The organism is Streptomyces sp. NPDC086766 (assembly GCF_044746005.1).
GTDB lineage: Bacteria > Actinomycetota > Actinomycetes > Streptomycetales > Streptomycetaceae > Streptomyces.
On sequence record NZ_JBIVBI010000003.1, the window covers coordinates 165317 to 221194 of the forward strand.

50 protein-coding genes and 5 pseudogenes (2 of these 55 only partly in view) are annotated in these 55878 nt (G+C 70.8%); 21 read left to right on the top strand and 34 right to left on the bottom strand.

Translation table 11 applies throughout. The annotated features are described in order from the left end of the window. The 4 genes from ACIPM1_RS06590 to ACIPM1_RS06605 form a co-directional block, all read right to left on the bottom strand. Nucleotides 1-1635: the 5' portion of a glycogen debranching protein gene (locus tag ACIPM1_RS06590; protein WP_402429794.1), read on the bottom strand. Its footprint begins 732 nt before the window's first position; only the first 1635 of its 2367 coding nucleotides appear in the window; it begins with the start codon at nt 1633-1635; its stop codon lies beyond the left edge, outside the window. A gap of 297 nt (nt 1636-1932) precedes the next feature. Beyond that, a complete protein-coding gene (locus ACIPM1_RS06595) occupies nt 1933-2472 on the bottom strand; it encodes an NUDIX domain-containing protein (protein WP_402429797.1) in 540 nt (179 codons plus the stop codon). A 128-nt stretch (nt 2473-2600) separates the two neighbouring features. Beyond that, nucleotides 2601-2858: a hypothetical protein gene (locus ACIPM1_RS06600; protein WP_402429800.1), complete on the bottom strand. Its 258-nt coding sequence runs from the start codon at nt 2856-2858 to the stop codon at nt 2601-2603. Next, a complete protein-coding gene (locus ACIPM1_RS06605) occupies nt 2855-3514 on the bottom strand; it encodes a hypothetical protein (RefSeq protein ID WP_402429803.1) in 660 nt (219 codons plus the stop codon). The genes ACIPM1_RS06600 and ACIPM1_RS06605 overlap by 4 nt, the downstream gene beginning before the upstream one ends. Before the next feature lie 221 nt (nt 3515-3735). Here ACIPM1_RS06605 and ACIPM1_RS06610 point away from each other — a divergent pair, with 221 nt between their 5' ends. Beyond that, complete coding sequence (locus ACIPM1_RS06610; protein ID WP_402429806.1) at nt 3736-3948, top strand: hypothetical protein; 213 nt, start codon at nt 3736-3738, stop codon at nt 3946-3948. Between the two features lie 658 nt (nt 3949-4606). On the opposite strand, the gene ACIPM1_RS06615 is transcribed toward ACIPM1_RS06610, so the two are convergent. The 3 genes from ACIPM1_RS06615 to ACIPM1_RS06625 all read right to left on the bottom strand — a co-directional run bounded on the left by ACIPM1_RS06615 (nt 4607) and on the right by ACIPM1_RS06625 (nt 5945). Continuing rightward, the gene (locus ACIPM1_RS06615) at nt 4607-4975 is read right to left on the bottom strand and encodes an ATP-binding protein (RefSeq protein WP_402429809.1); all 369 of its coding nucleotides are present in this window, start codon (nt 4973-4975) and stop codon (nt 4607-4609) included. Then, nucleotides 4903-5367 (bottom strand): PAS domain-containing protein, encoded by a 465-nt coding sequence (locus tag ACIPM1_RS06620; RefSeq protein WP_402429812.1) that lies wholly within the window; start codon nt 5365-5367, stop codon nt 4903-4905. The genes ACIPM1_RS06615 and ACIPM1_RS06620 overlap by 73 nt, the downstream gene beginning before the upstream one ends. An 83-nt stretch (nt 5368-5450) precedes the next feature. Further along, entirely contained in the window at nt 5451-5945 is a 495-nt protein-coding gene (locus ACIPM1_RS06625; protein WP_402429815.1) for a DUF5994 family protein, read from the bottom strand. Between the two features lie 404 nt (nt 5946-6349). Here ACIPM1_RS06625 and ACIPM1_RS06630 point away from each other — a divergent pair, with 404 nt between their 5' ends. Next, nucleotides 6350-6655 carry an ANTAR domain-containing protein gene (locus tag ACIPM1_RS06630; protein ID WP_402429818.1) on the top strand — a complete coding sequence of 102 codons (306 nt, stop codon included), beginning with the start codon at nt 6350-6352 and terminating at the stop codon, nt 6653-6655. Here ACIPM1_RS06630 and ACIPM1_RS06635 read toward each other — a convergent pair. Then, a complete protein-coding gene (locus ACIPM1_RS06635) occupies nt 6645-7010 on the bottom strand; it encodes an STAS domain-containing protein (protein ID WP_402429822.1) in 366 nt (121 codons plus the stop codon). The two genes, ACIPM1_RS06630 and ACIPM1_RS06635, sit on opposite strands and share 11 nt — an antisense overlap. Before the next feature lie 170 nt (nt 7011-7180). Here ACIPM1_RS06635 and ACIPM1_RS06640 point away from each other — a divergent pair, with 170 nt between their 5' ends. From ACIPM1_RS06640 to ACIPM1_RS06650, 3 genes are all read left to right on the top strand, one after another. Continuing rightward, entirely contained in the window at nt 7181-7648 is a 468-nt protein-coding gene (locus ACIPM1_RS06640) for an ATP-binding protein (protein ID WP_402429825.1), read from the top strand. Between the two features lie 753 nt (nt 7649-8401). After that, nucleotides 8402-8605 (top strand): cold-shock protein, encoded by a 204-nt coding sequence (locus ACIPM1_RS06645; protein ID WP_003973099.1) that lies wholly within the window; start codon nt 8402-8404, stop codon nt 8603-8605. Nucleotides 8606-9127: 522 nt separating this feature from the next. Beyond that, on the top strand, nt 9128-9442 hold the full coding sequence (locus ACIPM1_RS06650) for an SCO5918 family protein (protein ID WP_402429829.1): 315 nt from the start codon (nt 9128-9130) through the stop codon (nt 9440-9442). Nucleotides 9443-9545: 103 nt separating this feature from the next. On the opposite strand, the gene ACIPM1_RS06655 is transcribed toward ACIPM1_RS06650, so the two are convergent. Then, nucleotides 9546-9905, bottom strand: coding sequence for a hypothetical protein (locus tag ACIPM1_RS06655; protein WP_402429832.1), 360 nt, complete (start codon nt 9903-9905; stop codon nt 9546-9548). Between the two features lie 46 nt (nt 9906-9951). Next, entirely contained in the window at nt 9952-10152 is a 201-nt protein-coding gene (locus ACIPM1_RS06660) for a hypothetical protein (protein ID WP_402429835.1), read from the bottom strand. Between the two features lie 1130 nt (nt 10153-11282). Here ACIPM1_RS06660 and ACIPM1_RS06665 point away from each other — a divergent pair. After that, nucleotides 11283-11621 (top strand): MerR family transcriptional regulator, encoded by a 339-nt coding sequence (locus ACIPM1_RS06665; protein WP_031144137.1) that lies wholly within the window; start codon nt 11283-11285, stop codon nt 11619-11621. Between the two features lie 243 nt (nt 11622-11864). Next, nucleotides 11865-12068, top strand: coding sequence for a cold-shock protein (locus ACIPM1_RS06670; RefSeq protein ID WP_030052720.1), 204 nt, complete (start codon nt 11865-11867; stop codon nt 12066-12068). Between the two features lie 214 nt (nt 12069-12282). Here ACIPM1_RS06670 and ACIPM1_RS06675 read toward each other — a convergent pair whose 3' ends face one another. After that, nucleotides 12283-12843 carry a hypothetical protein gene (locus ACIPM1_RS06675; protein ID WP_402429839.1) on the bottom strand — a complete coding sequence of 187 codons (561 nt, stop codon included), beginning with the start codon at nt 12841-12843 and terminating at the stop codon, nt 12283-12285. A 397-nt stretch (nt 12844-13240) separates the two neighbouring features. Between ACIPM1_RS06675 and ACIPM1_RS06680 the strand changes: the two genes are divergently transcribed. Then, nucleotides 13241-13894, top strand: coding sequence for a hemolysin III family protein (locus ACIPM1_RS06680; protein ID WP_402429842.1), 654 nt, complete (start codon nt 13241-13243; stop codon nt 13892-13894). A gap of 660 nt (nt 13895-14554) precedes the next feature. Here ACIPM1_RS06680 and ACIPM1_RS06685 read toward each other — a convergent pair. The 4 genes and pseudogenes from ACIPM1_RS06685 to ACIPM1_RS06700 form a co-directional block, all read right to left on the bottom strand. Continuing rightward, a complete protein-coding gene (locus tag ACIPM1_RS06685; protein ID WP_402429845.1) occupies nt 14555-16240 on the bottom strand; it encodes a ribonuclease J in 1686 nt (561 codons plus the stop codon). 662 nt (nt 16241-16902) lie between these two features. Further along, nucleotides 16903-17217, bottom strand: coding sequence for a hypothetical protein (locus tag ACIPM1_RS06690; RefSeq protein ID WP_402429848.1), 315 nt, complete (start codon nt 17215-17217; stop codon nt 16903-16905). A 25-nt stretch (nt 17218-17242) separates the two neighbouring features. Next, nucleotides 17243-17647, bottom strand: coding sequence for a nuclear transport factor 2 family protein (locus ACIPM1_RS06695; protein WP_402429851.1), 405 nt, complete (start codon nt 17645-17647; stop codon nt 17243-17245). Further along, nucleotides 17644-18093, bottom strand: a pseudogene (locus tag ACIPM1_RS06700) (zinc-binding dehydrogenase); the annotation flags it as partial. The pseudogene ACIPM1_RS06700 and the gene ACIPM1_RS06695, both read right to left, overlap by 4 nt. 164 nt (nt 18094-18257) lie before the next feature. Between ACIPM1_RS06700 and ACIPM1_RS06705 the strand changes: the two are divergent. Continuing rightward, nucleotides 18258-18443: pseudogene (locus tag ACIPM1_RS06705) on the top strand (cupin domain-containing protein); the annotation flags it as partial. A 481-nt stretch (nt 18444-18924) separates the two neighbouring features. Continuing rightward, on the top strand, nt 18925-19797 hold the full coding sequence (locus ACIPM1_RS06710) for a slipin family protein (RefSeq protein ID WP_402429854.1): 873 nt from the start codon (nt 18925-18927) through the stop codon (nt 19795-19797). A 114-nt stretch (nt 19798-19911) separates the two neighbouring features. On the opposite strand, the gene mgtA is transcribed toward ACIPM1_RS06710, so the two are convergent. The 3 genes and pseudogenes from mgtA to ACIPM1_RS06725 form a co-directional block, all read right to left on the bottom strand. After that, nucleotides 19912-22572, bottom strand: coding sequence for a magnesium-translocating P-type ATPase (mgtA, locus tag ACIPM1_RS06715; protein WP_402429857.1), 2661 nt, complete (start codon nt 22570-22572; stop codon nt 19912-19914). A gap of 535 nt (nt 22573-23107) precedes the next feature. Further along, nucleotides 23108-23239: pseudogene (locus ACIPM1_RS06720) on the bottom strand (cold-shock protein); the annotation flags it as partial. Nucleotides 23240-24170: 931 nt separating this feature from the next. Beyond that, a complete protein-coding gene (locus ACIPM1_RS06725; RefSeq protein ID WP_402429860.1) occupies nt 24171-25694 on the bottom strand; it encodes an aldehyde dehydrogenase family protein in 1524 nt (507 codons plus the stop codon). 141 nt (nt 25695-25835) lie between these two features. On the opposite strand from ACIPM1_RS06725, the gene ACIPM1_RS06730 reads away from it, so the two are divergent. Further along, nucleotides 25836-26612 (top strand): DinB family protein, encoded by a 777-nt coding sequence (locus ACIPM1_RS06730; protein ID WP_402429863.1) that lies wholly within the window; start codon nt 25836-25838, stop codon nt 26610-26612. A 285-nt stretch (nt 26613-26897) separates the two neighbouring features. Here the strand turns inward: ACIPM1_RS06730 and ACIPM1_RS06735 are convergent, their stop codons facing one another. The 5 genes from ACIPM1_RS06735 to xylB all read right to left on the bottom strand — a co-directional run bounded on the left by ACIPM1_RS06735 (nt 26898) and on the right by xylB (nt 33229). Continuing rightward, the gene (locus ACIPM1_RS06735; protein WP_402430712.1) at nt 26898-28175 is read right to left on the bottom strand and encodes a GAF domain-containing protein; all 1278 of its coding nucleotides are present in this window, start codon (nt 28173-28175) and stop codon (nt 26898-26900) included. 113 nt (nt 28176-28288) lie between these two features. Continuing rightward, nucleotides 28289-28888, bottom strand: a complete 600-nt coding sequence (locus tag ACIPM1_RS06740) for an N-acetylmuramoyl-L-alanine amidase (RefSeq protein WP_402429866.1) — start codon at nt 28886-28888, stop codon at nt 28289-28291. Nucleotides 28889-28940: 52 nt separating this feature from the next. Continuing rightward, complete coding sequence (locus tag ACIPM1_RS06745; protein WP_402429869.1) at nt 28941-29954, bottom strand: acetamidase/formamidase family protein; 1014 nt, start codon at nt 29952-29954, stop codon at nt 28941-28943. A 398-nt stretch (nt 29955-30352) separates the two neighbouring features. Continuing rightward, nucleotides 30353-31585 (bottom strand): ROK family protein, encoded by a 1233-nt coding sequence (locus ACIPM1_RS06750; protein ID WP_402429872.1) that lies wholly within the window; start codon nt 31583-31585, stop codon nt 30353-30355. A 198-nt stretch (nt 31586-31783) separates the two neighbouring features. After that, a complete protein-coding gene (xylB, locus tag ACIPM1_RS06755) occupies nt 31784-33229 on the bottom strand; it encodes a xylulokinase (RefSeq protein WP_402429875.1) in 1446 nt (481 codons plus the stop codon). 181 nt (nt 33230-33410) lie between these two features. Here xylB and xylA point away from each other — a divergent pair, with 181 nt between their 5' ends. Both xylA and ACIPM1_RS06765 read left to right on the top strand, forming a co-directional pair. Then, the gene (gene xylA, locus ACIPM1_RS06760) at nt 33411-34577 is read left to right on the top strand and encodes a xylose isomerase (RefSeq protein ID WP_402429878.1); all 1167 of its coding nucleotides are present in this window, start codon (nt 33411-33413) and stop codon (nt 34575-34577) included. Nucleotides 34578-34956: 379 nt separating this feature from the next. After that, a complete protein-coding gene (locus ACIPM1_RS06765; RefSeq protein ID WP_073943599.1) occupies nt 34957-35139 on the top strand; it encodes a hypothetical protein in 183 nt (60 codons plus the stop codon). A 4-nt stretch (nt 35140-35143) separates the two neighbouring features. On the opposite strand, the gene ACIPM1_RS06770 is transcribed toward ACIPM1_RS06765, so the two are convergent. From ACIPM1_RS06770 to ACIPM1_RS06780, 3 genes are all read right to left on the bottom strand, one after another. Further along, a complete protein-coding gene (locus ACIPM1_RS06770) occupies nt 35144-36532 on the bottom strand; it encodes a tannase/feruloyl esterase family alpha/beta hydrolase (protein ID WP_402429882.1) in 1389 nt (462 codons plus the stop codon). Nucleotides 36533-36711: 179 nt separating this feature from the next. Then, complete coding sequence (locus ACIPM1_RS06775) at nt 36712-37578, bottom strand: hypothetical protein (protein ID WP_402429885.1); 867 nt, start codon at nt 37576-37578, stop codon at nt 36712-36714. A gap of 120 nt (nt 37579-37698) precedes the next feature. Then, complete coding sequence (locus tag ACIPM1_RS06780) at nt 37699-38010, bottom strand: hypothetical protein (protein WP_402429888.1); 312 nt, start codon at nt 38008-38010, stop codon at nt 37699-37701. A 100-nt stretch (nt 38011-38110) separates the two neighbouring features. On the opposite strand from ACIPM1_RS06780, the pseudogene ACIPM1_RS06785 reads away from it, so the two are divergent. Continuing rightward, nucleotides 38111-38732: pseudogene (locus tag ACIPM1_RS06785) on the top strand (hypothetical protein). Between the two features lie 137 nt (nt 38733-38869). Here the strand turns inward: ACIPM1_RS06785 and ACIPM1_RS06790 are convergent. Then, nucleotides 38870-39469 (bottom strand): class I SAM-dependent methyltransferase, encoded by a 600-nt coding sequence (locus ACIPM1_RS06790; protein ID WP_402429891.1) that lies wholly within the window; start codon nt 39467-39469, stop codon nt 38870-38872. Between the two features lie 281 nt (nt 39470-39750). Between ACIPM1_RS06790 and ACIPM1_RS06795 the strand changes: the two genes are divergently transcribed. After that, on the top strand, nt 39751-40356 hold the full coding sequence (locus ACIPM1_RS06795) for a GTP-binding protein (protein ID WP_402429894.1): 606 nt from the start codon (nt 39751-39753) through the stop codon (nt 40354-40356). Between the two features lie 49 nt (nt 40357-40405). On the opposite strand, the gene ACIPM1_RS06800 is transcribed toward ACIPM1_RS06795, so the two are convergent. Beyond that, on the bottom strand, nt 40406-40834 hold the full coding sequence (locus tag ACIPM1_RS06800) for a PPOX class F420-dependent oxidoreductase (protein WP_356180190.1): 429 nt from the start codon (nt 40832-40834) through the stop codon (nt 40406-40408). Nucleotides 40835-40928: 94 nt separating this feature from the next. Between ACIPM1_RS06800 and ACIPM1_RS06805 the strand changes: the two genes are divergently transcribed. Together ACIPM1_RS06805 and ACIPM1_RS06810 are read left to right on the top strand one after the other, a co-directional pair. Beyond that, on the top strand, nt 40929-41342 hold the full coding sequence (locus ACIPM1_RS06805) for a roadblock/LC7 domain-containing protein (RefSeq protein ID WP_356180187.1): 414 nt from the start codon (nt 40929-40931) through the stop codon (nt 41340-41342). A 121-nt stretch (nt 41343-41463) separates the two neighbouring features. Then, a complete protein-coding gene (locus ACIPM1_RS06810; RefSeq protein WP_402429898.1) occupies nt 41464-42381 on the top strand; it encodes a DUF6397 family protein in 918 nt (305 codons plus the stop codon). A gap of 40 nt (nt 42382-42421) precedes the next feature. Here the strand turns inward: ACIPM1_RS06810 and ACIPM1_RS06815 are convergent, their stop codons facing one another. Then, the gene (locus ACIPM1_RS06815; protein WP_356180181.1) at nt 42422-43288 is read right to left on the bottom strand and encodes an acyl-CoA thioesterase II; all 867 of its coding nucleotides are present in this window, start codon (nt 43286-43288) and stop codon (nt 42422-42424) included. Nucleotides 43289-43307: 19 nt separating this feature from the next. After that, nucleotides 43308-45821: a DEAD/DEAH box helicase gene (locus ACIPM1_RS06820; RefSeq protein ID WP_402429902.1), complete on the bottom strand. Its 2514-nt coding sequence runs from the start codon at nt 45819-45821 to the stop codon at nt 43308-43310. Between the two features lie 145 nt (nt 45822-45966). On the opposite strand from ACIPM1_RS06820, the gene ACIPM1_RS06825 reads away from it, so the two are divergent. After that, on the top strand, nt 45967-46761 hold the full coding sequence (locus ACIPM1_RS06825) for a metal-dependent hydrolase (RefSeq protein WP_402429905.1): 795 nt from the start codon (nt 45967-45969) through the stop codon (nt 46759-46761). A gap of 83 nt (nt 46762-46844) precedes the next feature. Here the strand turns inward: ACIPM1_RS06825 and ACIPM1_RS06830 are convergent, their stop codons facing one another. The 3 genes from ACIPM1_RS06830 to ACIPM1_RS06840 form a co-directional block, all read right to left on the bottom strand. Then, nucleotides 46845-47318 carry a DUF5709 domain-containing protein gene (locus ACIPM1_RS06830; protein WP_402429908.1) on the bottom strand — a complete coding sequence of 158 codons (474 nt, stop codon included), beginning with the start codon at nt 47316-47318 and terminating at the stop codon, nt 46845-46847. Between the two features lie 378 nt (nt 47319-47696). Continuing rightward, on the bottom strand, nt 47697-49610 hold the full coding sequence (locus ACIPM1_RS06835; RefSeq protein WP_402429911.1) for an ABC transporter ATP-binding protein: 1914 nt from the start codon (nt 49608-49610) through the stop codon (nt 47697-47699). Beyond that, nucleotides 49607-51550, bottom strand: coding sequence for an ABC transporter ATP-binding protein (locus tag ACIPM1_RS06840; RefSeq protein WP_402429914.1), 1944 nt, complete (start codon nt 51548-51550; stop codon nt 49607-49609). Before ACIPM1_RS06840 ends, ACIPM1_RS06835 begins: the two co-directional genes overlap by 4 nt. 290 nt (nt 51551-51840) lie before the next feature. On the opposite strand from ACIPM1_RS06840, the gene ACIPM1_RS06845 reads away from it, so the two are divergent. Beyond that, nucleotides 51841-52590 (top strand): L,D-transpeptidase family protein, encoded by a 750-nt coding sequence (locus tag ACIPM1_RS06845; protein ID WP_402429917.1) that lies wholly within the window; start codon nt 51841-51843, stop codon nt 52588-52590. 98 nt (nt 52591-52688) lie between these two features. Then, nucleotides 52689-53999 (top strand): annotated as a pseudogene (locus tag ACIPM1_RS06850) (peptide-N4-asparagine amidase); the annotation flags it as partial. A gap of 26 nt (nt 54000-54025) precedes the next feature. Here ACIPM1_RS06850 and ACIPM1_RS06855 read toward each other — a convergent pair. Next, complete coding sequence (locus tag ACIPM1_RS06855; RefSeq protein WP_402429920.1) at nt 54026-54484, bottom strand: MarR family winged helix-turn-helix transcriptional regulator; 459 nt, start codon at nt 54482-54484, stop codon at nt 54026-54028. Between the two features lie 114 nt (nt 54485-54598). On the opposite strand from ACIPM1_RS06855, the gene ACIPM1_RS06860 reads away from it, so the two are divergent. After that, nucleotides 54599-55878 carry the 5' portion of an ABC transporter ATP-binding protein gene (locus ACIPM1_RS06860; protein WP_402429923.1) on the top strand. It continues 523 nt past the right edge of the window, so 1280 of the gene's 1803 nt are visible here — the first part of the coding sequence; its start codon is at nt 54599-54601; the stop codon falls past the right edge of the window.

The window sequence follows — 55878 nt, forward strand, 5'->3', positions numbered from 1 at the left end:
ACCGTCGTGCGCGACCATGAAGTTGACGGAGTTGAACGGCGCCCGGCCGTTCGGCTGGTAGAGGTCGGAGGAGCCGGCGAAGCGGGTGGCCAGGTCGCTGGGGGTGACGTTCTCCACGCCCATCGCGTTCTGGTCGCGGCGCATGGTGTCACGGAACTTGTCGTTCCATTCGGACCATCCGGCAGGGAAGTTGCCGACCTGGTAGGTGCCGCTGCCCAGCGCCCAGGGCTCGGCGATCCAGTCGGTGCCGGAGCCGCCGCCCGCGGGGCGCGCGGGCATCAGGGCGGTGATGCGGTTGAGTGCGGTGTCCGGGTCGGTGCGGCTGAACTGGAAGCAGCCGTGCTGGCAGGTGTTGCCGAGGATCGGCGCGAGGTCGAAGCGGAAGCCGTCGACGCCGAGGGTGTCCTTCCAGTACGCCAGCGAATCGGTGATCAGGGCCCGGGTGACGGGGTTGTAGGTGTTGACGTTGCCGCCGACGCCGGTGTTGTCCCACGGGCTCTGCATGTCGCTGGTCAGCGAGTAGTAGGTGGGGTTGTCCAGGCCGCGCAGCGAGAAGAGGTTGTAGGTGTTCTTGTCGCTCGCGTTCCAGGGCCCGCCCTCGCCCGTGTGGTTGTAGACCACGTCGGTGAAGACCTTGATCCCGGCGTCGTGGAACGCCTTCACCATCTCCTTGAACTCGCGGGTGGGGCCTCCGGCGCTCCGGTCGGCGGCGTAGCGGCGGTCCGGCGCGAAGTAGTCGAGGGTGGAGTAGCCCCAGTAGTTGTCCCCGGCCGTGCCGGTCGGGTCCACGTCGTTGGCGTCGTTCTGCGTCTCCTGCACGGGGAGGAACTCCACCGCGGTGACCCCGAGGGAGGCGAGGTCGGCGGCCTTCAGGGCGGCGCCCTTGTAGGTGCCCCGGTAGGCGCTGGGCACGGAGGGGTCGTTCTCGGTGAGGCCGCGCACGTGGACCTCGTAGACGATGTCGTCCTTGAGAGCGCGGGTCGGCTTGGTGCCGGTGCTCGTGGTGTCCGCGGCGAGCACGATGCCCTTGGGTGCCTGCGCGGCGTCGTCGACGGCGCGGTGCTGGGGGCCGGTGCCGTAGACCGAGCCGTCGGTGGCGGCCGGGGTGACCGGGTCGTGGGTCAGCTCCCTGGCATAGGGGTCGGTCAGCAGCTTGTTCGGGTCGAACCGGTTGCCGGCCGCGTCCACGTCCGCCACGAACCCCGTGCTGGAACCCTTCGTCCACGCCGGGTCGTAGGGCCAGTTGGGTCCCCAGGCGCGGTAGCCGTAGTAGACCGGTCCGGTGATGCCGTACTGCTGCTGGATCGTCGCCACCGGGACCGTCACCGACCAGACGGAGGTCGTGGCGTCCTTGGTGAGCTGGAGGGCGGCGGCCTCCTGGCTGCCGGTGGCCGCCCGGTACAGGTACAGCTCGATGCGGGTGGCACGGGAGGAGTAGATCCGGAACTCGATGTTCGTGCCGGACGCGTCGTAGCGGGCGCCGAGCGGACCGCCCGTGGCGGCCGCGGCCGGTGCGGCGAGGCCCCCGGAGGGGAGCGGTGCGACGAGGGCGGCGGTGACGGCGAGGACCGCGGTGGCGGTTCGCAGGCCGAGGCGGCGTCTTCTCCGCGTGCGGGCGGGGGAGGGCGAAGGCACGGCGGCTCCTGAAGGCAGGCAGGAATAGCCCTCGGCGCCGGTCCCTGGACACCGATGGCGTGAAAGAGATTGCTGAATCTTGCCGCAAAGTAGTGCAACCTTGGAGCACCGTAAAGACCTCGCGCACGATCCGGTGCGCCCAACAGACTTTGTAGAAGCGGACCTTGGGATGCGCGTGGAAGGGCGAAGAGGTGCCCGCCCGGCGAACACTCCCCGGGGCGTCCACTGCGAGGGGGAGCCCGTGCGCACCCCGTCACCACTCCTGCTGATCCCCCGTGCGGGATCGGTGACGGCCGGTCAGGGCGCAGAGCGGAGCGCCCGTTCGGCGAGCGGCAGAGCCGCCACGCTGCCCGCCTCGGTGATCACGCCGTCCTCGACGGCCTCGAGCGCCCGGTCCATCGCCGTCCACCGCACCGTCATACCGACCTCGGTGTCGTCTCGGTGTAGGGCGCCCGGCCTCAGCCCGGTGGCGAGGAACAGGTGCGTACGCGCGGCAGTGGCGGCGGGCAGCGGGTCGATGACGCCCAGGGCACGCACCTCGTCCGCGACGACGCCGGTCTCCTCCTCCAGCTCCCGAAGGGCGGCCACCCGCGGCTCCTGGCCACCGGTACCTCCGCCGGGGAGATGCAGAACGCGGCGCTGCTGGAGGTAGAAGTCGTCCTCGACCAGGGCGATCTGCCGCGACTGGTTGACCGCGACGACGCGCACACCGTCGTCGACGGCGACGTACTCGTAGGTACCGGGGCGGCCGTCGGGCCGCATCACCTGGTCGCGATACAGGGAGACGAACGGTCCGTGGTGCACCAACTCGGCCCGCACCCGCTTCCAGCCGCCCATGGCTCTCCCCGAGATCGTCTCCGGTGGCGCCCCATCATGCGTGCCGCGCCGGGTCGCGTCATCACGCGAACCGTGCCGGCGAGGACCGCTCCATGCGGCGCTGCTGGGAGGAAGCGGAAGCCGGGCCGCTACGCGTCCTGTCTCAGCAGTCGCAGGGTCGCCGCACCGGTGCGCCTGAGCGCGGACAGCGGCTGTGCCAAGCAGTCGTTGAGGGCACGTGCCACGGTGTGGTCCAGTTCGATGATCACCTTGACGTAGCGGGTTTCCAGCGCCGTGACCGTGGTGGTGGGAGTGGTGTCGGCGGTGGTAGCGGTGTGGGCGGCGGGGGCGGGGCCGTCCGGGCGACCCCGCAGTGCGGCTCGATAGGCGTCCTTGCGCTGGTTCACACGGAGTCCTGACGTTTGATGAGTTCCTCGGCGAGGTCCATGTAGGCCGTTCCCTTCACCTCGACGGGGCTGCCGAAGGACTGGGAGTACAGGTCGAGCCGCGGGATGTGTGTGGACAACACGTCGAAACCCCGCTCTCTGAGGGCCTCGCGGGCATCGGCATCGGGGCCCGTCCGCGTGGCGTCGGGACGGTTGGTGCGGTTCAGCAGGACGGCCGTCCGGGCCGGACGGGCGCGCAGAGACTGCATGTCGTCCATTTCCCGGTTGATGGGTGCCATGCGGTCCAGCTCGATGGGAGCCGGGGTCACGGGCACGATCCACTCGCTCGCGTATCTCATGATGGACCGGGCGATGGGGGCGTGGTCCTCCATCTGCGGGGCGTCGAACACCACGGCCCGCCGGTTGTCGAGGAAGTCGTTCACCCGCTGGTGCACGTCGCCCACCGGAAGAGCGAGCACGGGAAACGGGAACCCGCCCGCCAGTTCGCTCCAGCGCAACGCGGAGGACGCGGGGTCGCTGTCCACGAGCAACGGTGACAGGTCTGAGGCATGCAGTGCGTGGGCCAACCAGACGGCGCTGGTCGTCTTCCCCACTCCGGGCTTGAGGTTCACGAATGCATAGCTGTGCGGCACGGGAGCCGACGCTAACGCCCGCATGCCCACGGCTCCCACCGACGCGGAAACACCGTCCCTGGTTCACCCAGCGGCACCGGTGAATCATTCGGGCGGGCTAACGCGAAACCAGGCCGGAGAGCTGCCGACACGCGCCGGCCGCGTGTTGGAAGCCTCGGCGGACCGCCGATTCCACGCCCCTCCTCGTCCCCTCGATCGGGCGTCGGCGTGGGTGCCGTCCTGACGGATCGCAGGGTGCTGTTCGTGTGCCCACCGGTCGTCGACGACGTCTGTCGCGCACCGTCGACATGATCGAGACCCCCGCCCAGCCGGCCCGGCCGGCGACCGCCCTGGTCCGCTTCACCCCCGGTGCCCGCACCAACTGGCACTCCCACGCCAACGGCCACACCCTCTGCATCACCGAATGCCGGTTGCCTGGAGCGCGACGACGCCTCCAGGCAACCGGCTTCAGGCTCTAGAAGGAGCCCAGCTTCTTCGGTGAGTACGAGACCAGGAGGTTCTTCGTCTGCTGGTGGTACACGCTCGCCGTCGCCTCTGACCTGCGGCAAGGGGCGGAATCGTCTGCTGTTGAGCCGAGTTGGTCCGCACCTGGTCCGGATCTTGGTGCGTGATCTGTGGCGTTGGCGTGCGAGTCCTGCGGTACGACATGGCACAGGTTGTAGAGACCGTCCGTGGGCGTCTACGCCGGTCCAGCGCGGGCACGAAATAGCAGGTCAGGGCCTTCTGCTCTGGGAGAGGCCGCCCAGTTGGTGATGGCTGTGTGATAGACGAGTGATACGGCGAGGCTCCGCCGGGGTGCGTCCTGACGGAATTTTGAGCCGAGCCGTGAGACGACGAGGCGCATCGGAGCGCTCCGGTGCGGCTTCGTCTGAGATCGGCTGCGCTGGCAGGCGAAACGCGTGTCGTCCGTCCGTCCCGAGCTCGCTGGACGGGGACGTCATCCCCTGAGGCTGGCGGGCTTCCATGTCGTGGATGGGGCGGATGACACCGCACCGGGGCTGAAGGTGGGCGAGGCGCCCGCGGGCACGCGGGTGAGCTGGTCGTGGTTCTGGCGAAGAGGTCGGCTGCCGGTGCGTGACCGGGTTCCGGGTGCAGGTCCGCCCGGGTCTCACGCCGTCACAGTCGGCGGCCGGCGGGGGCCCCGCCGGGATCGTCGGCCAGCACGATCCCTGTGGTGATCCGTCTGCCCACCGATTCGCGGTGGATGGCGAAGCTCTGGCCGACGGCCATCACGATCTCAAGCCCGTGCTGGCCGATCCGGGTCGGGTCGGGCGCGAGGATCGCGGGCGGGGTCGGGTTGCTGTCCCATACGGTCACGTCGACGGCGCCGCCGTTGATTTCCAGGGTCAGCAGGCAGGGGCCGGGTGCGTACTTGCGGGCGTTGGTCACCAGTTCGCTGACGACGAGCTGCACTATGCCCATCGCGCGCCCGGACACCGGCAATCCGTGCACGGCCTGCACATCGGTGAGGAAGCTGCGGGCCATGCCACGGGCGAGGGCGATGTCCTCGCTGCCCTCGAACGCCCCGGACACCGATAGGACGTCCCCGAGCAGCGAGGGCCCGCAGCAATGGGCAGCGCTCGTGCGATCCGGGCGCCTCCCGGGTCCCGATGGCACAAGTCATGCAGGTCCTGCCCGTACATCGCCGTTGCCGGGCGCCCCAGCAGCCGCTCGGCGGCCGGGTTGACCGCGACGATCCGCCCGGCCGGGTCGATCACCGTCACCGCGGTGCCCAGCTGCTCGACGACCCGATGCCACAGCCCCGATTCCGCCGGCGACAGCCGCCGCTCACGCTCTCCGCCGGGCCTCACGTCCTCCACCACGTCGCGCACCCCCTTACGGGACACTCCGCCGCGGTGGCCCGGTCCCCGGGCCACCGGAACTCCGGTGACCCGATGGTCCTATAGGAACCCGGCCGCACGACTGTCACGACGATCCGATCGGCGATCGGCGCTTGCCGTTACGCCGGCGGGCCGCTGGGGCGGTCCCGATCACTGCCGGTCTCGACCAGGATCTGCCCGGCCCGCCGGAGATTGCCGGTACGGACCGCATCGGCCATCGCGGCCCTCGCCGCGGGCAGGGGCGTGTCCGGCGGAATCACGAGCAGCGGGAAGAGATCGCGGTCGCCACGGGTCACGAGGGCGGTGTCGTTCCCCACGACAGAGGAGTCGATGTGCACGACGCGTCCGTCGACAGTCATCCGGGTCGGCAGCTCGTCCCAGGAGTCTCGGTCCAGGCCGACGCGGGCGACAGGCCCGAGCCGCTCGGTCAGCGCGGAGATCAGGCCGGGCAGCTCGGCGCCTGAGTTCCTGGAGCGGGGCCACCACGCCCCGTCGAAAACGCCCTCACGGTCGTGGGTGGTCGTGAGCCGTAGGAGTGCCGTTCCGGGGCGCAGGGATTCGTACGCACCGTCCGCCAGGAGTCCTGCCGGGGGAGAGGGCTCGGAGACAGCCATGGAACTCACCTGCCTTTCGGTGCTGGCAGGCCGCCGACCGCCGGTGGCGGTGAGGAGGACGGCTACCGCCAAGGGCATGAAGACTCTCCGTGACCCTCGCTACCACGCTACTCCCCGCCTGCCCGGTCGCCGCGTACCTCGTCTCCACACGCACACCTCCGGCCGGCGTGCTGTTCCTGCCCGGGAACAGCGGGAGACGGGGTGTTCCCGAACTCGGTTTCGCACTGGAACGCCGGGCTGACGGAGACGCCGCCCGTCGCGGTGGCCAGCCGAACGCTTGCGGGCCGCCCTGGCCCGAGCCGCCCTGATCGGCACCGGCGGGGCCCCGCCGTCGCACTGGCCCATCTGCGCCGACGACCTCCTGCGAAGAGCGGCCCCTGCCTGACGGAACGTCCGACGCCGAGTTGGCCCGTCTTCGACGGGAGAACGCTGAGCTGCGTCAAGCGGTCGACTCCCACGCGACGGTCGACCAGGCCATCGATGTTCTCGTCGCGACCCGCCGCATTCGACCAGCCGCCGGGTTCGACGTGCTGCGCGAGGTCTCCCAACGCACCAACGTCAAACTGCACACGGTCGCGAAGGCCGTCATCGCCTGGGCGCCGGGCCGACCGCTGCCGGAGCCGGTGGGCCGGGAAGTGGCCGCGGCGGTGGAGCGGCGCTCGCCTCATCAGGGCGCCCCGGACCGGCCCGGGCGAGGATTCAGGCGTTGAGGCCCTGTTCGACGGCGGGGTAGCAGTCGATGATCTCGTCGATGCCGACCATGTGCAGCAGGCGGACGACGGGCTCCTGCGCGCCGGCGATGCGCAGCCATCCCTGAGCGGCGTTCACGCGTCGGTGGACGGTGACGAAGACGTTGATGCCGCTGGAGTCCATGAAGGTCACACCGCTGAGGTCCGCCACGATCCGCGTCGTCGTCGTGCCGTCCTCGGACAGCAGCGCCTCGCTGAGGAGGTCCTTGACGTCGTGGTCGATCTCGCCGTGCAGGGCCACGACGAGGACGCCGTCGTCCACTGCACGCTGGATGGAGAGCCGGCGTGGCCGGTCTTCCTTGTGGATGTCGCTCACGTTTCCTCGACTGCACCTCGGCTTGCCCACTCAGGGCGTGCCCGCACGATTCTGCCCCACTGCCGCGGCGGCATGCGCCCAAGTAGCCGTGCCGGACGGTTTCCTGGTGGCTTGCGCCTCGCTGCCGCGGGTACTCGCGCGCGTTGACGGAGGGAGTGAGGGCGAGATACGTGGGATCCCATGCCGACGGTGACGGCCGTACCGCAGATCGGTACCTGATGCGAGCCGGATACGCCCTGGATGGAGGCGTCGGCTGTATCGCCGACGCTCGCCACCACGCTGTCGCCTTCCTTGACCAGGCTCACATCGATCACCACGTGCCCGTGCCCGCCCGTGCCCTGGATCTCACGCAGTTGGTGGTCAGCGAGCTGGTCACCAACGCCCTCAAATACGCCCCCGGCCCCGTCCTGATGGAACTGCGCATCACCGCCTGCGCCGTGGACGTCGTCGTGTGGGACAGTGACCCCATCGTGCCCGCTGCACGGCCCGCCGATCCCGATCGGATCGGCCAGCACGGCCTGGAGATCGTCAAAGCCGTCACCCTGGACCTTTTCACCGAACAGGAGCCGGTCGGCAAGCGCATCACGGCCCGCATCGCCCTGCCTGACACATCCAGCAGCGACACCGTCCGCCGCTGAACGAAAGGTCGGCGCCGGGCTGGTGGTTGAGTGGCCGGCCCGCCTTGTCGCGTCGACGACGAGATGGCTACCGTCTGCTTCGAGGTGGCACGGTATGGGAGTCTGAAGGGCCTGTCCGCTCTGGCCCGCGGCGCCAGCTGCGGCGATCAGTGCCGCGGGCCCATGCCCGCTGGACCGGCGGTGGAACGTGTCTACCTGACGTCACTGCGGAACATGGTCGACGACTGCCCGGCGAGTGCCGGCACTGCGCCAACGCGAGGTCGGCCCGGTCTGCAACCCATCGCTGAAGCAGATCCTCGGACGGTGAGCGCGGTAGTGCCAGTACCGCGGGATCTGGCCCACGGCAATGTCGATACGAGCTGCTGGAACCCTTCGAAGAGGCGTCTTACGGATAGCCGCGTACGTCGTCGCGCCCCTTAAGAGCTCTGGTGCCGTTGGCAACTCTTCTTGAGACGTTTCACTCCGAGTGAATAAATATCTGTGCCCGAGAGGTCAGAATTTGAGGGACCATGCAGTCCGAATTTTTGCCGCGCCGAGCAGAGTGCAATTATTCAACGCACACGTGCCGCTCCCGCGTGCTACTGTCGATCTCAGTTGCAGTTGTGGTTCCCGAGACTTCAAGTGCCCCCACCAGGCTTCCCCGGGTCGGGAGCGCTTTTGTTTTTCCGGTCATTTCCGGGCGGGGTGATCATCGCGGCGACACGGCGTCCGCGCGGTGCGGAGGCCGATGCACTGCCCCAAAGGAGATATGACATGGCTGCTGGTACCGTGAAGTGGTTCAACGCGGAAAAGGGCTTCGGCTTCATCGAGCAGGACGGTGGCGGCGCTGACGTGTTCGCCCACTACTCGAACATTGCGGCGCAGGGCTTCCGTGAGCTGCTCGAGGGCCAGAAAGTGAACTTCGACATCGCGCAGGGCCAGAAGGGCCCGACGGCCGAGAACATCGTTCCGGCCTGACGCTGATGCGCAAATCCGTAGCTGGGGCCCGCATCCTTCGGGGTGCGGGCCCCAGCTGCACGCATCTCTAGCAGCGGTTTCACCCGCGGGATCCGCAGCCAACCCCCGGATCTCGAGGTCCCCATCGCGTCACCCATTCCAGCATCTGCGCCTCCGGAGATTTCCGCCGGCCGGATCTGATTTCTTTTGCATCCGGTCCATACTCGTGATTCCCCATGCCGCTCATCGCTGCGGAAATTCCTTGATATGTGCCACATCGAGGAAGGTCCCTTCGCCTCGCAGACGCCGCGCGGTTCCGGCGGCCCTACCCGTTCCGGCAGTTATAGCCGCCGGCCCGTCGCAGTGCAGGGTGAGTTCGCGCATCCCGAGACGGTCACCCCTGCGGCGAGCGACACGCATCCGTCGGCCCGACGCCCTGCCGGCGGTCGACGAGCAGGGCAACGCCCTGGGTGTCCTCGCCCTCTTCCGCTTGAGAGTCCCGTCCGCGGTCGGACCGCTCTCCCTTCTCCCTTGTGAGGTCACATGCGCTGCGTCATCGCCCGCTTCCCCTTCGAGCTCACCAAGGGCGGCGTGCTGGAATCGATGAAGGGCGTCAAGCCCGAACCGGTCACCGACGAATCGGTGACCATCGGCCGCCGCCACTACCCCGTCAAGCAGGTCGGCCAGGTCATCACCGGCCAGGACCGCCGTGACTTCAGCGCAGCCGAAGTCTCCCGGGCCATGGCCCAGCTCGGCTTCACCTGCCGCACCCTCCCTCAGGCCGTGCCCGCGCCCGTGGGCATCCTCAACTCGCTGCAGCACGACTCCGCCATGCTCGGCGCCCCCGTCGCGGCCTGACCGAGAGAAACAGGCGCAAGCCGACACCTGACCAGCAGCGTGGGCCCGATCGGTACGCCGGTCGGGCCCACACTGCTGGTCAGCCGGTTCCTGTCGCCGTCGCTCAGTGGTGGGAGTAGCTGAAGTCGCCCACGGTCCAGGCGCTGACGTCCTCGATCGCGACCCGGTACATCCCGCCCGTCTCCGGGATCCCCACCTGGCCCTGCAGGATGCGGGCGACGTGGAAGTGCAGATGCGTGGGCGGCCCTTCCCTCTTCACGGGGGCGTCGAAGGCGGTGGCGAACTCGCCCAAGCGGGCGGAATCCCTCAGCACATCCGACACCCTCTGCTTCCACACCGCTTCGGCAGCAAGCCGACCGGTGATGACGGCGCCACCGGTGACCACGGTAAGGGACATCTGGTTGCTCTGACCGGACTCCACCAGGGCGGCGACGTCAACCAGCAGCTCGTCAGGCTTCGACATGAGTCCGACTATATTCGTCGGCCATCCGGCTGCTTGAGCGGTGACGCTACCGGGCAAGGCAGGCGCTCATGGTTTTGCCGTCGGAGGCCCGCCGGGTGACCGCCGTGGCGTGGGCGAGACCGGTGACCATGGGCCGGCCGAAGCCCCCGGTGCCGCCGTTCAGGTCAGGGGTGCGCGTGCGCGGCACATGCCAGCTGGGGTCGTGAACGGCGGCCTTGATGGTGTCGGGATGTGCAGTCAGTTCCAATGCGCAGTGGCAGTCGACGCATGACGGCACCTGCTGCCGTGAGCCCGTGTCCTAGCGGCTCACGGTCTGCTCGAGAGTCGGGGGCCGTGCCGGTTCGCCGCGAGCTGCTCGATCATCCCGGGATCGCCGAGGGCGGCGCAGACCTTCGTGGCGCGCCCGTCATCGGCCGACCTGCGGGGCGTCACGCCTGAAAGCGTCCGTGCCGGCCGGTGGTGTTCTTCGCGAGCCGCAGTGTTGGCCGGTGCCCGTCGACGGTAGCCGCGGCGCAGTAGGCGACGTCACGCTCAGCCCGACGTGCTGCGCGACGGTGGGTCACTGTGAGCGCCGGACTGAGCTTCGGAGCTGCTTGACCCAGCCATGGACCGGTCGAGGCGGATGACCTCACCTTCGAACACCCGGAAATCTATGCCAGCCACAGTAGACATTGGGTGGCGGTGTGGTTATGGTTTCTCTCGTAGCCGAGATCGAGAGAGGCCCGGCAGAGATGAACTGCCGGGCAGCAGTAGCGCAGTTGCTGTTCGCAGGACGGTGCGGTGGTGGAGTTCCGAAGCCAGAGCAGTCGCAGGGCGGCGACGGGACTGACGACCGGACCGGGTGGCCCGCAGTGATCAGGGGCCGCCATAAGGAGTACCGCAGTGGCAGTACCCGTAAATGAAGGATCGCAGTACCCAGCAGTGAAGTCAGTGAGCAGTACCTCGGTGAAGGCGTCGGCTGCGGGCGCGCGCATCGGGAGGTTCGGCAGTGGGGTTCCAAGCCAGAGCAGACGCAGGACGGGCGACGGGGCTGGCTGTCGAAGAGTGGCGCTGTTCGAGGCCACCAGCAGTTCGCGATACCAGCAGTTCGCAGTTTCGGTTAGTGAGTAGTTGATCAAGAGGGAAGAACGGAGGAGCCGAGCGCCATCAGGATCGCCCGGGCGGACGTCTTGGACCCGGGTACCGCAGGACATCGATAGTGAGGTGGTCTCCGGTCGAGCAACCGCGATCCCCGCGCCCCCGACAGCGTCTCGGTCGGGTCTGCGGAAACAGAGGGCCGGTGCAGTATCAGGGCCGGCCGATGGTGTAGTAGTTCCTTCGGGGCCCTGGTGCCAGTACGGCGCCAGGGCCCCTCCACGCGTTCCACAGAGAGGTGCAATGACAGCAGACGACACGTTCGGCCGTCTCGATGACGACGACTACCCCGCCTACACCATGGGCCGAGCTGCCGAGATGCTCGGAACCACACAGGGTTTCCTCCGCGCCATCGGCGAAGCCCGCCTCATCACCCCACTCCGCTCCGCAGGCGGCCACCGCCGCTACTCCCGCTACCAGCTGCGCATCGCCGCCCGCGCCCGGGAACTCGTCGACCACGGGACCCCCATCGAGGCCGCCTGCCGGATCGTCATCCTCGAAGACCAGCTCGAGGAAGCCCAGCGCCTCAACGCCGAATATCGCCGCGCCGCCGAATCAGCGAACCCAACGGCAGCAGCATGAGATGAGCGTGCCCGTCAGCGCCGGGCGGGCACCGCACGCACGGTCTCGTGTGTGGCGTGATCATTTCCTCTGGTGACGCGGCGTGTGGACGTGTAGCGTCTGTGTCAGCTGTCGTGGTTCGGAATTCCCTCTTGCCCGCGCCTTTGGTGTGGGTGTTTTGCTGTGCTGTGCCGCAGGGACCAGGGCGATCACCTCCGTCTGCCACAGGGAGTGGTAGGCGTTCATCGACTGGAAGGCATGACCATGGCTACGGGAACTGTGAAGTGGTTCAACGCGGAGAAGGGCTTCGGCTTCATCGCCCAGGACGGCGGCGGCCCGGATGTCTTCGCGCACTACTCCGCGATCAACTCCACAGGCTTTCGTGAGCTCCAGGAGGGCCAGGCCGTGACGTTCGACGTCACCCAGGGCCAGAAGGGTCCGCAGGCCGAGAACATCAACCTCGCCTGACCTCGCAGACCTGCCCGAGGGATCGCGCACGCCGCGTCCGGTGGCCGCCGCCCGTGCGGGCCCTGCCGCCCACCTGGACGAAGGCGCCTGCTCTCGTGCCGGGCCGGTGCGACTTCGGCCCGGCACTTCCTGACCTCACTCGCTGCAAGCGTCGTCGGGCACGGGGGAGCCGCATGTCCTGCGCGGCTGCTGTGCAGCTTGGAGGAGCCGACGTTCAGACGCTCGTCCAGGCGTCGAGAAAGGCTTTCCGTCCAGCCGGATCGTCCGACCTGCGGTCTGCGTGCAGGACGCGCCAGGCGGTGAGCTCGAGATCTCGGAGCCACAGTTCTCCGATGACCTGTGTCTTGAGGTCGGGCAGATGGTCGGACTCGACGAGGGCCTGACCGATCACCTCCCCGGCCGCGGAGCGCTGGGGCGGGGTCATCTCATCGACGGCCGAGAGGACCTGCCGGGCCAGGGCGGTTCCCTCTCCTGCCAGCGAGCGCAGGACCGAATCCTTGATGTTGACGGGCAGCAGGTACGCGGTGCCCGAAGACCTCCACAGGTCCGACCAGAAGCGCTCGCCTGCCGCGGTGGGGGCAGGCAGCGCGGCCAGCAGCCCGAGGAGATGGCCGGTGGCCGCGTAGCCATCGGAGTGGGCGGCTGCGACGACTGCGACGCCGGCGACGCCCTCCACATCGAGCTGGCCCGCCTCGAGATGGGGAGCCAGGTCCAGTTGGTGTTCCAACTGGTCTGCGAGTGCGGTGGATACGTAGGGGCGGACCTCAGGAAGCATCGGCGATCCTTGCGCGTAGGCGAGCGGAGATGCCCGTTCGTAAGCCCTGATCGTTCCCAGGACCAGCCGTTCTACTCGGCTTCGGCAGGCCCAATTGGCGGTAGGTCAACGGGGCTGGGGTTCCCACGGTGGCGAACCGGCTCGGTCCCGGCGACGTGGCTCTGGGGTTCTGGACCGAACCCCCGCCATGTGTCCGGGTGAGGTTTCCTAGCATGACCGCATGGTTGCCAGTGACGCCCAGGAGCCCCGGGGAGGACGAGAGGCCGCGTCCCGCGACGCCGCTGAAGTCGAATGTGGTCACGTCGTGTCAGCGCGGGGAGAGCGCCGTGCAGCCGGGCTACCCGACGAATCACCAGGCGACCGTGCGGGGAAGGGGGCTCACTCGGTTACTGCCCTGGTGGAGCGGGTGGCCGACCTGGCCGAACCGATCAAGCCGAGGTTGCGTGGCTGGCTCCATGCCGGAATGGTCCCCGCCGCACTGAGCGCGGGCGTCGTACTCATGTGCCTGGCCGGTACTCAGCAGGCGGTCCTGGCCTGTGCCGTGTACTCGATCACCGCCTGGCTGCTGTTCGCGACGAGCGCCGTCTACCACCGCGGCACCTGGGGACCGCTCGGCGAGGCTCTTCTGCGACGCCTCGACCACGCCAACATCTTCCTGATCATCGCCGGCACCTGCACCCCCCTGGCCGTGCTCCTCCTCCCGCCGGACCAGCGGTCCGTGCTGCTGTGGATCGTCTGGACGGGAGCGCTGGCCGGCATCGCGTTCCGGGTCCTGTGGGTCGGAGCTCCGCGTTGGCTGTACACCCCGTGTTACCTGGCCCTGGGCTGGGCGCCGGTGAGCTACCTTCCCGACTTCCTTCATACCGGTGGAGCAGCCGTAGTCGTCCTGATCGTTGTCGGTGGTCTCCTGTACAGCGCGGGCGCGGTCGTCTACGCCCTGCAGCGGCCCGACCCCTCACCCCGCTGGTTCGGCTATCACGAGGTCTTCCATGCCCTGACCGTGGCAGCGTTCACCGCGCACTACGCCGCGATCTCCCTCGCCACCTACTGACCGCGACAGGTTCGGGCTCGCGCCGCTCGTCACACACGTTGCCGCGTGCTGCTCCGCGACGGGCGGGGCCGTCCCCTGGGCATCCCCCTGCTTGAAATCCGTCGCTGTCCCGTCTGTCAGTCGGCGGTTCTCCAGGGTGCGGCGCTCCGTGGGCAGGTAAGGGAGGAGCGAAAGAAAGACGAGACAGCGGTCTTCAGCCGACCTGCGATGAAGGCGCCCCGTGTTCGAGGCGGAAGACATGAGGGAATGGCGGGGCCACGACGTGCTCCACCATGAGCAGCACACCGTGAAAGGCATTCCACTCGGCCAAGCGCGTGTTCCCTCTCAATGGCTGCTTGCTGGATCTGGTCGATGAGGTGGTGCTGCGACGACGTCGGCGAACGTGGTCGCCTCGTCGAGCCCGGTGGTCTTGTCGCGGGTGACGGCGGCGTGCAAGTGGGCGAGGTCCTGCACACCGTCGCCTGGCGCACCCGGGACGCTCGTCTGACGTCCGTTGAGCTGCGGGTTTTCGCGCCTCCAGTCCTTGGGATGTGTTCCCGAGGACTCGTCATGTGGAGTGAGTTGCCACCCCGGCCTGCTGGGGTGGCTGCGACTCCCGTGCCCGACCTCCGTGCCGGCGGAGCCGCGGCCGGAACGGAGGTCGTGCTGCCGGGTTACGGCTCAGGCGTCGATGATGACGGGGATGATGAGGGGCTTGCGACGGTGGGTGCGGAACGCCCAGTTCGCCACGGCGCGGGCGAGGAGCTGTTCGAGTTGGCGCGCGTCCCCGACGCCTTCCTCGGCCGCGGTGGCCAGGGTCTTCTCGATGACGGGGATGACCGGCTCGAAGGTGGCGTCGTCGTGGACGAAGCCCCGGGCGAGGAAGTCGGGGGCCTCGGCGAGGGCGCCGGTGTCCGCGTCGACGATCGCCACCACCGTGACCACGCCTTCCTCTGCGAGGGTGAGGCGGTCCTTGAGGGACGCCTCGGTGGCGCCGCCGACTTCCATGCCGTCCACGTAGACGTTGCCGGCGGGGACCTTGCCGGTGATGGACGCGCGTCCGTCGACCAGGTCGACGACGACGCCGTCCTCGGCGATGACGACGCGGTCGGGGTCGACACCGGTACGGATGGCGAGGTCGGCGTTGGCCCGCAGGTGGCGCCATTCGCCGTGCACGGGCATGACGTTGCGGGGTTTGACGATGTTGTAGCAGTAGACGAGTTCGCCGGCGCTGGCATGCCCGGAGACGTGCACCTTGGCGTTGCCCTTGTGGACCACGTGGGCGCCCCACCGGGTGAGTCCGTTGATCACCCGGTAGATGGCGTTCTCGTTGCCGGGGATGAGAGAGCTGGCGAGCAGGACCGTGTCGCCCTTACCGATGCGGATCAGGTGGTCGCGGTTGGCCATCCGGGACAGCGCGGCCATCGGTTCGCCCTGGGAACCGGTGCACACCAGAGTGATCTTGTGGTCCGGGAGCTTCTCCAGCTCCTTCGTGCTCACCACCAGACCGGAGGGGACCTTCAGGTAACCAAGGTCACGGGCGATGCCCATGTTACGGACCATCGACCGGCCGACGAAGGCGACCTTGCGGCCGTGCTGATGGGCCGCGTCCAGGACCTGCTGGATGCGGTGCACATGGCTGGCGAAGCTGGAGACGATGACCCGGCGCGGCGCGGTGCGCATCACCTGTTCGATCGCCGGGTTCAGCTCCCGCTCGGAGGTGGTGAAGCCGGGTACCTCGGCGTTGGTGGAGTCGGTGAGGAACAGGTCCACGCCCTCCTCGCCGAGGCGGGCGAAGGCGCGCAGATCGGTGATGCGGTCGTCGAGCGGGAACTGGTCCATCTTGAAGTCGCCGGTGTGCAGAACCATCCCGGCCCGGGTACGGATCGCCACCGCGAGGCTGTCGGGGATGGAGTGGTTGACCGCCACGAACTCGCAGTCGAAGGGCCCGAAGCCACGCCGGTCGCCCTCCCGCACCCGTACCGTGCGCGGCCGGATGCCGTGTTCCTTGAGCTTGGCCTCCAGAAACGCCAGCGTCAGCTTGGAGCCGACGACGGGAATGTCGGACCGCTCGCGCAGCAGGTACGGCACGCCGCCGATGTGGTCCTCGTGGCCGTGGGTGAGGACCACGGCCACGATGTCGTCCAGCCGGTCCCGGATCGAGGTGAAGTCCGGCAGGATCACGTCCACGCCGGGTTGGGTCTCCTCGGGGAACAGCACGCCGCAGTCGACGATGAGCAGCTTGGCGGCGTGCTCGAAGACGGTCATGTTGCGGCCGATCTCACCGAGGCCGCCCAGGGCGGTGACCCGCAGACCTCCTTCGGGAAGGGGAGGGGCGGCTTTCAGTTCGGGGTGCGGATGACTCATAGCCTGACGGTACCCGGAGAGCGGGACAGGGTGATCCATTGCCTGTGCGATCTCCTTTTCCCGACGGAGCGGGATACCCGCAGCGGGTGCCTCGGCACGATCACATCACGCCGGCGGCCGGAACAGGCAGGGGTGAAAGCGATACCACCTTCCGTGGCCGAACCCTTCGCCCGGTGCTGGAGAAGAATCTCGTGCACCCTGTCGTGTTATCCGGTGTTTGCCACCTTCCTGTGGCCTCGGCAATGGTCCGCTCGAAATGGTCGAGACGGGGGTGCCGTCGGTGCTCAGGAGCAAGTGGGCCGAAGCGCTCCGAGGCAGCTTCTCTCGCCGGGCGGACAGTTGGCGGTGTCCCCGAAGCGCTCGCCGCCCCGCCAGCCATGCCGGAACCCGATGTGGAGCCCCATGAACTCAACGACGAGGTCGCGCGGCGGCGGCTCGGCCGTTGTCTCGAGCCGGTCCCGGGAAGTCCTGGACTCGCGGCGCTCATGAGCGGGCGGCTCGTGGGGTGTTGTCGTTCGGCGCCGTTTGGTCCACGACTGGTCCGGGCGAGACTCCCCTAGGTGTCAGACAGTAGCGCAAAGGCTCGAGCTCATCACTGAGTGTAGCCGTTATTTCGGGTTGCCTGGAGCGCGACGACGCCTCCAGGCAACCGGCTTCAGGCTCTAGAAGAAGCCCAGCTTCTTCGGTGAGTACGAGACCAGGAGGTTCTTCGTCTGCTGGTGGTACACCGTCCGCTCGGCTCTGACCAGCGCAAATGTGCCATGCGGAGGGACATGGGCGGACCTTGGTCCGGGTATGGTCCGGATCTTGGCGTCGGTCGGCGCGACCGCCGCTCCCAGCACCGAGGCCGCGCCCCGCGGCAGGCCGTATGCGTGGGCGAGAGCGGCCACGGCCCAGGCGGTGATGGCCACCGGGACCGTGCCGGTCAGCACGATGCCGCGCAGGTCCCGGCGGATCGCCCGCAGCGAGGTGGTCACGCTCTCCCAGTACAGGAGGGTGCGGTCACCATGTGGTGGCGACGGTCCGCAGAGCAGTCCAGGTGTCGTCATGTCGCGCGAAGTGCACGGCCAGACGTAGCCGCCACTCGGTGCGTGTGCCGTAGACCGTCGCGTCGGTCAGCGTGCGGCCGACCAGTCGGACCGCGCTGGCGCCGCCGGTGTGCACATCGGAGCCCTTCTCCTCGATGCTGTGGTGGACGAACTGCCCGGCGCGCATCTGGGTGAGCCACTCGGTCTTGGGCTGCACGTAGCCCGTCATATGCGTCAGAGTGAAGGCGTCGTCGAGCAGGACGTCGAGGGCTTCAGTGTCGCCGTTGGTCATCGCTTGGAAGTAGGCGCGGTACGCCGGGACCGCCTTGGCGTGATCGGCGGCTGCAGCCGGTTCAGTGTTCGGCTGGCGGGTGGTCACGGGCGTACCAGCACCTTCTTCAGGGCGTCGTGGTCGTTCATCGCCTGGTAGCCGTCGGCGATGTCCTCCAGGCTGACGGTGCGGTCGAAGACGCGGCCGGCCCGGATCGTACCGTCGAGGATGTGGAGCATCAGTTCATCGATGTAGGCGCGGGCGGGTGCGACGCCGCCGGTGAGGGTGATGTTGCGCATGAAGTCGGCGAACCCGAACGGCACGTCGGTGAACTGGGGAGCCCCGACCCGGCTGATGGTGCCGCCGTCGCGTACGACGCCGAGACTCTGCACGAGAGCGTCCTTCAGCCCGACGCATTCGAGGACCTTGAGGGTGCCTTCGCCGCCGGTCAGCTCGCGGACCTCGGCGACGCCTTCGTCGCCGCGCTCGGCGACCACGTCGGTGGCGCCGAAGTCACGGCCCAGGTCGGTGCGGGTGCGGTGGCGGCCCATCAGGCGGCGTCCGCGTTCGCCGCATCTGCCGGGCGTCCGGGGGGTGGCTCAAGCTTTCAGTTGGGCGAAGGTCGCTCCGTCGATGACGAACCGGTAGTGGACGGCGGAGGCGAGGATCCGCTCGTAGGCGGTGTTGATGTCCTGGGCGCCGATCAGTTCGATTTCGGCGCATCAGCGCCGGCCAGACCGTCAAGTGCCCGCCCGGTGAGGAGCACTGGCACGGCGGCACCGACACCACCCTCATGGCGCACATCGCCATGGTCGTCGGCGACGCCGACGGCGACGGCACCACCTGGCTGGAACCGGTGACCGACGAGCAGTACGCCGAAGCGCTCGCCACCGCCACCCGCTGAGGGCCACTGGGACAGTTGGAGCTGAGCCTGTCCAGGTGAGGAGCGACCGTGCCCCTCACCAGAACTCGTACGTACCGAGAGGCCCGGTCCCGCCCCGTGGTCCGGGATGCTGATGCGCTCGTCGCAGCCCCTGCCGCTGCGAGCAGGTGGGGTGGGTTCCGGCGACGCTCGTTCGACGCTCTCGGGGGCCCCATGCAAGGAGGAGAGCCCTAAACCGTACCTGACCTGGCCTTTTCCTCCGTGGCTCAGGTCGATCCGGACCCGGCGTGGGGCGGGACACCGCTGCGGAGGCAGGCGGACGAGTACAAGGGCCGGTCACGGGGACGGCAGGGCCGACCGGCCCTGCCGTCCCGCGGGGCGGGTGGAGCAGACTCGCAGTGAGGCCGAGAAGCGGTCTCGCGCCACCCGGTGCCCCGCTGCGGCGACGCCTTCCCGGACCCGGTGCCCCATCGCCCCGGTCCATCCTCCGAGGGAGCGAAACATGGCCGCCTTGATCGTGGTCCTGGTGGTGTTGGCCGTTCTGGTTCTGATCGGGCTGGCGATGGCGATCCGGATCGTCCGGCAGTACGAGAACGGTGTCCTGTTCCGGTTCGGCCGCCTGGTCGGTACGCGCGCGCCTGGGCTGCGGTTCATCATCCCGTTCGTCGACGTGCTGCACCGTATCTCGCTGCGCATCGTCACCATGCCGATCCAGTCCCAGGGCATCATCACCCAGGACAACGTCAGCGTCGATGTCTCGGCCGTGGCCTACTTCCGCGTGGTCGACGCGGTCAAGTCGGTCATCGCGATCGAGAACGTGAACTCCGCGATCGACCAGATCGCCCAGACCACCCTGCGCAAGGTCGTCGGCCAGCACACCCTGGACGAGACCCTGTCCGAGACCGACCGCATCAACCTGGACATCCGTCAGATCCTCGACGTCACCACCACCGAATGGGGTGTCGAGGTCACCCTGGTCGAGCTCAAGGACATTCAGCTGCCCGAGTCCATGAAGCGCGCTATGGCCCGGCAGGCCGAGGCCGAGCGGGAGAAGCGATCCAAGATCATCAACGCAGAGGGTGAATCCCTGGCCGCTGCCGCTCTGGGGGACGCTTCCGACACGATGATGGCGCATCCGCTCGCCCTGCAACTGCGCAACCTGCAGAGCCTGGTCGAGATCGGCGTGGACAAGAACACCACCGTCGTCTTCCCGGCACCGGTGATGAGCACCATCGGAGACCTCGGTGCCTTCCTGGCCCGCGAGGCGAACGCGGCCGCCGCCACGGCGCCACCGTCCCCCACGCCCGTACCGGCCCTCGACCTTACCCAGTCCGCTCACGTGCCGGCACCGAACGGGGTGACCGAGACCAGGTGAGGGCCCCTGGAGCCGCGGGCCTGAGGCGACTCCCGGCGCATGTGCGCCGGGAGTCATCGCATGGTGATGCGCTTCCCTGTCCGCGCCCCGCCCCACGCCGGTTGACGGTCTGCGTCACGGCGGGCCGTCGACCGGCGCGGCAGTGCTGAAGCGGCTGGCACGGCGCCGCAGGTGGCGGCGGCCGGCGTAGCGTCCGGGAACCGGAGGGGCCACGGCTACGGCCCCGTAGAAGAGCCGTTTGCCGATCTCGATGAGGGCCAGGTAGGCGAGGATCATGCCGACCAGCGTGGCGAAGAACGCCTCGGGAAGTGGCTGGAAGCCCAGGGTGTGGGCGAGCGGGGTGGCCGGCAGCACCGCGCCGATGGTGACGACGCCGAGCGCCGCGAGGGTCAGCGGCAGGCTGGGGTGGCTGCGGAAGAAGGGAATGCGCCGGGTGCGGATGGCGAAGATCACCAGAGTCTGGGTGGCCAGGGATTCGACGAACCAGCCGGAGCGGAACTGGGCCGGGCCGGAGTGGAAGACCCAGAGCATGACGCCGAAGGTGACGAAGTCGAACACGGAGCTGAGGGGCCCGAAGGAGATCATGAAGCGGCGGATGAAGGCGATGTCCCAGTGCGAGGGCTTGCGCAGCTGCTCCTCGTCCACGTTGTCCGTCGGGATGGCCAGCTGACTGCTGTCGTAGAGGAGGTTGTTCAGCAGGATCTGGGAGGGGAGCATCGGCAGGAAGGACAGGAACAGCGAGGCGCCCGCGGCGGAGGCCATGTTGCCGAAGTTGCTCGAGGTCCCCATCAACACGTACTTGATGGTGTTGGCGAAGATCCTGCGGCCCTCGGCCACACCGTCCGCGAGGACGTTGAGATCCTTTTCCAGCAGGATGACGTCGGCTGAGTCCTTGGCGACGTCGGTGGCCGAGTCGACGGAGATGCCCACGTCGGCCGCGTGCAGAGCCAGTGCGTCGTTGACTCCGTCGCCCAGGAACGCCACGCCGCCGCGGCTGCGCCGTTGCGCGTGCACGATACGGGCCTTGGCCTCGGGACTCACCCGTGCGAAGACGGTGGTCCTGGTGATCGCTTCAGCCAGTTGTGCGTCGTCCAGGGCATCGACCTCGCTGCCGGTCATCGTGCCCGCTTCGGTGAGTCCAAGGTCGTGGCAGACCTTGGCGGCGACTGCGGCGTTGTCGCCGGTGACGACCTTCACCGCGATGCCGAGGGCGGCGAGTCTGGACAGAGCGGTGGCGGCGTCCGGTTTGGGTGGGTCGAGGAACACCAGCAGTCCGGCCAGGCTCAGCTCCCGTTCGTCCTCGGGGCCGACGGCCCGCGTTCCGGAGGCGACGGTCCGGGTAGCGACCGCGACCACCCGGTTCCCTGCGGCGAACTCCGCCGCCAGCGCGTCACGCGCCGCCGGCGGGACCTCGACGCAGCGGTCCAGGACGGTCTCCGGCGCCCCCTTGGTCACCAGGCGCGAACAGCCGTCCCTGTCCCGCACAAGGACCGAGATCATGCGGCGTTCGTGATCGAAGGGCAACACCGCGAGCTGTGTGCAGCCGTCCAGCGCGGACCGCTCGCCCCTGGCGGCCGGAGACCGCCACAAGGCCTGGTCCAGCGGGTTCCCGCCGACGTCCTGCGCGTCCCGCGCCGCGTTCTCGCTACTGAGCAGCCCCCACCGTACGACCGCCTCGGAGCTGTGGCCGCCGGCTGGAACGGCACGCATGTACTCGATGCGGCCCAGGGTGAGTGTGCCGGTCTTGTCGGTGAACAGGACATCGACATCGCCCAGGTCCTCGATGCAGACCAGCCGCTTGACCAGCACCTTGCGCCGACTCATCCGGCGTGACCCGGCGGCCAGGCTGGTCGAGACGACGGCGGGCAGCAGCTGCGGGGTGATGCCGACCGCGATGGCGAGCGAGAACAGCAGTGCGTCGATGATCGGCTTGTGCAGGGCGACGTTGATCACGAAGATCGAGGTCGTCAACGCGCCCGCGACGTACACCAGCAGCAGGGAGAAGCGCCGCAGGCCGACCTGGAACTCGGTGTCGAGCGGGTGGGTGTCGAGCCCGGCGGCGATCTTGCCGAACTCGGCGTGCGCCCCGGTGGCCACCACAACCCCGCGGGCAGCGCCGGTCCGGACAACCGTCCCCATGAGAGCGCACCCGGACAATTCGGCCAGCGGGGTCCCGGCCGCGACCGCAGCGAGGTTCTTGCCCACGGGCAGCGACTCGCCGGTCAGCACCGACTCGTCGCACTCCAGACCGGTGACCTCCAGGAGCCGCAGGTCGGCCGGCACGATGTCACCCAGACGCAGTTCCACCACATCACCGGGGACCAACGACGTGACATCCACCAGGGTCGCCCGGCCGTCGCGCAGCACCACCGTCTGGTGGTGGATCTGCGAGTGCAGCGCCTCGGCCGCCTTCTCGGCCCGGTACTCGTTGACGAAGCCCAGCCCCACGGACGCACTCACGATCACCCCGATGATCACAGCATCGCTGCGCTCTCCCACCAGGAAAGACGCGACAGCGGCCGCCACCAGCAGTCCGAGCAGCGGCGAGCGCAGCTGATGCCACAACACGGGAAGCACCCGGGCACGGTGCGTAGCGACCGCGTTGGGGCCGAACCGCGCCTGCCGTCGCGCGGCCTCCTCGCCTCCCAGGCCCTCCCCGGCGACGACACCGAGCCCACGAAGGACATCGCCCCCCGACGCGGCCGCCGCCGACACCACCCCGGGGGCGAGCACGGGCGGCTGCGCCGGAGCAAAGAGGCTCACCAGGCCCCGCATCCGGAAGAGGGTGGACCATTTCTCGGTGCGGGGTACCGGCTGGTCTCACGAGCCGGGCACTGCTGCTTGGCCATCGCATCGCCACCCTGGGCCGTCACGCCCGGCGAGGACGCAGAGTCCGAAGACCGGGGCGCCCTCTGGGGATCCAGCATCGCACGCGCCCGCTCCTCCCACACCCTCACGACCGACGAGAGCTGACACCACCCTGAAAGAGGCGACACAGCGCCTCATCTCTGCCGCCATCCGAGCCTGAACGGCAAGAACGCCGCTCACCGCCCCAGAAGGAGCGGATGCGACAGGCCAGTCAGGCACAGGGTGCCGATCATCCCTCTCGCCAGAGGCCGCCGAAGACCTGCGTCCCGACCCCAGCCACTGCAACCCGTCCATGACGACTACCTCTGTCCTGTGCCATCGAACCTTGGGCATGTGCCGGCACAGTTTGAGCGGATCCGGCGGCGACTACTGGGGCGTCGGCTCGGAGCCGAGTCGACTCCCGGCCGAGGCCGCGCCACGCGACGACGCCAGGCCGCCGGGCTCACCCCTCCGTGACGACCTCGTCCGCCTGCATGCCCTTCTGGCCCTGCGCCGCGATGAAGGTCACCTCCTGGCCTTCCCGGAGGCTCTTGAAGCCGCCGCCCTGGATCGCCCTGAAGTGTACGAAGAGGTCCGCTGGCCGGCGAAGTTTGAGCGCCTCGGGCCGATCGCCTGCGCGCCGGCCCTCTCCAGTTGCCATCGGGGTGTGCTCAGCGCTTTCTGGAAGAGCGGGTGGAACGCCCCGTTCATCCAGGAGGAGCGCACCATGGCGCAACCGGTAAGCAGGCCGACGATCAGCGCTGAGCAGTTCAGCCGAGTGTGTGACGAGATCAGGAGCACGGCGGCGCCCGAGAACAGCGCCCAGTCCATCCGGGACTGCGCTCTGCGCATCGTGCAGACGCTGGGCCTGGCGCTATCCACGGATGACCTGAGCAGACTTCTCGCCGAACTCATGGCCCCTGGGGCGGCCCCACCTCCAGGACGCCCTCACTACACCCGAGAGGCCATCCTGGGCATGCCTGACGAACAGCAAGGAGAAGATGAAGGCCCGGTCAGGTAGGGCGGCCCGACCGGATGTGTCGGTTGGGAACGGTCAAGGCCGCTCACGCTCCTGAGCTCAACCCCGTCGAGGGCGTGGGGTCGCCCCTCAGGAGGTCGCTGGCCGACCTCACCCCACACAGCTTCGACCAGCTCACCGCGTTGGTGAACACGCGGCTGAAGCGATGACCCCGGCCGCAAAAGATCTCCTAGAAATAGGAGGCCACCAGGTCGCGGTCCACCGTGATGGTGTCGCGACCCAGTGCGGGCAATCCCAGGTGGTCACGGATCAGCTGGGTCAGCTGCTTTCGTAGGTATCGGTTTGATGATCCAGTCCTGCCGCCGAGATGAGGGGGGCCATCTTGTGGGGACAGTATTCTCCGACGTAGTCGGGACCCTCGTAGTCGATGCAGGACGATATCTGGCCATCCTTGTAGCGATACGCCTTGGGTCCGTGGGCTAAGGGCGCGTCCGACAAGGGCGCCTGATGGGTGTCTGGCCTGTTCAGGCGCGCCCTTTTCGTGCGTCTAGAAGAAGCCCAGCTTCTTCGGTGAGTACGAGACCAGGAGGTTCTTGGTCTGCTGGTAGTGCTCCAGCATCATCTTGTGCGTCTCGCGTCCGATCCCGGACTGCTTGTACCCGCCGAAGGCGGCGTGGGCCGGGTAGGCGTGGTAGCAGTTCGTCCAGACCCGGCCGGCCTGGATGGCGCGGCCCGCGCGGTAGGCCGTGTTGACGTCCCGGGTCCACACGCCCGCCCCGAGCCCGTACAGCGTGTCGTTGGCGATCTTGAGCGCGTCGTCGAAGTCGTCGAAGGACGCCACCGACACCACCGGCCCGAAGATCTCCTCCTGGAAGATCCGCATCCGGTTGTCGCCCTCGAAGATCGTCGGCTTGACGTAGTAGCCGCCCTTCAACTCGCCGTCGTACTCGATGCGTTCCCCGCCGGTGAGTACGCGCGCGCCCTCCTGCCGGCCGATGTCGAAGTAGGAGAGGATCTTCTCCAACTGGTCGTTGGAGGCCTGCGCGCCGATCATCGTGTCGGTGTCGAGGGGGTGCCCCGGCTTGATCAGCTCGGTGCGCGCGACCGCGGCCTCCAGGAACTCGCGGTAGTGGCCGCTCTGGATCAGCGCGCGGGACGGGCAGGTGCACACCTCGCCCTGGTTGAGCGCGAACATGGTGAAGCCCTCGAGCGCCTTGTCGAGGAAGTCGTCGGCGTGCGCCGAGACGTCGTCGAAGAAGATGTTCGGCGACTTGCCGCCGAGTTCCAGCGTGACCGGCTTGATGTTCTCCGAGGCGTACTGCATGATCAGCCGCCCCGTCGTGGTCTCGCCGGTGAACGCCACCTTCGCCACCCGAGGGCTGGAGGCCAGCGGCTTGCCCGCCTCCACGCCGAAGCCGTTGACGATGTTGACCACACCCGGCGGGAGCAGGTCGGCGATCAGGCTCATCCAGAAGTGGATGGAGGCCGGGGTCTGCTCGGCCGGCTTGAGGATCACGGCGTTGCCCGCGGCCAGCGCCGGAGCGAGCTTCCACGCCGCCATCAGGATCGGGAAGTTCCACGGGATGATCTGCGCGACCACCCCGAGCGGCTCGTGGAAGTGGTACGCCACGGTGTCGTCGTCGATCTCGGAGAGCGAGCCCTCCTGCGCGCGGATCGCGCCCGCGAAGTAGCGGAAGTGGTCGATCGCCAGCGGGATGTCGGCCGCCAGCGTCTCACGGACCGGCTTGCCGTTCTCCCAGCTCTCGGCGACCGCGAGGGCTTCGAGGTTCGCCTCCATCCGGTCGGCGATCTTCAGCAGGATGTCGGAGCGCTCCGTCGCCGACGTCCGGGCCCAGCCCGGGGCGGCCGCCTGCGCCGCGTCCAGCGCCCGCTCCACGTCCTCCGCCGTCCCGCGCGCGACCTCCGTGAACGGCTGCCCGTTCACCGGCGACGGGTTCTCGAAGTACTGCCCGCGGGCCGGTGGCACGTACTCCCCGCCGATGAAGTGGTCGTAGCGCGCCTGGTAGGAGACGATCGCGCCCTCGGTGCCGGGCGCCGCGTAACGGGTCATCCTGGTGTGCCTCCCTCAGCAGCGCTGCCCGCCGTTGGGCAGCTCTCGGCACGAGGCTAGGAAGGCGGACGTTGCAACGACGTTGCGCGGCTCCGCTCCGACGACCCCGGTCGACAGCCCTTCGGCTCTAGTCTGAGCGCTATGAGGGACAGCGACTTCACCGGCTTTCGCGGTCCGGAGTTCGAGCGCGCGGACATGGCGGGGGCGCGGTTCACCGCGGTGAGCCTGGACGGCGCGGAGTTCCGGGCGTGTGCGTTCCACCGGGTGGTGATGCGCGGTGTGGAGATGGCCGACGTCACCATCGACGGCGAGATCCGCAACCTCGTCGTCAACGGGGTCGACGTCGCACCGTTGGTGGAGGCCGAGCTGGACCGCCGGTACCCCGACCGCCGCACGTTCCGCCCGACCACTCCGGAGGGGTTCCGGGAAGCCTGGGACCTCGACGAACGGCTCTGGGAGGCGACCCTCGCGCGGGCCCGCCGGCTCCCACCGGAACTGCTGCACGAGTCGGTCGACGGCGAGTGGTCGTTCATCCAGACTCTGCGCCACCTGGCGTTCGCGACCGAGTCGTGGGTCGGCCGCTGCATCCTGGGCGATCCCAGTCCTTGGCACCCGCTGTCCCTGCCGTGGGACGAGATGAGTCCCCGGCCGGGAGTGCCGCACGACCGTGACGCGCGCCCGTCGCTGGAAGAGACCCTCACCCTGCGGCTGGAGGCGATGGCGATGATGCGGCGCGTGGTCGACGGCCTGACCCACGAGCAGCTCGACAGCCGGACCGAACCGCTCGTGGGTCCCGGCTGGCCGGACGAGGGTGAGACCTTCCCACTCCGCGAGTGCCTGCTGGTCGTCCTCAACGAGGAGTGGTGGCACCGCATCTACGCCGAGCGCGACTTGGCCGTCCTGGAGGAACGGGGCTGACACCGTGGGGCTCGTCCTCACCGGCCGAGTCATCGCATGGCGCAGAGACGTCCGTGATGTCCGTCCGTCCGTGGCTGCGGGCAGGAGGCCCGGCGGCAACCAGGTCCGCTTCCCGGTCCAGAGGATCCACCGGGGACCTGCCCACGAGTGGGGCGGCCGGGACGGGCAGTACCCGGGCGGGCTGGACCGGGACTGGCTGAACCGGGACGGGTGGTGGCCGGCGTGGGCGGGACGGAGACGGGCGGTCGGCGCGGGCGCAGCCGCCGCTGTCAGCGGTTCGGCGGTTCAGCGGGGTGAGGGGCGGGGCGGGTTGGAGGGGGCCGCCAGTTCCGCCTCCAGAGCGGCGAGCCGGGTGCGCACCGGCGCCGTCGGCCGTACGGCGGCCAGGGCCCGCCAGACGTCGAGGTCGTCCTCTCCCCACGGCGCGTGCGCCCAGTCGGCCAGCAGGTCCGGGTCGCGGCGGGCGATCAGCGCCGAGCGCAGGCCGTCGGCGAGGCGCCGCCTGAGCCGCACCACCGCCGGGGCCTGGGAGGCGGGCAGCAGCGGACCGGCGTAGGCGGTCGCCGCGGCCGCGACCGCACCCGTCTCCAGCCGCCGCTCCACGACGGCCGCGTCGGACCCCAGGGGAACGGTGAGCCGGTACGGACGTGAGGCCAGCAGGCCCGGGCCGAGCACCCTGCGCAGCCGGGCCAGTTCGGCCCGCAGCGTCACCGGCGTGACCGACTCGTCCTCGTACAGCGCGCACAACAGCTCGTCACCGGTCAGGCCCTCCGGGTGGCGGGAGAGCAGCATCAGGATCTCGCTGTGCCGGCGGCTCAGCCGTACCGTGCGGCCGTCCACCAGGAGCCGGGCCTCGTCGCGGCCCAGCGCGGTCAGCTCCGGCGTGCCGGTGGCCGGTCCCGGCGGGCCGAGCAGCGCCAGGTGCGACTCGGCGGCCCGCGCCACCGCCTGCACGAACCCCAGACTGTGCGGATGCGCCAGCCGGTCCCCGCCGGTGATGTCCACCGCCCCGAGCACCCGTCCGGTGCGCGGGTCGTGCACCGGAGCCGCCGCGCACGTCCAGGGCTGCACCTGCCGGATGAAATGCTCGGCCGCGAAGACCTGCACCGGCCGGTCGACCATGACCGCCGTGCCCGGAGCGTTCGTGCCGACCGCGGACTCCGCCCACCGGGCACCCGGCACGAAGTTCATCCGCCCGGCCCGCTGCCGGGTCGCCGGATGGCCCTCGACCCACAGCAGTCTGCCGTGCGCGTCGCACACCGCGAGCAGGTGCTCGCCGTCGGCGGCGAATGTGCCGAGCAGCTCCCGGAACAGCGGCATCACCGCAGCCAGCGGATGCTCCGCCCGGTAGGCGCCGAGGTCGCCGTCCGCGAGCTCCACGCTCGCGGCGCCGTCCGGCCCGACGCCCGCCCGCGCGGACCGCCGCCACGAGTCGGCCACCACCGGACGCACCGGTCTGGGCATCGTGCCCCCGGCGGTGAACGTCTCGTGCGCGCTGCGCAGCACCCGTACGCGCTCGGCAGGGTCGGCCCCCGGCTCCAGGGCCACCCACGGATCGGACAACTCGGCCTCCCGGACGGCGATGCGGCTCGGGGACATCGTCACTCCCGGTGTGCGCCTGGACAACCTCTTCGACACGGGTTGCTCGGACGACGCGGCTGCCCGTGCTCCCGACGTCAGGTGAGGTTGACCAGTCTGATGTAGCGGACCCAGTCCCAGTTCGGTCCGGGATCGGTGTGGTCCGAGCCCGGCACCTCGTAGTGCCCGATGATGTGCGCCCGGTCCTTGGGGATGCGGTACGCGTCGCAGATCGTGGCGGTGAGCCTGGCCGACTGCTCGTACAGGGCGTCGGTGAACCAGGAGGGCTGCTCCACCCAGCCCTCGTGCTCGATGCCGATGCTGCGCGTGTTGTAGTCCCAGTTCCCGGCGTGCCATGCGACGTCCGACTCACGGACGCACTGCGCGATGTGCCCGTCGGCGGACCGGACGACGTAGTGGGCGGACACCCTCGCCATCTCGTTCTGGAAGATGGCGAAGGTGTCCGCGTACGTCTCCTGCGCGACGTGGATGATCACCCGGTCGATGGAGTAGGACATGGGCCGGTCGGAGGCCGTGTAGTTGGAACTGCTCGCCGGCCGCCAGTCGGCCGACGGGTAGTCCACGGCCTGCGGTCGCGCCCCGGCCCGCGTGGCGGGGAACAACGCGACGGGTACGGCGGCCAGGGCGGCGGCCTTCAGAAGTCGTCGTCTGCTGGGGAGGGGTCGTGCTCCGTCCATGGGCGAGGGGCCTTTCTCGTGGGGGGGATGTCCCTCGGCGCACGGCCTGCGGTCAGCGCCTGAGTGCCGCCGCCGTCTCGCGCAGCCGCGCGTGCAGTCCGCGGTGAGTCTCGCGCACGGGCAGCCACTCCTTGCGGAGCTTGGCCACGCACGTGTAGTTGGTGTCGCAGACGTTGGCCAACGGCGATTCCACGGCCTGGGTCGCGAACTGGTACGCGTCCGGCTCGCTGAACCCGTAGTCGCGCACCAGCCACCGCACCAGGTCGAGCTGGGATATCCGGAAGGCGTCCTCCAGCGGACGGGCCGAGCCGGTGGAGATGATGTGCGTGTCCGACTCCAGACGCGGCCAGGGGGTGGCCACGCCCTTGAGGAGCTCGACGATCACGACCGTGTTCATCGCACACTCGACGGCGACCCCGCAGGTCTCGCCCTCACCCTGCCGGGCGTGTCCGTCGCCGAGGCTGAGCAGTGCGCCCTCGACGTTCACCCCGAGATAGCAGGTGACGCCGGCCCGCATCTCCGGCGTGTCCATGTTGCCGCCGTGGGCGTCGGGCACCAGTGCGGACCGCACCTCGAGGTTGGCGGGGGCCACTCCCACGGTGCCGTGCATCGGGTCGATGGGCAGCTCGATCTCGAGGGCGCTGTCGTGTGCCCGGAACAGGGCGGTGCGCCGCACCCGGTCCAGCTGCCAGATCCATACCGTCTCGGGCAGCGGCGGTTGCAGGGTCGCCGTCGCGTGCGTGGAGGTGAGCGCCCCGAACAGCGGGACCGTCGTCGAAGCCGCCCAGTCCCGGGCCGGCTCGATCGACACGAAGTGCACCGCGACCGTGTCCCCGGGCTCCGCCCCCTCCACGTGGAAGGGGCCGGTCTGCGGGTTGAGGTACGGGAGCTCGCACACCTCGGACACCAGGTCCTTCTCGGAGCGCACCCGCCCGGCGAAGCAGTCCTCGGTATACAGGTCGAGTACCGTGCCCGGCGCGATGCGCGCCACCGGCGGCGCGCCGCCGAACGTCCAGGCGTACTCGCCCGGTTCTGGCCGCACGGTCAGGATGCGGGGGTCGCTCATCGCTGCACAGCTCCCTTCTCGTTCTGCCTGTGGCGGGTGGAGGGGGGAATCGTCGAGGTGGCTCGCGCAGCCCGATGGCATCGCGCCGAAGTCCGACAGTCGTGTCCCCCGACATGTGAAACCCCCGCGTCCACCCCGGTACGCCCGCCGTCGACCCGACGCGACGGCAGCGCCTCGCGTGATTCACGGTACGGCGCGGGCGGGTCGGGCAGAAGAGCACCGCGTGCATCCGTGGACGGGCGGGAAGTTGGGGACAACTCGGCCACCCGGGCGGGTGAATTGCCTACCGGACGAGTGACGTGTGCCGGGAATCGGACCCGTTCGGGGCCGCGCGGACCGCTGTCGTCGTCCGTGAACGAGGTTCGCCCGGGGTACCGGAGTGCGTCCGCGGGATCGGATCAGCCGTGTCCGGCCACGGCCGCCGGGTCGTCCAGGACGGCACGTACCACCGAGTGGGCGGCACCCAGCAGCGGACCTTCGGGGCCCAGCCGGGAGACGGACACCGGGCAGACGGGCCCGGCGGTGCGCCCGGCCAACTCCGCCTCCAGCGAGGGCAGGAGCCAGGGCGCGAGCCCGGCCAGCGCGCCGCCCAGCACCACGGCCTCGGGGTCGAGCAGATTGACGGCCCCGGTCAGCGCGACACCGAACGCCGTGCCCGCCGCGCTCAGGGCCCGCCGTACCTCCTCGTCACCCCCGGCGGCGCGCCGGGCCAGCAACCCGACCCGGTCCCCGGCCGGTTCCAGGCCCGCCGCTCGCAGCACCGCCTCCTCACCCGCGTACTGCTCCAGGCATCCGCGTCCCCCGCACGGGCACGCCGGCCCCTCGGCCTGGACCGGCACATGGCCCAACTCGCCCGCGAAGCCCCGCGTTCCGCGCAGCAACTGCCCGTCGACCACCACCGCGGCGCCGATACCGATCTCCGCCGACACGTGCAGGAAGTCGCGTGGTGTGCCCTCGCCGAGCCAGAGTTCCGCCAGACCGCCGAAGTTGGCCTCGTTGTCCACGGTCAGCGGGTACGCGGCCGGCAGCAGGGGGCCGAGGTCGGTGTCGTGCCAGTCGAGGTTGGGGGCGCGGACGACCGTCCGGCCGTCGCGGGCGACCAGACCGGGCACCGCGACGGCGAGTCCCGCCGGCCACAGGCCCTGCCCCTCCGCCTCGGCGACGACCTGACGTATCAGCGCGGTGAGTTCCCTCGTCACCGGGACGGGGGAGCGTCCCCGGTTGGTGCCGTGCCGGACGGCCCGCGCCCGCACCTCTCCGCGCAGATCCACCACGCAGGCCGCCAGGTGGTCGACGCCCACCTCCGCGCCCAGCCCCGCCGGGCCGTGTCCGCTGACGGCGAGTGCCGAACCGGGGCGGCCCACCCGGCCGGGCCGCTCGGGTCCGAGCTCGTCCAGGAGGCCCCAGCGGATGAGTTCGTCGACGAGGGTCGACACCGCGGCACGGGTGAGTCCGATGCGGGAGGCGACCGCGGCGCGCGACAGAGGGCCGCCCGCGCTCACGGTGTGCATGACCCGGGCGAGATTGCGGCGGCGCATGCCCTGCTGGGTGTCGGGCAGCGGACGCCCGGGGCCTGTCGCGCGGGCGCCCCCGGAACCGGCCGTGCGGGCCTCGTGCAGCGGTGCGGTCATGCCTCCGTCCGTCCTCGATCGTGTCCGTACGTCGTGTCCGTATGTCGTGTCCGTCGGTCGTGCCGGTCACCCGTGGCCGTGAGTCGTGTCCGTCGGCCGGCGTCCGTCACGGGCCCGGCCGGGAGTCTGTCACCGGCGCCGGTGACGGGGCGCCCGGCTCGAGGTGTCCTTTCCGGCGTGTTCGGCACCCGGTGTCCGTCATCGGGTGCCCGCCTCCCGCTCCAGCAGGGGCGACGCGTCGGAGAGTACCCCGGCGATCCTGGTCAGCGCCGCCTCGTCCCGCTCCACGGCGTCCAGCAAGGGACCGTCGGCCGTCTTCCAGCGGCGGGCGACGGCGGCCGGATCCTCGCCGGTCAGCAGGCCGGCCGCCTGGGCCGCGGCGCCCAGCGCGACCAGCTCGGCCGCTTCGGGCACCTGGACCGGCCGCCCGGACAGGCGCCGCACGGTCTGCTGCCAGGCCGTGCCGCGGGCGCCGCCGCCGATCAGCAGCAGGGGAGCGGTGCGGTCTGCGTCCCGGTCGAGGACCAGGTCGAGCGCGCCGAGCAGTGAGTGGACGGCGCCGTCGTAGGCGGCCTGCAGCAACTGACCCGCGGTCGTGTCGTGGCGCAGCCCGTGCAGAAGCCCGGAGGCGTGCGGCAGGCTGGGGGTGCGTTCGCCGTCCAGGAACGGGAGCAGGGTGACCTCGGCCCCGGGCTCGACGGCCTCCCGGTCCGCGCCCAGCAGTGCGGCGATGCGGTCGACGGCGAGGGTGCAGTTCAGGGTGCAGGCCAGCGGCAGCCACTCCCCGCGGGCGTCGGCGAAGCCGGCCACCGTGCCCGAGGGGTCGGCGGGACGGTGCCGCGACACCGCGTACACCGTGCCCGACGTACCGAGGCTCAGCACCGGCGTGCCGGGGCGAAGCCCCAGGCCCGTGGCGGCCGCGGCATTGTCGCCGGTGCCCGGGGCCACCAGGGTTCCCTTGGAGAACGGCAGGTCGTGGCTGTCGCGCACGGTCCCCACCACCTCCCCGGGCCGCACCACCCGGGGCAGCAGCGCGGGGTCGAGTCCCACACGGGCGAGGATCTCGTCGTCGTAGGACTCCGTGGAGGACGCCCACCAGCCCGTTCCCGACGCATCACCGCGGTCGGTCGTGCCCAGCCCCGTCAGCCGCCCGGTGAGGTAGTCGTGGGGGAGACGTACGGCCGCCGTCGACCGCACCGCCTCCGGTTCGTTCTCCGCCAGCCACGCCCACTTGGTGACGGTGAAGGAGGCGCTGGGCACGCTGCCCGTGCGCTCCGCCCACGCCTTCGGGCCGCCCAGCTCCTCGACCAGGCGGCGGGCCTGCGGAGCCGAGCGGACGTCGTTCCACAGCAGGGCCGGCCGCACGGGCTCGCCCTGGGCGTCGAGGGTGACGAGTCCGTGCTGCTGGCCGGCGACGGACACGGCGGCGGCCTCGTGCGCCGCCTCACCGCACTGGTGCAGTGCCGCGCACAGGGCGTCCCACCACTGGCGCGGGTCGCTCTCGCGGCCGGCCCCCGAGGACACGGTGTGCGGTGCCTTGCCGCTCGCCACGACCCGTCCGGTGGCCGCGTCGACGACGAGCGCCTTGGTGGACTGGGTGGACGAGTCCACACCGACGACGAGCGGACCCTCGGCTGCTGACATCGGGCTCTCCCTCTTTCCGCGGCTCGCGGGGATCTGACCTGGTGTTCTCACGGTGCCCGGGTCGCGTCGACCCGCGCATCCGCCCCGTCGGGGTCATCTGGTCCCTTCCCAGGGAAGCGTTCGCATACTAATTTGTAAATCGCCATGACGAAATAGTCGCAAGCGAGCAAGGAGCCGCGGCATGAGCTACCAGCCCACCCCCGAGGACAGGTTCACCTTCGGCCTGTGGACCGTCGGCTGGCAGGGACGGGACCCGTTCGGCGACGCCACGCGCCGCGCCCTCGACCCGGTCGAGACGGTGCAGCGCCTGGCCGGACTCGGCGCCCACGGTGTGACCTTCCATGACGACGACCTCATCCCCTTCGGGTCCTCGGAGACCGAGCGCGAGTCGCACGTCAAGCGCTTCCGTCAGGCACTCGACATCACCGGCATGACCGTGCCGATGGCGACCACCAACCTCTTCACGCACCCCGTCTTCAAGGACGGCGCCTTCACCGCGAACGACCGCGACGTACGCCGCTACGCCCTGCGCAAGACGATCCGCAACATCGACCTGGCGGCGGAACTCGGCGCGAAGACCTACGTGGCCTGGGGCGGGCGCGAGGGCGCCGAGTCCGGCGCCGCCAAGGACGTCCGCATCGCCCTCGACCGCATGAAGGAGGCGTTCGACCTCCTCGGGGAGTACGTCGTCGCGCAGGGCTACGACCTGCGCTTCGCCATCGAACCGAAGCCGAACGAGCCGCGCGGCGACATCCTGCTGCCCACCGTCGGCCACGCCCTGGCGTTCATCGAGCGCCTGGAGCGCCCGGAGCTCTACGGCGTGAACCCGGAGGTCGGTCACGAGCAGATGGCCGGGCTGAACTTCCCGCACGGCATCGCGCAGGCCCTGTGGGCGGGCAAACTGTTCCACATCGACCTCAACGGCCAGTCCGGAATCAAGTACGACCAGGACCTCCGCTTCGGCGCGGGTGATCTGCGTGCCGCCTTCTGGCTCGTCGACCTGCTGGAGAGCGCCGGCTACGAGGGCCCGCGCCACTTCGACTTCAAGCCGCCGCGCACCGAGGACCTCGACGGTGTGTGGGCGTCGGCGGCGGGCTGCATGCGCAACTACCTCATCCTCAAGGAGCGCGCGGCCGCCTTCCGCGCCGATCCGGAGGTCCAGGAGGCCCTGCGCGCGTCCCGGCTGGACGAGCTCGCCCGGCCCACCGCCGCGGACGGCCTGCAGGCGCTGCTCACGGACCGGTCGGCCTTCGAGGACTTCGACGTGGAGGCGGCCGCCTCCCGGGGGATGGCCTTCGAACAGCTGGACCAGCTGGCGATGGACCATCTGCTGGGCGCGCGCGGCTGAGGCCGGCGATCGGCGTGCACGCGCGCGTGCGGGGGCTCCTGCCGGCCCGCGTCGCGCGCGTGCGGCTCGGGTGCCGACTCGCCTTGCCTCCGGCGCTCGACGGCCGTGGGGCGCGGTGACGGCCGATCAGGTCCGGTGCGGCAGCCGGACGCAGGTCAGCGTCGTCTCCACAGGTGGGTGAATGCCCGGCATCCGCCACCGGTCGGCCTGCCCCCGGTGGGCGGGCCCCGGGCGGAGTGAGCACCTCTCCGGCCCGGTCACGTCTCCGGGGCGCCTCGGGGATGTCTCAGGGGCATCTCGGGGTCGTGGTCCGGAACTGCCGGACGCGCGGGCCCGTTCTCACCACAGAGAGCGGCAGTGGCCGCGAAGGAGGCGACAGATGTCGAAGAACGCGAAGATCGCCGCGGGAGGTGTGGCGGCCGGGCTCATCCTGCTGATCTGGCTGCCCTGGTGGGCCGCGCTGCTGATCGTCCTGGGAGTCCCGGCCGCCGCTTACCTCGCGCTGGACCCCTCGCAGCGACGCCGGCTGCGCCGCGTCACCCGCAAGGAGCTGGGCCGCTGAGGCGTCACCGCCCCGCCGTGGTCCCGCCCACGTCGCAGGAGTTCACCACGTCCTCGCCCGCGGTCCTGCCCACGGTCCGGTCCGCGGGCGGCTCGGTGCCGCGCTCGACCCACGACACCAGCGCGTCGAACGCCGACCGGTAGCACGGCAGGATCGGCCGCAGCCGGTCCGGGTAGGTGTCGTACAGCCCGTCGACGTGCGTGCCGCCCTGGATCGTGTAGTACCGGTGCATACCTCCCCGTCCGCTGGCGTCGATCATGCGCGCGTACACGTCAGAGTCCGCCGCCTTGGGCAGCAGGGCGTCCAGGTCGCCGTGCAGCGTGATCAGCGGCCTGCCGATCCGGCCGGTCAGCGCGACGCGTTCCACGGCCCGGTGGACGGACGCCGGACGGGACGCGTAGTCGTACGCCGCGTCCGAGGCGCACGGCGCCAGGATCTCCTCCGCCGTGCTCCCCGCGGACGGGCCCGGGCAGCCGGTGTCGTATCCCGGGTCGAACTCGGCGCGGTAGATCTTCTGCGTGACGCCCCAGTACGCCTTCTCGTGGTACGGCCACAGGAACTCCGAGCCCCGCGCGAAGCCCACCGCGTACAGGTCCTCGTCATCAGCCGATCCCAGGATGTGCCCGACCGCCGCGGGCAGCGAGGTGAGCAGGTTGGGGCCGTCGGCCGTCCACAGGGCGCCCTCCCAGTCCACGCCGCCGTCGTACAGCTCCGGGTGGTTCTCCAGCTGCCAGCGGGTGAGGTAGCCGCCGTTGGAGATGCCGGTCATGTACGTACGGCGCGGGGCGTGCCCGTAGCGCTGGGCGACCGCGCGCTTGGCGGCCCGGGTGAGCTGCGTGGTCCGTGCGTTCCATTCGGCGATGGCGTCACCGGGCCGGGTGCCGTCGCGGTAGAAGTCGGCCCCGCTGTTGCCCTTGTCGGTCGCCGCGTAGGCGTAGCCGCGCGCCAGCACCTGATCCGAGATCGCCTTGTCGGTGGCGTACTGCTTGCGGGTGCCGGGCGCGCCGGTGACGACGAGGCCGCCGTTCCAGTGATCGGGCAGCCGGATCACGAACTGCGCGTCGTGCTTCCAGCCGTGCGTGGCGTTGAAGTGGGAGGAGTCGGGAAAGTAGCCGTCGATCTGCACACCCGGCACCCCCGAGGGCGTCCGCGTCGCCCGCGCCGTGAGCCCCGCCTGGTCGGCGGTGTCCGTGTACGGGGTTCCGGCGAGCCCCGCGGTGGTCAGGTCCGGCAGGCAGGCGCTCTGCTGGAATTCCGCGCCCGGCACCCGTACCCGCTCCTGGCGGACGCAGTGCCCGGCGGCGCCGGCCGCGGCGCCGGCGGGAACCGGCCACGTGACGGCCGCCGCCACCAGGGCGGCGGCAACGAGCGGGACACCTCGGGACAGACGCATGAAAGCCTCCAGGGCACGACGGGGCGGGCGTGACAGCACCGGGCGGTGGAGCCCGGAGCTGCCCCATGGTGCTGTCCCGCTTCCGTGTCATCCATGGGCCGGCGCCACATGGAGTGAGAGCCCGGCATGGCGGAGGAAGACATGTCTCGGCGTCGAAGTGCCCTGCGGCGCAGCCGAGTTCAGCTGGGGCGCACCGCCAGCTTGTCGAGGGCCTCCAGCAGTCCGGGCAGCTCCGGGCCGCGGCCGACCGGCAGGACTTCGCCGGGCTCCTCGTCGAGGAGGACGAAGGCGATGTCGTCGGTCCGGGCCACCATCGACCAGCCGGGACCGTCCACCCGCAGGGTCCGCGCGTCGCCGGAAGCGAAGGACGACCTGACGCGTCCGAGCGGCGGCGGCGAGTCGACGTAGGCGTGCGCCTCCGCCAGGACGCGCCGGATGCCGCCGTGTCCCCCGGAGCCGGCCTCACCGGCCTGCTCAGGGGCTTCCCCGCCGGCCGTCCCGGACGAGCCGCCGTCCGCCGCGGACCCGCCGTCCCGAGCGGGGAAGCCGGTGTCGTCGATCTGCCCGCGCCACACCGCCCACTGCAACGCGATCTCGTCGGCGCCCAGCCGGCGCTGGGCCGGCCCCCAGACGCTGGTGTCCGGCGGCGCGAGCGGCGGCCCGTCCGCGGCCTCCGGCCCGGGATCGTGCGGTGCGGGCACCCCGGGAGCCGCGACGGCGACCGCGAGCGGCCAGCCCGGCAGGGCGGCGACGACCGTGCGCTCGTCGGGCGACAGGTCGTACTCCATTCCGCAGTCCCAGGAGGCGATGGCCACGGCGACCAGCGACACGTCGTCGATGACGACCGTCCATCGCGCCCCGGCGCCGTCCTGGCCGAGAACCAGCCCGTACCCGTCGGCCCGCGGCGCGAGTCCCAGCGCGGCGCAGGCCTCCGGATAGTCGTCGCCCAGCACACTCGGGAACTGCGCAGGCGTCAGCAGCACCGCCGTGAGCACATAGAGCGCGTCGTCCGCGGCGGCGACGGCTTCCTCGTCCGTCCCGGCCATCCCAGCCTCCCCATCGGTTCGTCCAACGGCGCGCACCCTAGTGCGAGCGGAAGGCGGTTGTCACGACTCCGTGTGCGGGCGGACCTGCAGTTTTCCGCCTGGAGGTGGGCGAAACGGCCCTCACGCGTCCATGGTCCGGGCTGCCGGAAGCCCGAGCAGGGTCCGCGCCACCCCCGCCGGTGGCTCGTCGCGCTCCCGCGCCAGGACGATCACCGCACGGCACGCCAGCTCCCTCACTCCGAAGGACAGCGCCTCCGGAGACACCCAGGTCGCGGCCTCGTCCATCCGGTCCTGGTCGTCCTCCGCGCAGGCCGACACATAGGCGGCGGCGGCCTCGAAGAGGTTGGGCGTGCGCGTGTCCCGCCCCCGCTTCGGCTCCGTACGTGAAGAGGTGAAGATCCTGGTGAAGGACGTGCGGAGGTTGCTGAACATGCGGACCACCTTGCCCCAGTGTGGTGTGCGTCGCCGATCGTCCATGTGCTGCTCCTCAACGTAGAGTTGATGCTCCGACGGCATAAGGGGGGCGGGCGGGGTGAAGCGTTTCGAGCGGCTCGGGCGTATTCGCCGGATGGACCCGGTGGCCGACGCGACGGAGATCCTCAGGCTCACCGCCGCCTACGAGTTCCCCTGGGACTTCACCCGCTCGCTCGAACTGGCGCTCTACCGCACCTACGCGGTGCCGAGCATCGGCCGGCTGCTCGCGGCGACGGCGGAACTCACCGACCGCTCACAGAAGCGCTACGACGACACCGCGCTGCTGCTGGACGCCGTCGTCGAGCACGGTTTCGGCAGCGATCAGGCGCGCACCGCCATTCGCCGCGTCAACCAGATGCACCGCCTGGTATCCGCGCCCCCTCGCGCCGGTGCTGCGCGCCTCGACCCTCGCCCTGCTCGACGAACCCCTGCTGCGGGCCTTCCGCTACGAGCCCCCGCCGGCGTTCACTCGAAGACTGGTACGCGGAGCCGTGCGGGCCCGGGGGCGTGCCGTGCGCCTGCTGCCGCCGCGACGGAACCCGCACTTCGCGCGGCAGAACCGGGAGATCAAGAGCTATCCGGGCGGCTACCGGCTGGCCGACCTCGGCACCCGTCCGGTCCCGGGCGTCCGCGGCTGCCCGGTGCGCCACGACGGCGCTTCGTCAGGCGCCGACGAGTGACGCGAATGTGGGGCGTGGCCGGACGAGACCGCCCTGGGACGTGACCCGCGCGACCTGCCGGAGGGCGTCAGCGATCGCACGTCCCACCTGACGGTGTCAGGGCTGGGCGAGTACCGAGCGGTGAGGAGGCCGCCGAGTCAGCCTTCGCGCACGGCCAGCGCCAGGAAGCGCGCGTCCTCGTCCGAGTACGACGTCATGCGCCATCCCGAACCGGCCAGCAGAGGCCGCAGGTTGGGCTCCACACGTAGGTCGTCCGGGGTGATGCTGCGGCCCTGACGCGCCGCGAGTGCCGCGCGGCCGATCGGGTGGAACAGCGCCAGTGTGCCGCCGGGGCGCACCACGCGCGCCAACTCCCGCAGGTTCCCGGCGGGATGCGGAAGGTGCGCGATGAGACCGGCGGCCAACACGGCGTCGAGCGACTCGGACCGCAGCGGAAGGGCACTGACATCGGCCAGCACCAGCCGCCCGTCCCGGTCCCGTCCGGCCCGTACCGCGGCCTGCAGCATGGCCGGAGTCAGATCGGCCCCCACCACGACTCCGGTGGGGCCCACGGCCGCGCGCAGCGGGGGCAGCGCGCGGCCGGTGCCGCAGCCCGCGTCGAGCACACGGTCGCCCCGGCGCAGCCCCAGCTCGGCCACCGCGGCCGCATAGGCGGGGGCGTCGTCGGGGAAACGGCTGTCCCAGTCGGCGGCCCGGGCGGTGAAGAACTCTCGGACGTGTGTGTGGTCGTCGCTCATGCTCCGCATGATCCCGCACCACCGCGCACGACGACGCGCGCACGGGGGCAGGATCGGACCTTCATGCGACGGCAACCTCCCCGGTGCGGGCGTGTCCCTGCCCCGAACAGGCGCGAGACGGTCACATCGGAGAAATTGCGGTCCGATCCCTCGAACGAGTGCGGTAGTTGTCATCATGCTGACTTCGCGTCGCCGCACCCCGTCGCACGCGGACGTCACAGGGGTGCGCCGGACGCGTCACCGACGTCCGCCGTTTCCGCCCCTCCCGAGAGAAGTGATCCATGGTCTCCGAGCACTCCGCTGCCCCGGACGGCGAGACGGCTCCCCTGGCGCTGAAGATACTGGTCGCCGGCGGCTTCGGCGTGGGCAAGACCACCCTGGTGGGCGCGGTCAGCGAGATCCGCCCGCTGCGCACCGAGGAAGTGCTCAGCCAGGCGGGCCGGCTGGTGGACGACACGCAGGGGGTGGACCAGAAGGTCACCACGACCGTCGCCATGGACTTCGGCCGGATCACCATCCAGTCCGACCTGTTGCTGTACCTCTTCGGGACGCCGGGGCAGGACCGCTTCTGGTTCCTGTGGGACGAGCTGGCACAGGGCGCCCTGGGCGCGGTGATCCTCGCCGACACCCGGCGGCTCGAGGACTGCTTTCCGGCGGTGGACTACTTCGAGCACCGGCAGATCCCCTTCGTGGTGGCCGTCAACCGCTTCGCGGGGGCCCGCGTCCACGGAGCCCACGACGTCTCCCGTGCGCTCGACCTCGACGAGGGCACGCCCGTCGTCGTCTGCGACGCCCGGGACCGCGCCTCGGCCAAGGACGTGCTCGTCCAACTCGTCGAGTACGCGGGGCGCATGCACACCGCCCGGCTGCTCGCCTCCGTCGGCTGACCCGGTCCGGCTTCGGCGGTCGACGGGTCCGGACTCCAGCCGGCCGCCCTCAGCCGGTCAGATCCTTCAATGCCACCACCTTGTCGACGGCGACCCGGACCAGCAACTCGCCCGGCACGGCGTTGCGGGCACCGAACTCCTCGGCGCGGTCCTCGCCCATGTAGCGGCCCGCGATGCGGGTGGCCCAGCGCCGCACCTCCTCGAGGTCCTCCGAGAGCCGGGCCCGGCCGTGCAGCACGACGAAGGTGAACGGCGGCCGGTCGTCGTCCACGCACAGGGCGACCCTGCCGTCGCGGGCCAGGTTGCGTCCCTTCACGGTCTCCTTCCCCGTGTTGAACACGACCTCGTCCCCGTCGAGCAGGAACCACACCGGGGCCACGTGCGGGCTCCCGTCGGCCCGGACGGTCGACAGTTTGCCGGTGCGGGTCCCGTGCGAGACGAACGCCCGCCATTCCTCATCGGACATCTTCTGTGCCATGCCCCCATCCTCCTTGCCGGGACCGCGGTCCTGGGGAAGGCTGGCGGGAGATCCTCCCGGACCAGGGGGAGACATCACACGGGGAGACCGCATCATGGCACAGAACCAGACGCTCGGCTGGCTGCTAGACGATCTGACCGAGCGGGTGGAACACGTACGGCACGCCTTGGTCCTGTCCAACGACGGTTTGGTCACGGGGGCGAGTACCGGGCTGCGACGGGAGGACGCGGAACATCTGGCGGCCGTCTCCTCCGGACTGCACAGCCTCGCCAAGGGCTCGGGACGCCACTTCGGCGCGGGCAGGGTGCGCCAGACGATGGTCGAGTTCGACGACGCGGTGCTGTTCGTCACGGCGGCCGGGGCGGGAAGCTGCCTGTGCGTGCTCAGCGGTGCCGAGGCCGACATAGGCCAGATCGGCTACGAGATGACCCTGCTCGTGAACCGGGTCGGCGAGCATCTCGACGTGGACGCCCGCCAACCCGAGCGGACTCCGGCCTCTGACCTCTGACCTGCACGTTCGTCGCCCCCCGTGGAGTTGTCCACAGGCTCGCGCCGAGATCGGCGACCCCCGCTACCGTTTTTCCAGGCGGGCGCACACGGCGCGAGCCACACACTCCACGGGGGCGAACATGTCCGGCCGCACCATCACGCACGAGGTCACGCCCCAGGTCGCGCAGGCGGGCGGGAAGCGGGAAGCGGACTTCACGCAGAGCCGCGCCGCACGCGAACTGGGCCTGAAGCGCGGCGCATTCGACCTCGCCGTCCACCTCGGCCACATCCGCACCATCCCCGACGAGGGCGGCGGCGGACGCCGCGTCGCCCGTGCCGAGGTCGACCGGCTGCGCGCCCAGGACGGCTTTCCCCGCACACTGCACCAGCGCGTCGAAGCCGTCGGCACCGGTCAGGGCGCGGCCATCATGGACGTGACCGGTGCCAGGTTCACCAGGTTCGCCCGCCTGGGTCTGCTGGTGCCGGTCGGCTTCTACTTCAACCGCTACCGGACCGTGGTGTGGCTGTATCTGGGCGACGAACTGAGGCAGTTCAGGGCCGACGCGAAGAACGCCTCGCTGCTGAGCCGCCCCTTGCCCGAGGGCCTGCGCGACCAACTCGGCGGGGGCCTCGACCTCCGCCCCCGCAATTGGCGCGGACGCCACCTGGGCTTCCTGCTGCGCCAGGCCGACGACCCCTGGGAGCGGGCCGCCGCCGTGGCCTCACTGCTCGCGCCGGTCCAGGTGTCGGAGATCGTCAGGGATCCCTGCGAACGCGCCCATCTGCGTCGCTTCGGGCCGCGGCTCCCCGCCCACGGCGCGCCCGGATCGCCCACCGCCCACCTCACCGAGCGGATCATGACGGCTGACAGTCCCGACGAGGTCGGCTGGCTCCGGGCCGACCTGGCACGGATGGTGGAAGAGGCGCGAACCCATCGGCCCGCGCCCCGCCCGACCGGACGGCACACCGCCCCGGCGCCTGAGGAGCACCGGGTGGCGCCGGGGCAGCCGGAGCGTTCACGCGGACTGCTGGGCCGGCTCTTCCGCAGAGGCGCCTGAGCCCCCCGGGCCGCAGCTCACGGCCTTGACCCGCACCTGCCTACAGCGCCCGGAAGAGCCCCTCCTGGACGACGGAGACGAGCAGTCGCCCCTCCCTGTCATAGATGCGCCCGCGGGCCAGTCCCCGGCCGCCGGTGGCGATCGGGGACTCCTGGTCGTACAGGAACCACTCGTCCGCGCGGAACGGCCGGTGGAACCACATCGCATGGTCCAGCGACGCCATGTCGAAGCCACGAGGCCCCCACAGCGGCTCGACCGGAATGCGCACCGCGTCCAGCAGCGTCATGTCACTGGCGTAGGTCAGCGCGCAGGTGTGCACGAGCGGGTCGTCGCCGAGCGGTCCGACCGCGCGCATCCACACGGCGCTGCGCGGCTCGGCGTCCTTCACCTCGTCCGCGCTCCAGCGCAGCCGGTCCACGTACCGGATGTCGAAGGGCTGGCGGCGCGCCATACGCTCCAGCTGCTCCGGCAGCGCGCCCAGATGAGCCCTGATCTCGTCCGTGACCGTCGGCAGCGACGCGGGGTCCGGGATCTCGCGGGCCGGCGGCAGCTGATGTTCGAAGCTCCCCTGTTCAGGTTTGTGGAAGGAGGCGGTCAGATTGAAGATCGTGCGGCCCTGCTGCACGGCGGTGACCCGGCGGGTCGTGAAGGACCGCCCGTCCCTGACCCGTTCGACCTGGTACACGATCGGCACTCCCGGCCGGCCGGGGCGCAGGAAGTATGCGTGCAGTGAGTGCACAGGCCGCTCGCCGTCCGTGGTGCGACCGGCGGCCACCAGAGCCTGGCCCGCCACCTGCCCGCCGAAGACCCGCTGCAGGGACTCCTGCGGGCTGCGGCCACGGAAGATGTTGACCTCGATCTGTTCCAGGTCGAGCAGGTCGACGAGTCGTTCGGCCGGGTTCGTCATGAGGGTGCTTCTCCTGTGCTCACAGCTGACCGACGTCGGTGACACGGACGACCGCCCGGCCCTCGGCGTCGGAGGCGGCGAGGTCGACTTCGGCGCTGATGCCCCAGTCGTGGTCGCCGTTCGGGTCGTCGAAGATCTGCCGCACGCGCCACAGGCCGTTCTGCGGCTCCTCCTTGATCACGAGCAGCTTGGGACCGCGGGCGTCGGGGCCGGTGCCGAGGTCCTCGTGCTCCTCCCAGTACTTGTCCATCGCCTCCCCCCAGGCGTCGGCGTCCCAGCCGGACTCGGCGTCCATCTCGCCGAGCTCGCCGACCTGGTCGAGCGCGGCGAGCTCGACACGGCGGAACATCGCGTTGCGGACCAGGACGCGGAAGGCACGGGCGTTGGTGGTGACCGGCTTGACCTCGTCGGCCCTCTCCTGAGCCTCCTCGGCGGTCATCACCTCCGGATTGGCCAACTGCTCCCACTCGTCGAGCAGGCTGGAGTCGACCTGGCGCACCATCTCGCCGAGCCAGGCGATCAGGTCCTCGAGGTCCTCGGACTTGAGATCGTCCGGGATGGTGTGCTCCAGGGCCTTGTATGCGCCGGCCAGGTAGCGCAGCACGATGCCCTCGGTGCGGGCCAGCTCGTAGAAGGAGACCAACTCCGTGAAGGAGAGCGCTCGTTCGTACATGTCCCGGATGACGGACTTCGGCGACAGCGGATGGTCGCCGACCCAGGGGTGGCTCTTGCGGTACGTGTTGTACGCGTGGAAGAGGAGCTCCTCCAGAGGCTTCGGGTAGGTGACGTCCTGGAGCCGCTCCATGCGCTCCTCGTACTCGACGCCGTCCGCCTTCATCGCGGCCACGGCCTCGCCGCGCGCCTTGTTCTGCTGGGCGGCGAGGATCTGCCGCGGATCGTCGAGCGTGGACTCCACGACCGAGACCATGTCCAGGGCGTAGGACGGCGACTCCGGGTCGAGGAGCTCGAACGTGGCCAGGGCGAAGGTGGACAGCGGCTGGTTGAGCGCGAAGTCCTGCTGCAGGTCGACGGTGAGGCGGACGATGCGGCCCTCCGCGTCCGGCCGGTCGAGCTTCTCGACGATGCCGCCGTCCAGCAGGGAGCGGTAGATGGCGATCGCGCGCCGGATGTGCCGCAGCTGCTGCTTGCGCGGCTCGTGGTTGTCCTCCAGCAGACGCCGCATCGCCTCGAAGGCGTTGCCGGGGCGGGCGATCACCGACAGCAGCATCGTGTGCGTCACCCGGAAGCGGGACGTCAGCGGCTCGGGCTCGGAGGCGATCAGCTTGTCGAAGGTGGTGTCGGACCAGCCGACGAAACCCTCCGGCGCCTTCTTGCGGACGACCTTCCGCCGCTTCTTCGGGTCGTCGCCCGCCTTGGCGAGCGCCTTCTCGTTCTCGATGACGTGCTCGGGGGCCTGCGCCACCACGAAGCCCGCCGTGTCGAAACCCGCACGTCCGGCGCGGCCGGCGATCTGGTGGAACTCACGGGCACGCAGGGTGCGCACCCGGCTGCCGTCGTACTTGGTGAGCGCCGTGAACAGCACCGTGCGGATCGGGACGTTGACGCCCACGCCGAGCGTGTCCGTCCCGCAGATCACCTTCAGCAGGCCGGCCTGGGCGAGCTTCTCCACCAGACGCCGGTACTTGGGGAGCATGCCGGCGTGGTGGACCCCGATGCCGTGCCGCACGTAGCGGGAGAGGTTGCGGCCGAACTTGGTGGTGAAGCGGAAGTTGCCGATCAGCTCGGCGATCTGCTCCTTCTCCTCGCGCGAGCACATGTTGATGCTCATCAGCGCCTGCGCCCGCTCCACGGCCTGGGCCTGGGTGAAGTGGACGATGTAGACCGGCGCCTGCTGGGTCTGCAGCAGGTCGGTGAGCGTCTCGGTGAGCGGGGTGCGCCGGTACTCGTAGGACAGGGGCACCGGACGGGTCGCCGAGCGGACCACGGCGGTGGGGCGGCCCGTGCGGCGGCTGAGGTCCTTCTCGAAGAAGGAGACTTCGCCGAGCGTGGCCGACATCAGGATGAACTGCGCCTGCGGCAGTTCGAGCAGCGGGATCTGCCAGGCCCAGCCGCGGTCGGGCTCCGCGTAGAAGTGGAACTCGTCCATGACGACCTGGCCGACGTCGGCGTTCTTGCCGTCGCGCAGCGCGATCGACGCCAGCACCTCGGCGGTGCAGCAGATGACGGGCGCGTCGGCGTTGACGGAGGCGTCACCGGTGAGCATGCCGACGTTCTCGGTGCCGAAGAGCTTGCACAGCTCGAAGAACTTCTCCGAGACCAGGGCCTTGATCGGAGCGGTGTAGAAGGTGACCTCGTCGCGGGCCAGCGCCGCGAAGTGCGCACCGGCGGCGATCATGCTCTTGCCGGAGCCGGTCGGCGTCGAGACGATCACGTTCGCGCCCGAGACCGCCTCGATCAGCGCCTCCTCCTGGTGGGGGTAGAGCGTGAGACCGCGGTCCTGGGCCCACGACTCGAAGGCTTCGTAGAGGGCGTCGGGGTCTGCGGTCGGCGGCAGCTGATCGATGAGGGTCACGCCCCCATCTTGCCTGGCGAGCGTGCCGAGGCGGGAATCGGATGCCGATGCGAAGATCACGACCGCTACGCTGTGTCGCCGACGCAGCGTGAACGCAGCGGGTCAACTGGACGGCGGCGCAGGAGAAATGGGGCGGGGAACGGCCATGATGGGACCAGCACACTCACTGTCGGGCGCCGCGGCCTGGCTCGGCGTCGGAGCCGCGGCCGCCGCGACCGGTCATCCGATGCCCTGGCCGGTCCTGCTGGCGGGCGCCCTGATCTGCGCCGGAGCCGCGCTCGCCCCCGACCTCGATCACAAGGCCGCCACCATCTCGCGCTCCTTCGGACCGATCTCGCGCTGGATCTGCGAGATCGTCGACAAGCTCTCGTACGCCGTCTACAAGGCGACGAAGAAGCAGGGCGACGCGCGCCGCTCCGGCGGCCACCGGACGCTGACGCACACCTGGCTGTGGGCGGTGCTGATCGGTGCGGGTTCCTCCGCCGCCGCGATCACCGGGGGACGCTGGGCGGTGCTGGCGATTCTCTTCGTCCACATGGTGCTGGCCATCGAGGGACTGCTGTGGCGGGCGGCCCGCGGGTCCAGCAGCGACGTCCTGGTGTGGCTGCTGGCGGCGACCAGTGCGTGGATCATCGCCGGCATTCTCGACAAGCCGGGCAACGGCGCGGGCTGGCTGTTCTCGGAGCCGGGCCAGGAGTACCTGTGGCTGGGGCTGCCGATCGTGCTGGGCGCGCTGGTGCACGACATCGGGGACGCCCTGACCGTTTCGGGCTGCCCGATTCTGTGGCCGATACCGGTCGGCCGCAAGCGCTGGTATCCCGTCGGCCCTCCGAGGGCGATGCGGTTCCGGGCCGGCAGCTGGGTGGAGCTCAAGGTGCTGATGCCCGTCTTCATGATGCTCGGCGGCGTGGGCTGCGCGGCCGCGCTGAACTTCATCTGAGGCGCCGCCCGAAGACCTCGGGTGCTCCGCGGGCGGCGGGGGAGGGGACGACACCGTCGCCGGCTGCGGTGTCCGGCCGCCGGTCAGCCGTACCGCGTCTCCTCGTCGACGACGTGCATCGCGGCCTCCTCCGCGGAGGCGGCCGCGCCGTCGATGCCGACGTCCGTGGCGATCAGCGCGCTCTCCTCGTCCTCGTGCGCGCCCTCGTCCGGTGCGACCAGGCGGCCGGAGCGGGCCGCGCCGACCTCGTTGTCCAGGAGTTCCCCGTCGGTGCCCTGGCAGTCGCCGATGTCGTCGCCATCGGGAGTGACGGGATCCGGCTGTTCCTCGGCGAGACGCTGATCGAGGGTCTCGCCCTGCAGGCGCTCCGCCGCGGTGACGCCCGCGTGCTCCACCGCCCAGGGCCGCTCCGGAGGGGACCAGCCCCGGTCCAGGGGGTCCTCGACACCGTCGTACTCCAGCGTGTCCTCCGAGTCGAGGATCCCCGTGTCCTCCCGGACCTCGGAAGTGTCATCGGGCTGGTAGACGTCGTCTCCCCATCCGTCGGCGCTGTCCACGGGTACCTCCAGGGGGTGGGGACGGGCCCGTTCTCACCGCGGGCGGCGGTCTGCCGCCGGTGCGCGGGGCACAGGTCTCACCGGGCGCGAACCACAGGGTTCCCGGGCGTTCCCCGAACCGGTGCCGCTTTCCAGCCTTCCACCCCTGTTCCTCACCGCGCAACGGCACGGCACCGACCCGTCGCCCGGCCCGCGGGCCGACCCGGTGATGACCCGCCGTCGCACCGCCCGGCGCGGCTGCGGGCGACTGCTCCCACGGGGCGGGGGCCGAGGCCCCACCGCCCCGGGGCGACACGCTGCGGAGCGTGCCCGACCGGCCACCGCGCAGCGCGCCTCACCCGTGCCCGCCCCCGCCCTGGACCGCGTTTCCGTTCCCTCTCACCCGTGCCACGACCTCCACAGGGCCGCGTAGGCGCCCCCTGCCTCGACGAGCTCGTCGTGGCTGCCCAGCTCAGTGATGCGGCCGTTCTCGACGACGGCGATGACGTCCGCGTCGTGGGCCGTGTGGAGCCGATGGGCGATGGCGACGACGGTGCGGCCGTCGAGGACGCGGGCGAGGGACCGCTCCAGGTGGCGCGCCGCCCGCGGATCGAGGAGCGAGGTCGCCTCGTCCAGGACCAGCGTGTGCGGATCGGCGAGCACAAGACGGGCGAGGGCGATCTGCTGGGCCTGCGCCGGGGTGAGCGAGACACCGCCCGAGCCGACCTCGGTGTCCAGGCCCTCGGCGAGCGCACGGGCCCAGCCGTCGGCGTCGACCGCGCCCAGCGCCGCCCACAGCTCGGCGTCGACGGCGTCGTGGGAGACGCACCCGCGCGGGGCCTCGGCGGCGTCGCCGGCGGTCCGTCCCTTCGAGACCCCGTGGTGCGAGACCTCTCTGCTCACGGTGCCGAGGGGGGTGGAGGTCCCCGGCGAGGGAAGCCGGGACGGAGGCAGGGCGAGCAGGAGGTTGTCGCGGAGAGATCCGACGAAGACGTGGTGCTCCTGGTTCACCAGGGCGACGTGGGAGCGGACCCGCTCGGCGGGCATCCGGGCGAGCTCGGCACCGCCGAGGGTGATCCGGCCGTCCCGGGGCGCGTAGATACCGGACAGCAGCCGGCCCAGCGTGGACTTGCCCGCGCCCGAGGGACCGACCAGCGCCAGCCGGGTGCCCGGCTCGACCTTCAGGGACACCTCGCGCAGCACGTCGACCCCCTCGCGGTAGCCGAAGTGCACCCGGTCCGCGTGCACGTCCCGTCCGTCGGGGCCCAGCGAGGCGTCGCCCGCCTCCGGCTCGATGTCCCGCACCCCGACCAGCCGGGCCAGCGACACCTGGGCGACCTGCAGCTCGTCGTACCAGCGCAGGATCAGACCCACCGGGTCGACGAGCATCTGCGCGATGAGCGCGCCCGTCGTCAGCTCGCCGACCCCGATCCAGCCCCGCAGGACGAACACGCCGCCCACCATGAGCACGGAGCCGAGCACGGTCACATGCGTGACGTTGACGACCGGGAAGAGCACCGACCGCAGCCAGAGCGTGTAGCGTTCCCACGCCGTCCACTCCCTGATCCGGCGTTCCGACAGCGCGACCCGGCGGTCGCCGAGGCGGTGTGCCTCCACGGTCCGCCCGGCGTCCACCGTCTCGGCGAAGACCGCCGCCACGGCCGCGTATCCGGCGGCCTCCGAGCGGTAGCCGGACGGCGCGCGCCGGAAGTACCAGCGGCAGCCGATCACCAGCAGCGGCAGGGCGAGCAGCACTGCGGCGGCGAGCGGCGGCGCGGTGACCACCAGGCCGCCGAGCAGCAGAGCGGCCCACACCACACCGATGGCCAGCTGGGGCACGGCCTCGCGCATCGCGTTGGCGAGCCGGTCGATGTCCGTGGTGATACGGGACAGCAGGTCCCCGGTGCCGGCTCGTTCCAGGACACCCGGCGGCAGGCCGACCGAGCGTACGAGGAAGTCCTCGCGCAGGTCGGCCAGCATTCGCTCGCCGAGCATCGCGCCGCGCAGCCGCACCTCGCGGACGAACGCGGCCTGCGCGAGCAGCGCCAGCACGAACAGCGTGGTCGTCAGCCCCAGCCGCAGCTCGCGAGTGCCGTCGGCCACCCGCTCGACCAGGCCGCCCAGCAGCCATGGGCCCGCCATGGAGGCGAGCACGGCCACCGTGTTGACGGCGACGAGGAGCAGGAAGGCGCGCCGGTGACGGCGGAACAGTTCGACTACATAGGCGCGCACGGTCGCGGGGGCACCGACGGGCAGGGTGTTCGCCGTCGTCGGGGCCGCCGGGTCGTACGCCGGGGGCGCCACGCCGATCATGCGGTTTCCTCGATCTCTTCCAGTGCGCCGCGCAGGGCGCCGTCGTCGTTCCGCAACACGCCGCGCAGGACGTCCGCGTCCTTCCGCGACACGCCGCGCAGAGCGTCCTCGCCGTTCCGTGACGCGTCGTGCGGGGTGCCCCGGTCGCCGCGCGGTGCGCCTCCGCCGTCTCCGGGAATGTCCGGGCCCGCCGCGCTCCCGGCGCGTTCCTCGTCGGTCTCGCGGGTGACCACCGCCCGGTACCGGGGCTCGGAGTGCAGTAGCTCCCGGTGTGTGCCGACCGCCGTGACCGCGCCGTCGTGCACCAGCACCACCCGGTCCGCGAGGTCCAGGACGAGGGGGGACGAGGTGAACACCACCGTGGTGCGCCCGGCCCGCAGGCTGCGCACCCCCTCGGCGATCCGCGCCTCGGTGTGGGAGTCGACGGCGGAGGTCGGCTCGTCGAGGACCAGCACCCCGGGGTCGGTGACCAGCGAGCGGGCCAGAGCCAGGCGCTGGCGCTGGCCGCCGGAGAGGGACCGGCCCCGCTCGGTGATCCGTACGTCCATGGGGTCCTCGGCGCCCAGCGACGCCTGCGCGAGCGCCTCCAGGACGTCCCCGCACTGCGCGGCCCCCAGTGCCTCCTCGGCACCGACCTGGCCCGAGCGGGGCACGTCGAACAGGTCGCGCAGAGAGCCGGACAGCAGCACCGGTTCCTTGTCCTGGACCAGCACCGCGGCGCGCGCGGAGTCGATGGGGAGTTCGTCGAGCGGTACGCCGCCGAGCAGCACCGAGGCACCGGGTTCGGGCGGGTGCCCGCCCAGCCGTTCGGCCAGCCGGCCCGCCGTGTCCGGGTCGCCGCACACCACGGCGGTCAGGCGTCCGGCGGGTGCCAGCAGCCCCGTCCCGGGGTCGTACAGATCGCCTCCAAGAGCGTCGGCCGCGCGGGTCCCGGTGGTGTCCATGGCCCGCTCCAGCGACAGCACCCGGGCCGCCCGGGTGGCCGACGGACGGGAGAAGGAGTACGCCATGGCGATCTCCTCGAAGTGCCGCAGCGGATAGCTGAGCACCATGACCGAGCTGTAGACGGTGACCAGTTCCCCGACCGTGATCCGGCCCGCGCGGGCCAGGTGCACGCCGTGCCAGACGACCGCGATCAGCAGCAGACCCGGCAGCAGCACCTGGATCGCGGAGATCAGGGACCACATGCGCGCACTGCGCACGGCCGCGTGCCGGACCTCCTGGGAGGCGCGGCGGTAGCGGTCGAGGAACAGTTCCTCGCCGCCGATGCCGCGCAGCACCCGCAGGCCGGCGACCGTGTCGGAAGCCAGTTCGGTGGCGCGGCCGGCCTTCTCGCGCTGGAGGTCGGCACGACGGGTGGCCCGGGGCAGCAGCGGCAGCACCGCCAGTGCCAGGACCGGCAGGCCGAGGGCGACGACCACGCCGAGCGCCGGCTGGTAGACCAGCAGTCCGGCGCAGACCAGGACGAGGGTGACCGCCGCCGCGGTGAACCGGGACGCGGCCTCCACGAACCAGCCGATCTTCTCGACGTCGCCCGTGGAGACGGCCACGACCTCACCGGCGGCGACGCGCCGGGTGAGGGCCGCGCCGAGGTGGGCGGCCTTGCGGGCCAGCAGTTGCTGGACGCGGGCGGCAGCCGTGATCCAGTTGGTGACCGCGGCACGGTGCAGGAAGGTGTCGCCGAGCGCGCTGCCGGCGCAGCACAGCGCCATCAGCCCGCCCGACAGGGCGAGCCGTGCGTCGGACCTCTCGACGACCGCCTGGACGGCGAGGCCCACGCAGAACGGGAGGGCGGAGACCGAGACGAAGTGGAGCAGTCCCCAGGCCATCGCCGTCAGCTGGCCGCCCAGCTGGTTCCGCCCGAGCCACCACAGGAATCGGGGACCCGAGCGTGCGTCGGGCACACCCGGGTCGGGATACGGAAGGTCTTGGATTCGCATGACGTCCCAGTGGCTCGTGTCAACTCGTGTCGAGGGGCGGAGGGAGAAGGAGGGAGGGGAACAAGCCGTGACAGGTTCGCGTCGCAGCGTGGTCGGAGGCAAACGGTTTTCCGCGCCCGGGGAACGGAACCGGCTGGTTCCCCGGGCGCTGCCGAGAACTCTGTGGCGGTACCCGGCGACGGCCCGGTGAGGGACGCAAGTCGGGTCCCCCGTGCGTCACATGACAGTGGATGGGACTGTTTGGCCCAATCCCAAGTGGTTCGTCCGGAACGCGGTGCCACCATGGGATCATGGAGAGGCGTGGTACAAGGCGTGCGGCGGTCGCGGCGGCGACCTGCGGTTTCTTAGTGGCGGTTCTGGCCGCGTGCGGCGGTCCGCCGACGGTGGCCCCGCGTGGGGGCGCCGTCCCCAGACACGGCGGCACGGACGGGAGCCCCCGGCCCAGCCGAGTGGAGCCGCCCCGCGTCCCGGGAGTCGGCGACCGGCTCTGGCAGCAGGTCCCCGCGGACACCCGCCAGGTCGTGGCGGTCTACGGCGAGCACGGCGACTCCCCGGACTCCACGCTCGTCCTGTACGAGAAGCGTGGGAGCGACTGGGAGCGCGTGGCCGGCTGGCCCGCGCACAACGGCAAACGGGGCTGGACCACCGACCACCAAGAGGGCGACGAGCGCAGCCCGGTCGGCGTGTTCACGCTCTCCGACGCCGGCGGCCGCCGCGACGACCCGGGCGCCCTGCTGCCGTACATCCAGGACGAGGAGGCCTTCGCGTCCCCGTACTACTGGGACCAGGCGCACCGGCACGACTTCGACTACGTCATCGCGATCGACTACAACCGGGTGCCGGGCACCCGTCCGTACGACGGGACCCGCCCCCTGGGGCAGGCGAAGGGCGGGGGCATCTGGCTGCATCTGGACCACGGAGACGGCACGTTGGGCTGCGTGAGCGTCCCCGAGTCCGCGATGCGGTACCTGCTGCGCAGGCTCGACCCGCGGGATCGGCCCGTGATGGTGATGGGCGACCGGGCGAACCTCGCGGCCTGACGGCGGTCCCGCGCCGTCGCCGTACTGCGCGACCAAGGCCCGAATGCGGGACGGGCGGTGGCCGATCAGGGTGTCACCGGTACGAGGCGTCATTGCCGCGGCAGTACGACCGGCTCGGCCATCTGCGCGTCGGCGGCGTCGAGATCCTGCGCACATCCACTCCGGAGCCCTCGCCCGACGGCATCGAGTGGTCGGTCGAGAAGGACGTCACGCGCTACAGCGACACCTTCCGTCGGGCCCGGGACGTCGAGATGCTCATCGGCAACGTCGTCGACGACACGTACACCGGAGTCATCGACGTCAGGGTCACCCTCACCTTCTACGCCGCCGGACGGCACTCCCGGCCCGCGGCGCCCCCCGACCGCGTCCTCACCCTCGCCGACGGGACGACGCTCACCACCCCGCGCAACAGCGAACGCATCGTCGCCGAGGTGTACGCCACCGGATCCGGCGGCGGTTGCGAGGAGTTCTGGTATCTGGCGGTACCCCGGCAGGCGCCGTACTCCTGCCAGGCGGACCGCGGGCCCTACCGGGAGGTGCAGATCACCGTGGACGGCCGGCTCGCCGGAATCGCCGCACCGTTCCCCACGGTCTGGACGGGCGGCTGGTCCAACCCCTTCCTCTGGTACGTCGTCCCCGGGCCGCGCGCCTTCGACGTCAAGCCGATCGAGTACGACCTCACGCCCTTCGCGGGCATCCTCGACGACGGCCGTCCGCACCGCGTCGAGGTCTCCGTCACCGGAGTGCCGCAGGGGCGGTCCGGCTGGAGCACGCCCGTGAACGTGCTGGTGTGGCAGGACGCCCGCAGCACCCGGGTCACCGGACACCTCACCGCGGACCGGGCGGGCGGTCTGGACGACTCCTCGACGTACACCCCCGGATCACCGCACCGCGTGGACACCGAGGGCGGTCACCGGCTGACCGTCGCCGGGTACGTCGACACCTCGCACGGCCGCGTGACCACCACGGTCGGCCGCCGCCTGGCCGACACCTCCACGCACCGCTGGACCGACGGAGAGGACACCGACGGGCTCGACGCCGCCTGGATCGACGACGAGACCGTCACCGTCGCGGCACACGGCGGGCAGGCCAGGTCGACGCACACCCACCGGACCTACACGATGAAGGGCACCACGACCGTCTCCGCCGGCGACCGGCTGCGCACCGTGCTCACACTGGGCGACCGGGCGTCGGTCGTCGAGACGCGGGACGGCCGGCGCGTCGCCTGGTCCCGGCTGGACGACACCTACACGGGCGACGCCGCCTACACGCTGAACGTGCCGCGCGACCGGCGGCACGCCGTCGGGACGACGGGCGAGCGCTACCGGCTGTACGGCTCGGGCGGGTGCTACGACCGCACGCTCACCACCGTGCAGGGGCTGCTGACGGAGGACCGCGGCGGCTGCTGAACGCGGCGAACGGCCGGTGCCCGGGCTCAGGGGTGACGCGCCCCTGACTCGGGCGCCGCGCCCACCAGGGTGTCCAGCAGCGAGCCGAGAGCCTCACGCTGTTCGTCCGTCAGCGGAGCGAGGATCTCCCTGGCGGCCGCTCGGCGCGCGCCGCGCAGCTCGCGCAGTGCCGTGCGGCCGTCGTCAGTGAGTTCGATGCGGATCACCCGGCGATTGACCGGGTCGGGGGCCCGGCGCACCTTGCCCCCGGCCTCCAGCCCGTCCACGAGCGTGGTCACCGCGCGGGGCACGACCTCCAGGGCGGCGGCGAGATCCGCCATCCGGGGTGGCTCGCCGAAGTGCGCCAGGGTGCGCAACAGCCGGGACTGGGCCGGCGTGATGCCCAGGTCGTGCTGCTCCAGATGGTGCTTCTGGATGCGGTGCACCCGACGGGTGAGCCGCAGCAACTGCTCGGCGAGAAGCCCGTCGGCGTCGGGGGTGCTCATGCGGGAACAATATCAGGATGCCGTTCATTGTGAGTATAGGTAACAATGAGCTATGATCCGTCAGTCGTCGCCGGTCGCGTCCGCGCCGGCGCCCGCCCACCTCCGTAGGAGCCCATGCACCCCGACCGCCAACCCTCCTGGACACCGCCCGCAGACGCCAAGGACCAGCCCAAGCAGGTCCGCCGGATCCTCGCCCTCTTCCGCCCCTACCGCGGCCGCCTCGCGATCGTCGGCCTGCTGGTCGGCGCCTCGTCCCTGGTCTCGGTCGCCACGCCCTTCCTGCTGAAGGCGACGCTCGACGTCGCGATCCCGCAGGGCCGCACCGGCCTGCTGAGCCTGCTCGCCCTCGGCATGATCCTCAGCGCCGTCCTCTCCAGCGTCTTCGGTGTCCTGCAGACCCTCATCTCGACGACCGTCGGCCAGCGCGTCATGCACGACCTGCGCACCGCCGTCTACGGCCGCCTCCAGCGCATGTCGCTCGCCTTCTTCACCCGCACCCGCACGGGCGAGGTGCAGTCGCGCATCGCGAACGACATCGGCGGGATGCAGGCCACCGTCACCTCGACCGCCACCTCGCTGGTCTCCAACCTCACCAGCGTGGTCGCCACCATCGTCGCGATGGTCGCCCTCGACTGGCGGCTGACCGTCGTCTCGCTGCTGTTGCTGCCGGTCTTCGTGTGGATCAGCCGCCGCGTCGGCAACGAGCGCAAGAAGATCACCACCGAGCGCCAGAAGCAGATGGCCGCCATGGCCGCCACGGTCACCGAGTCGCTCTCCGTCAGCGGCATCCTGCTCGGCCGCACGATGGGCCGCTCCGACTCGCTGACCGGGTCCTTCGCCGAGGAGTCCGAGCGCCTGGTGGACCTGGAGGTCAGATCGAACATGGCCGGGCGCTGGCGGATGGCCGTGATCACGATCGTCATGGCCGCCATGCCCGCCGTCATCTACTGGACCGCCGGCGTCACCCTCGGGCTCGGCGGCCCCCAGGTCTCCATCGGCACGATCGTCGCCTTCGTCTCGCTCCAGCAGGGCCTCTTCCGCCCGACCGTCAGCCTGCTGTCGACCGGCGTCCAGATCCAGACCTCGCTCGCGCTCTTCCAGCGCATCTTCGAGTACCTGGACCTGCCGATCGACATCACCGAGCGCGAGGCGCCGATCCACCTCGACCGCGTCAAGGGCGAGGTCCGCTTCGAGACCGTCGCCTTCCACTACGACGACAAGAGCGGCCCGATCCTCGACGGCATCGACGTCACCGTCCCCGCGGGCAGCAGCCTCGCGATCGTCGGCCCGACCGGCGCCGGCAAGTCCACCCTCGGCTACCTGGTGCCCCGGCTGTACGACGTGACGGGCGGCCGGGTCACCCTCGACGGCACCGACGTCCGCGACCTCGACTT

Coding starts and splice junctions, on each gene's coding strand:
- ACIPM1_RS06605 (WP_402429803.1), bottom strand. CDS start 3,514: ATGCGGGCGTTAGCGTCGGCTCCCGTGCCGCACAGCTATGCATTCGTG.
- ACIPM1_RS06750 (WP_402429872.1), bottom strand. CDS start 31,585: ATGACCGCACCGCTGCACGAGGCCCGCACGGCCGGTTCCGGGGGCGCC.
- ACIPM1_RS06770 (WP_402429882.1), bottom strand. CDS start 36,532: ATGCGTCTGTCCCGAGGTGTCCCGCTCGTTGCCGCCGCCCTGGTGGCG.
- ACIPM1_RS06725 (WP_402429860.1), bottom strand. CDS start 25,694: ATGACCCGTTACGCGGCGCCCGGCACCGAGGGCGCGATCGTCTCCTAC.
- xylB (WP_402429875.1), bottom strand. CDS start 33,229: ATGTCAGCAGCCGAGGGTCCGCTCGTCGTCGGTGTGGACTCGTCCACC.
- ACIPM1_RS06710 (WP_402429854.1), top strand. CDS start 18,925: ATGGCCGCCTTGATCGTGGTCCTGGTGGTGTTGGCCGTTCTGGTTCTG.
- ACIPM1_RS06845 (WP_402429917.1), top strand. CDS start 51,841: ATGGAGAGGCGTGGTACAAGGCGTGCGGCGGTCGCGGCGGCGACCTGC.
- ACIPM1_RS06655 (WP_402429832.1), bottom strand. CDS start 9,905: ATGTCGAAGCCTGACGAGCTGCTGGTTGACGTCGCCGCCCTGGTGGAG.
- ACIPM1_RS06745 (WP_402429869.1), bottom strand. CDS start 29,954: ATGAGCGACCCCCGCATCCTGACCGTGCGGCCAGAACCGGGCGAGTAC.
- ACIPM1_RS06825 (WP_402429905.1), top strand. CDS start 45,967: ATGATGGGACCAGCACACTCACTGTCGGGCGCCGCGGCCTGGCTCGGC.
- xylA (WP_402429878.1), top strand. CDS start 33,411: ATGAGCTACCAGCCCACCCCCGAGGACAGGTTCACCTTCGGCCTGTGG.
- ACIPM1_RS06665 (WP_031144137.1), top strand. CDS start 11,283: ATGACAGCAGACGACACGTTCGGCCGTCTCGATGACGACGACTACCCC.
- ACIPM1_RS06855 (WP_402429920.1), bottom strand. CDS start 54,484: ATGAGCACCCCCGACGCCGACGGGCTTCTCGCCGAGCAGTTGCTGCGG.
- ACIPM1_RS06790 (WP_402429891.1), bottom strand. CDS start 39,469: ATGAGCGACGACCACACACACGTCCGAGAGTTCTTCACCGCCCGGGCC.
- ACIPM1_RS06650 (WP_402429829.1), top strand. CDS start 9,128: ATGCGCTGCGTCATCGCCCGCTTCCCCTTCGAGCTCACCAAGGGCGGC.
- ACIPM1_RS06645 (WP_003973099.1), top strand. CDS start 8,402: ATGGCTGCTGGTACCGTGAAGTGGTTCAACGCGGAAAAGGGCTTCGGC.
- ACIPM1_RS06805 (WP_356180187.1), top strand. CDS start 40,929: ATGGCACAGAACCAGACGCTCGGCTGGCTGCTAGACGATCTGACCGAG.
- ACIPM1_RS06780 (WP_402429888.1), bottom strand. CDS start 38,010: ATGTTCAGCAACCTCCGCACGTCCTTCACCAGGATCTTCACCTCTTCA.
- ACIPM1_RS06765 (WP_073943599.1), top strand. CDS start 34,957: ATGTCGAAGAACGCGAAGATCGCCGCGGGAGGTGTGGCGGCCGGGCTC.
- ACIPM1_RS06835 (WP_402429911.1), bottom strand. CDS start 49,610: ATGATCGGCGTGGCGCCCCCGGCGTACGACCCGGCGGCCCCGACGACG.
- mgtA (WP_402429857.1), bottom strand. CDS start 22,572: ATGCGGGGCCTGGTGAGCCTCTTTGCTCCGGCGCAGCCGCCCGTGCTC.
- ACIPM1_RS06670 (WP_030052720.1), top strand. CDS start 11,865: ATGGCTACGGGAACTGTGAAGTGGTTCAACGCGGAGAAGGGCTTCGGC.
- ACIPM1_RS06615 (WP_402429809.1), bottom strand. CDS start 4,975: ATGGCCCGCAGCTTCCTCACCGATGTGCAGGCCGTGCACGGATTGCCG.
- ACIPM1_RS06795 (WP_402429894.1), top strand. CDS start 39,751: ATGGTCTCCGAGCACTCCGCTGCCCCGGACGGCGAGACGGCTCCCCTG.
- ACIPM1_RS06685 (WP_402429845.1), bottom strand. CDS start 16,240: ATGAGTCATCCGCACCCCGAACTGAAAGCCGCCCCTCCCCTTCCCGAA.
- ACIPM1_RS06730 (WP_402429863.1), top strand. CDS start 25,836: ATGAGGGACAGCGACTTCACCGGCTTTCGCGGTCCGGAGTTCGAGCGC.
- ACIPM1_RS06800 (WP_356180190.1), bottom strand. CDS start 40,834: ATGGCACAGAAGATGTCCGATGAGGAATGGCGGGCGTTCGTCTCGCAC.
- ACIPM1_RS06775 (WP_402429885.1), bottom strand. CDS start 37,578: ATGGCCGGGACGGACGAGGAAGCCGTCGCCGCCGCGGACGACGCGCTC.
- ACIPM1_RS06840 (WP_402429914.1), bottom strand. CDS start 51,550: ATGCGAATCCAAGACCTTCCGTATCCCGACCCGGGTGTGCCCGACGCA.
- ACIPM1_RS06815 (WP_356180181.1), bottom strand. CDS start 43,288: ATGACGAACCCGGCCGAACGACTCGTCGACCTGCTCGACCTGGAACAG.
- ACIPM1_RS06675 (WP_402429839.1), bottom strand. CDS start 12,843: ATGCTTCCTGAGGTCCGCCCCTACGTATCCACCGCACTCGCAGACCAG.
- ACIPM1_RS06595 (WP_402429797.1), bottom strand. CDS start 2,472: ATGGGCGGCTGGAAGCGGGTGCGGGCCGAGTTGGTGCACCACGGACCG.
- ACIPM1_RS06740 (WP_402429866.1), bottom strand. CDS start 28,888: ATGGACGGAGCACGACCCCTCCCCAGCAGACGACGACTTCTGAAGGCC.
- ACIPM1_RS06810 (WP_402429898.1), top strand. CDS start 41,464: ATGTCCGGCCGCACCATCACGCACGAGGTCACGCCCCAGGTCGCGCAG.
- ACIPM1_RS06625 (WP_402429815.1), bottom strand. CDS start 5,945: ATGGCTGTCTCCGAGCCCTCTCCCCCGGCAGGACTCCTGGCGGACGGT.